The 57005-nt window shown below is 72.6% G+C and carries 48 protein-coding genes (1 of these 48 running past the window's edge); 20 read left to right on the plus strand and 28 right to left on the minus strand.

The window, feature by feature from the left end; genetic code table 11:
• Both ACWCRA_RS28475 and ACWCRA_RS28480 read right to left on the minus strand, forming a co-directional pair.
• Positions 1 to 440, minus strand: a 440-nt coding sequence (locus tag ACWCRA_RS28475) for a putative T7SS-secreted protein (protein ID WP_451068951.1), incomplete at its 3' end; no start/stop codon positions are given.
• A 4-nt stretch (positions 441 to 444) separates the two neighbouring features.
• Positions 445 to 726 (minus strand): hypothetical protein, encoded by a 282-nt coding sequence (locus ACWCRA_RS28480; RefSeq protein WP_451068952.1) that lies wholly within the window; start codon positions 724 to 726, stop codon positions 445 to 447.
• Between the two features lie 1155 nt (positions 727 to 1881).
• On the opposite strand from ACWCRA_RS28480, the gene ACWCRA_RS28485 reads away from it, so the two are divergent.
• Positions 1882 to 2454 (plus strand): ATP-binding protein, encoded by a 573-nt coding sequence (locus tag ACWCRA_RS28485; protein WP_451069010.1) that lies wholly within the window; start codon positions 1882 to 1884, stop codon positions 2452 to 2454.
• 765 nt (positions 2455 to 3219) lie between these two features.
• Here ACWCRA_RS28485 and ACWCRA_RS28490 read toward each other — a convergent pair.
• From ACWCRA_RS28490 to ACWCRA_RS28525, 8 genes are all read right to left on the minus strand, one after another.
• A complete protein-coding gene (locus ACWCRA_RS28490) occupies positions 3220 to 3786 on the minus strand; it encodes a hypothetical protein (protein WP_451068953.1) in 567 nt (188 codons plus the stop codon).
• A gap of 189 nt (positions 3787 to 3975) precedes the next feature.
• The gene (locus tag ACWCRA_RS28495; protein ID WP_451068954.1) at positions 3976 to 5340 is read right to left on the minus strand and encodes a hypothetical protein; all 1365 of its coding nucleotides are present in this window, start codon (positions 5338 to 5340) and stop codon (positions 3976 to 3978) included.
• Positions 5341 to 6090: 750 nt separating this feature from the next.
• Entirely contained in the window at positions 6091 to 6879 is a 789-nt protein-coding gene (locus ACWCRA_RS28500) for a DJ-1/PfpI family protein (RefSeq protein WP_351551146.1), read from the minus strand.
• A 103-nt stretch (positions 6880 to 6982) separates the two neighbouring features.
• On the minus strand, positions 6983 to 7603 hold the full coding sequence (locus ACWCRA_RS28505) for a hypothetical protein (RefSeq protein WP_451068955.1): 621 nt from the start codon (positions 7601 to 7603) through the stop codon (positions 6983 to 6985).
• Complete coding sequence (locus tag ACWCRA_RS28510) at positions 7596 to 8345, minus strand: SDR family oxidoreductase (RefSeq protein WP_351551140.1); 750 nt, start codon at positions 8343 to 8345, stop codon at positions 7596 to 7598. The genes ACWCRA_RS28505 and ACWCRA_RS28510 overlap by 8 nt, the downstream gene beginning before the upstream one ends.
• Entirely contained in the window at positions 8342 to 9298 is a 957-nt protein-coding gene (locus ACWCRA_RS28515; RefSeq protein ID WP_451068956.1) for a helix-turn-helix transcriptional regulator, read from the minus strand. The genes ACWCRA_RS28510 and ACWCRA_RS28515 overlap by 4 nt, the downstream gene beginning before the upstream one ends.
• A 161-nt stretch (positions 9299 to 9459) precedes the next feature.
• Positions 9460 to 10734 (minus strand): right-handed parallel beta-helix repeat-containing protein, encoded by a 1275-nt coding sequence (locus ACWCRA_RS28520; protein ID WP_351551134.1) that lies wholly within the window; start codon positions 10732 to 10734, stop codon positions 9460 to 9462.
• A 297-nt stretch (positions 10735 to 11031) separates the two neighbouring features.
• On the minus strand, positions 11032 to 11802 hold the full coding sequence (locus ACWCRA_RS28525; RefSeq protein WP_351551131.1) for a methyltransferase domain-containing protein: 771 nt from the start codon (positions 11800 to 11802) through the stop codon (positions 11032 to 11034).
• Between the two features lie 406 nt (positions 11803 to 12208).
• On the opposite strand from ACWCRA_RS28525, the gene ACWCRA_RS28530 reads away from it, so the two are divergent.
• From ACWCRA_RS28530 to ACWCRA_RS28560, 7 genes are all read left to right on the plus strand, one after another.
• Positions 12209 to 13537: an MFS transporter gene (locus ACWCRA_RS28530; protein ID WP_451068957.1), complete on the plus strand. Its 1329-nt coding sequence runs from the start codon at positions 12209 to 12211 to the stop codon at positions 13535 to 13537.
• Between the two features lie 298 nt (positions 13538 to 13835).
• Positions 13836 to 15023, plus strand: a complete 1188-nt coding sequence (locus tag ACWCRA_RS28535) for a lipid-transfer protein (protein ID WP_351551125.1) — start codon at positions 13836 to 13838, stop codon at positions 15021 to 15023.
• A 2-nt stretch (positions 15024 to 15025) separates the two neighbouring features.
• Positions 15026 to 15481, plus strand: coding sequence for a MaoC family dehydratase N-terminal domain-containing protein (locus tag ACWCRA_RS28540; RefSeq protein ID WP_351551122.1), 456 nt, complete (start codon positions 15026 to 15028; stop codon positions 15479 to 15481).
• A complete protein-coding gene (locus tag ACWCRA_RS28545; protein WP_351551116.1) occupies positions 15481 to 15870 on the plus strand; it encodes a MaoC/PaaZ C-terminal domain-containing protein in 390 nt (129 codons plus the stop codon). The genes ACWCRA_RS28540 and ACWCRA_RS28545 overlap by 1 nt, the downstream gene beginning before the upstream one ends.
• Before the next feature lie 34 nt (positions 15871 to 15904).
• Positions 15905 to 16708: an SDR family NAD(P)-dependent oxidoreductase gene (locus ACWCRA_RS28550; protein ID WP_351551163.1), complete on the plus strand. Its 804-nt coding sequence runs from the start codon at positions 15905 to 15907 to the stop codon at positions 16706 to 16708.
• A 103-nt stretch (positions 16709 to 16811) separates the two neighbouring features.
• Complete coding sequence (locus tag ACWCRA_RS28555; RefSeq protein ID WP_451068958.1) at positions 16812 to 17969, plus strand: acyl-CoA dehydrogenase family protein; 1158 nt, start codon at positions 16812 to 16814, stop codon at positions 17967 to 17969.
• 107 nt (positions 17970 to 18076) lie between these two features.
• Complete coding sequence (locus ACWCRA_RS28560) at positions 18077 to 19225, plus strand: CaiB/BaiF CoA transferase family protein (RefSeq protein ID WP_451068959.1); 1149 nt, start codon at positions 18077 to 18079, stop codon at positions 19223 to 19225.
• A gap of 21 nt (positions 19226 to 19246) precedes the next feature.
• Here the strand turns inward: ACWCRA_RS28560 and ACWCRA_RS28565 are convergent, their stop codons facing one another.
• The 9 genes from ACWCRA_RS28565 to ACWCRA_RS28605 form a co-directional block, all read right to left on the minus strand.
• Positions 19247 to 21112 carry an alkyl/aryl-sulfatase gene (locus ACWCRA_RS28565; RefSeq protein WP_351551108.1) on the minus strand — a complete coding sequence of 622 codons (1866 nt, stop codon included), beginning with the start codon at positions 21110 to 21112 and terminating at the stop codon, positions 19247 to 19249.
• Positions 21113 to 21137: 25 nt separating this feature from the next.
• Positions 21138 to 22283, minus strand: coding sequence for an acyl-CoA dehydrogenase family protein (locus tag ACWCRA_RS28570; RefSeq protein ID WP_351551105.1), 1146 nt, complete (start codon positions 22281 to 22283; stop codon positions 21138 to 21140).
• A gap of 44 nt (positions 22284 to 22327) precedes the next feature.
• Positions 22328 to 24022 (minus strand): class I adenylate-forming enzyme family protein, encoded by a 1695-nt coding sequence (locus ACWCRA_RS28575; protein ID WP_451068960.1) that lies wholly within the window; start codon positions 24020 to 24022, stop codon positions 22328 to 22330.
• A gap of 83 nt (positions 24023 to 24105) precedes the next feature.
• Positions 24106 to 25398 carry an MmgE/PrpD family protein gene (locus ACWCRA_RS28580; RefSeq protein WP_451068961.1) on the minus strand — a complete coding sequence of 431 codons (1293 nt, stop codon included), beginning with the start codon at positions 25396 to 25398 and terminating at the stop codon, positions 24106 to 24108.
• A gap of 10 nt (positions 25399 to 25408) precedes the next feature.
• Entirely contained in the window at positions 25409 to 26182 is a 774-nt protein-coding gene (locus ACWCRA_RS28585) for a citryl-CoA lyase (RefSeq protein ID WP_451068962.1), read from the minus strand.
• 186 nt (positions 26183 to 26368) lie between these two features.
• Complete coding sequence (locus ACWCRA_RS28590) at positions 26369 to 27268, minus strand: SDR family oxidoreductase (protein WP_451068963.1); 900 nt, start codon at positions 27266 to 27268, stop codon at positions 26369 to 26371.
• A 26-nt stretch (positions 27269 to 27294) separates the two neighbouring features.
• A complete protein-coding gene (locus ACWCRA_RS28595; RefSeq protein ID WP_451068964.1) occupies positions 27295 to 28572 on the minus strand; it encodes a CaiB/BaiF CoA transferase family protein in 1278 nt (425 codons plus the stop codon).
• A gap of 2 nt (positions 28573 to 28574) precedes the next feature.
• Positions 28575 to 29750 carry an acyl-CoA dehydrogenase family protein gene (locus ACWCRA_RS28600; RefSeq protein ID WP_351551087.1) on the minus strand — a complete coding sequence of 392 codons (1176 nt, stop codon included), beginning with the start codon at positions 29748 to 29750 and terminating at the stop codon, positions 28575 to 28577.
• Between the two features lie 209 nt (positions 29751 to 29959).
• Complete coding sequence (locus ACWCRA_RS28605) at positions 29960 to 30703, minus strand: IclR family transcriptional regulator (RefSeq protein WP_351551084.1); 744 nt, start codon at positions 30701 to 30703, stop codon at positions 29960 to 29962.
• 115 nt (positions 30704 to 30818) lie between these two features.
• On the opposite strand from ACWCRA_RS28605, the gene ACWCRA_RS28610 reads away from it, so the two are divergent.
• The gene (locus tag ACWCRA_RS28610) at positions 30819 to 31718 is read left to right on the plus strand and encodes a LysR family transcriptional regulator (protein WP_351551081.1); all 900 of its coding nucleotides are present in this window, start codon (positions 30819 to 30821) and stop codon (positions 31716 to 31718) included.
• A gap of 132 nt (positions 31719 to 31850) precedes the next feature.
• Entirely contained in the window at positions 31851 to 32366 is a 516-nt protein-coding gene (locus tag ACWCRA_RS28615; protein WP_351551078.1) for a DinB family protein, read from the plus strand.
• A gap of 219 nt (positions 32367 to 32585) precedes the next feature.
• Here ACWCRA_RS28615 and ACWCRA_RS28620 read toward each other — a convergent pair whose 3' ends face one another.
• The 4 genes from ACWCRA_RS28620 to ACWCRA_RS28635 form a co-directional block, all read right to left on the minus strand.
• The gene (locus tag ACWCRA_RS28620; protein WP_351551076.1) at positions 32586 to 33227 is read right to left on the minus strand and encodes a DUF1326 domain-containing protein; all 642 of its coding nucleotides are present in this window, start codon (positions 33225 to 33227) and stop codon (positions 32586 to 32588) included.
• 388 nt (positions 33228 to 33615) lie between these two features.
• Positions 33616 to 34545, minus strand: coding sequence for a hypothetical protein (locus ACWCRA_RS28625; RefSeq protein WP_351551073.1), 930 nt, complete (start codon positions 34543 to 34545; stop codon positions 33616 to 33618).
• Positions 34546 to 34547: 2 nt separating this feature from the next.
• Positions 34548 to 36317, minus strand: a complete 1770-nt coding sequence (locus tag ACWCRA_RS28630; RefSeq protein ID WP_451069011.1) for a sulfite reductase subunit alpha — start codon at positions 36315 to 36317, stop codon at positions 34548 to 34550.
• 5 nt (positions 36318 to 36322) lie between these two features.
• Positions 36323 to 41950 (minus strand): glutamate synthase-related protein, encoded by a 5628-nt coding sequence (locus ACWCRA_RS28635; protein WP_451068965.1) that lies wholly within the window; start codon positions 41948 to 41950, stop codon positions 36323 to 36325.
• A gap of 351 nt (positions 41951 to 42301) precedes the next feature.
• On the opposite strand from ACWCRA_RS28635, the gene ACWCRA_RS28640 reads away from it, so the two are divergent.
• Both ACWCRA_RS28640 and ACWCRA_RS28645 read left to right on the plus strand, forming a co-directional pair.
• Positions 42302 to 43867 (plus strand): cytochrome P450, encoded by a 1566-nt coding sequence (locus tag ACWCRA_RS28640; RefSeq protein ID WP_451068966.1) that lies wholly within the window; start codon positions 42302 to 42304, stop codon positions 43865 to 43867.
• A 328-nt stretch (positions 43868 to 44195) separates the two neighbouring features.
• A complete protein-coding gene (locus ACWCRA_RS28645) occupies positions 44196 to 45467 on the plus strand; it encodes a phosphatase PAP2 family protein (protein ID WP_351551157.1) in 1272 nt (423 codons plus the stop codon).
• 160 nt (positions 45468 to 45627) lie between these two features.
• Here ACWCRA_RS28645 and ACWCRA_RS28650 read toward each other — a convergent pair whose 3' ends face one another.
• Positions 45628 to 46230, minus strand: coding sequence for a TetR/AcrR family transcriptional regulator (locus tag ACWCRA_RS28650; RefSeq protein WP_351551064.1), 603 nt, complete (start codon positions 46228 to 46230; stop codon positions 45628 to 45630).
• 164 nt (positions 46231 to 46394) lie between these two features.
• On the opposite strand from ACWCRA_RS28650, the gene ACWCRA_RS28655 reads away from it, so the two are divergent.
• Together ACWCRA_RS28655 and ACWCRA_RS28660 are read left to right on the plus strand one after the other, a co-directional pair.
• Complete coding sequence (locus tag ACWCRA_RS28655) at positions 46395 to 47159, plus strand: hypothetical protein (protein ID WP_451068967.1); 765 nt, start codon at positions 46395 to 46397, stop codon at positions 47157 to 47159.
• Positions 47160 to 47188: 29 nt separating this feature from the next.
• The gene (locus tag ACWCRA_RS28660) at positions 47189 to 47854 is read left to right on the plus strand and encodes a hypothetical protein (protein WP_451068968.1); all 666 of its coding nucleotides are present in this window, start codon (positions 47189 to 47191) and stop codon (positions 47852 to 47854) included.
• An 84-nt stretch (positions 47855 to 47938) separates the two neighbouring features.
• On the opposite strand, the gene ACWCRA_RS28665 is transcribed toward ACWCRA_RS28660, so the two are convergent.
• Positions 47939 to 48820: an LLM class F420-dependent oxidoreductase gene (locus tag ACWCRA_RS28665; protein ID WP_451068969.1), complete on the minus strand. Its 882-nt coding sequence runs from the start codon at positions 48818 to 48820 to the stop codon at positions 47939 to 47941.
• A gap of 221 nt (positions 48821 to 49041) precedes the next feature.
• Here ACWCRA_RS28665 and ACWCRA_RS28670 point away from each other — a divergent pair, with 221 nt between their 5' ends.
• Both ACWCRA_RS28670 and ACWCRA_RS28675 read left to right on the plus strand, forming a co-directional pair.
• Positions 49042 to 49638 carry a DinB family protein gene (locus ACWCRA_RS28670; RefSeq protein ID WP_351551052.1) on the plus strand — a complete coding sequence of 199 codons (597 nt, stop codon included), beginning with the start codon at positions 49042 to 49044 and terminating at the stop codon, positions 49636 to 49638.
• Positions 49639 to 49648: 10 nt separating this feature from the next.
• Complete coding sequence (locus tag ACWCRA_RS28675; RefSeq protein ID WP_451068970.1) at positions 49649 to 50428, plus strand: hypothetical protein; 780 nt, start codon at positions 49649 to 49651, stop codon at positions 50426 to 50428.
• 107 nt (positions 50429 to 50535) lie between these two features.
• On the opposite strand, the gene ACWCRA_RS28680 is transcribed toward ACWCRA_RS28675, so the two are convergent.
• Together ACWCRA_RS28680 and ACWCRA_RS28685 are read right to left on the minus strand one after the other, a co-directional pair.
• Complete coding sequence (locus ACWCRA_RS28680; RefSeq protein ID WP_451068971.1) at positions 50536 to 51114, minus strand: O-methyltransferase; 579 nt, start codon at positions 51112 to 51114, stop codon at positions 50536 to 50538.
• A gap of 91 nt (positions 51115 to 51205) precedes the next feature.
• The gene (locus ACWCRA_RS28685; RefSeq protein ID WP_451068972.1) at positions 51206 to 51763 is read right to left on the minus strand and encodes a DUF1697 domain-containing protein; all 558 of its coding nucleotides are present in this window, start codon (positions 51761 to 51763) and stop codon (positions 51206 to 51208) included.
• Positions 51764 to 51975: 212 nt separating this feature from the next.
• Between ACWCRA_RS28685 and ACWCRA_RS28690 the strand changes: the two genes are divergently transcribed.
• On the plus strand, positions 51976 to 53268 hold the full coding sequence (locus ACWCRA_RS28690; RefSeq protein WP_451068973.1) for a cytochrome P450: 1293 nt from the start codon (positions 51976 to 51978) through the stop codon (positions 53266 to 53268).
• 232 nt (positions 53269 to 53500) lie between these two features.
• Here the strand turns inward: ACWCRA_RS28690 and ACWCRA_RS28695 are convergent, their stop codons facing one another.
• Positions 53501 to 53776: a hypothetical protein gene (locus tag ACWCRA_RS28695; protein ID WP_351551038.1), complete on the minus strand. Its 276-nt coding sequence runs from the start codon at positions 53774 to 53776 to the stop codon at positions 53501 to 53503.
• Between the two features lie 191 nt (positions 53777 to 53967).
• On the opposite strand from ACWCRA_RS28695, the gene ACWCRA_RS28700 reads away from it, so the two are divergent.
• The 3 genes from ACWCRA_RS28700 to ACWCRA_RS28710 form a co-directional block, all read left to right on the plus strand.
• Positions 53968 to 54525: a DinB family protein gene (locus ACWCRA_RS28700; RefSeq protein WP_351551035.1), complete on the plus strand. Its 558-nt coding sequence runs from the start codon at positions 53968 to 53970 to the stop codon at positions 54523 to 54525.
• A gap of 93 nt (positions 54526 to 54618) precedes the next feature.
• Positions 54619 to 55305, plus strand: coding sequence for a hypothetical protein (locus ACWCRA_RS28705; protein WP_351551033.1), 687 nt, complete (start codon positions 54619 to 54621; stop codon positions 55303 to 55305).
• Between the two features lie 139 nt (positions 55306 to 55444).
• On the plus strand, positions 55445 to 57005 hold the 5' portion of the coding sequence (locus ACWCRA_RS28710) for a helix-turn-helix transcriptional regulator (RefSeq protein WP_451068974.1). The gene runs 1370 nt beyond the window's last position; only the first 1561 of its 2931 coding nucleotides appear in the window; the start codon lies at positions 55445 to 55447; its stop codon lies off the right edge, out of view.

The following is a 57005-nucleotide window of genomic DNA, read 5'->3' on the forward strand; positions in this document are numbered from 1 at the left end:
TTGCCGCAGGCGTCGGCGGCTCTGAACCACTTGGGGGGTTCGATCCTGACCGTGGTCCGGAAGGCGTCGGCGGCCTGGCCCCTGAGCGCGGAGGAGTCCAGCCCCGCGAGCCCGGTGCCGACACTGTCGAAGGCCTTCTGGAGATCCTTCAGGTGTGAGGCCGTCGAGCGGAGTTTCGACGGGGACCCGTGGACCAGTTCGGTCCTGTCCTCGCTCTGGCCGAGGTCGAGTTCGTCGACCTGGGCGCCCATGCGGTTGGCGAGGGACCGGGACTTGTCCCGTACCCAGTCGGAGCCGGATTCCCAGCCGATGTCGTCGAGCCGGTCGGCGGTCCAGTTCCCGGCGTCCTCGACCCGTTCACCGGCCCACTCGGTCCCCTTCTCGACCGCGTCCTCGACCACATCCGGCGTCAGATCACTGACGATGTCCCCGATACCCATGACCTCAGCTCTCCCCACCGTCCCGCTGCTGCCGGGCGCGTTCCTCGGGGGACGGCCCGAAGGTCTGGTCCACGGCCCGGTCGAACCGTTCCCGGTCCACCCCGGCGAGATCGTTGAGCGCACTCGCGCGCTGCCCGCCGATGCCCTCGGTCACCAGGGCCCGCCCGGTGTCCTTCCACACCCGCCCCGCCGCGAACCGCGCCAGCGCCTCCACGTCCGTGAACCCGCACACCCCCGCCCGCCGCCCGGCGATCCGCTCCGCCAACTCCGCACCCGCACCCGTCACGGAACCCCCCTCCGGCTCTCGAACCCACCAGCACCGTAGGACACGGTGGGAGAACTGGCCACAGAAGGGGGTGTTCGGTGAAGGGCGGGTCCGGCGACGTCTCCGGGGACGTGTCCAATGATCGGCCACGCGAGCCTGCCAGGGCATTCAGCCGGGAAGAACGCGGGGTTCTGGGCAACCCATTCTTCGGGAAATTGTCGATCCCCCAAACTACGGTGTGTCCTTTACAGCGGTTACTGGATACGTACAGGCAGGCTAGCCGACCGGGCCCTTACTGGGCGCCCCGCTGGCAGTAGCAGGCGGGCCTGTCAGGCGATGGTGGGCTGGGGACCGGGTAGCTCATAAGGTGCTCGATCCGGGGCTCGCCCTCTTGCGCAATGCTCTGTCCGGAAGGCATCGAGAGCCAAGTGTGACGCGTGCGCTTCAGGTGCTGGCAGACGTCGTGCCCTCAGGTCGGGTAGCCCGATCTCCGCGGTGCCCCACGGGGTCCAGAGCGGAGAGCGCCGATCCCTGTGGTGAGTGATGCGCGAGAGTGACGAGGCTCGTTCAACTTCCCATGACGGATGTCCATTACAGCGAGGGCGACGCCGTTTCCATGAGGACGCCCACAGGGCTGGCAGGGCGATGCCGCATAGTGAACTCGGCTGGTCCGGCCTGGAGTCTCCCTGTTGACGGTCCCGCTGCTGTCGCTTCTTCGGTGGGAAGTGGCCCACGACCTGAACGAAGAGGGAAGCGAATGTTTGGGAACCGATCTCTTTGGGTGCCGTTGTCGACCGCATCCAAAGAGATCGCGAGAAATGTAGTAATTCTCGCGATCTCTTTGGGTACGGATGCCTCGAACCCTCCTGCCCCGGAACGCCTGCGAGGGGTCAGCCATCGGCATGATTTCTGTAGGAGTGAACGAATGCAGTTCATGACTCTGTATGGGAAGAATCCCCGCTTGGACGGGGAATGTGACGGTTCGAAGCAGCCGACGCAAAGAGATCGGGGACCATCCCCGCCTGCGCGGGGACCTGAGGTTGACAGAGAGGTTAGCAGCTGAACCTCGTGACCAACAGGAGCGGTCGGGGTCTGTGCAGGGGACCCTGCGTGCCTGGTCATTCGGCATCCTTGCAAGAGGGGGTTGATGTGGTGGGATTGAAGCTATTGACCTGCGTGTGTGTTACGCGGGGAGCCATCTCGAGCAAGTTCCTATCAGGATGCTGGCTGGACTCGCACGAGGAGGCCGAGCCTCATCTTCTGAAGAAGAAGTTCCCAGGTCGTGTCGAACAGGTCGGCCGAGCCCGCGATTGGACACGCGGCGAGTTGCAGGGCGAACCATTTTTAGATGACGCATTATTGATTGTGAGCGAGTTGAGTGCGAACGCCATCAAACATACTGCCAGTGGATTGGCTTCCGGTGAATTCTGTCTGGAGTTCGCGGTGTCGGAGCGGGTCGTTACCTTGTCGGTTGTGGATGAGGGTGGAACGGATGGCACTCCTCGCTGGAAGGGCTATGACGGTGAGGCTGAGAATGGGCGAGGTCTTGACATCGTCTTCGGTCTTGCCGATCGGGTCGTGATTCACCGAGCCTCCGCTGGGTTGAGGGTCGCTGTAGATTTTCAGCGCGCCTCAGACTCTCCGCAGCCGGGGGCGGAGCGAGGACCGGAGACACCAAATCCGCTCCGATCAGCCATTCGTCGGTCGGGTTCCGCGTGTGCGTCACTGTTCCGTCCGCACCCCCGGTGACGGCCCGGGGCGCTCTGTCGGCCACCGTGCACACGTGACCGCCGTGGCCAACGAGGCAGCGCCCGAGGGGCTCCTCACACGAGGAGCCGGTGGCCCGCTCCACAGACATGTCCGCGTCCAACCACCCTGTGCCGCAATTCCCATTCCTCATCAGACGGTTGCCGATGCGATGTCATGGCGGGTGCTGGAGACGTATCGGGGGCGAGCGCACACCGGCGGACGCTGCGGGACGCACCGTCAGGGCGGCCGGTCCGGGCACGTCGTCATGAACGGTTTCCTCGGGACCGCCGGGGTCTGGGAGTGCTGGGACGCGTCCCCGGGGAGGGCGATCGGGCCGTTCCGGCCGAGCCCTTCAGGCTCTCCGCTGCACGGGTGCCGGGGGTCTTGGCGAGAGGGAGGCCTGCTGCGCGCTCGCGTCAGTATGTTCGCCGTTCCGATGGAGATACCGGGTGCGTGGCCTGCGACGACTGGACGGTACGTCCGTAATAAGTTCAGGTGAGACCGGTCGAACCGGATATCGGGAATCAGGCACTTCCGCAACCGGCCCGGGGCGGGCTCGCGTCGTGACAGCTCCCATGCCGACGACCCCGACCGCCAGGACTGCCAGGGGAGATGACGAACGGCCACCATCGGATGACGGCGGCCGTTCCCGGCCGGGTCGCGGTCCGGGCGGCCGCAGGGCCGGCTCCCCGGAGTCCGGGCTCTGAGGGTGACCCGACTCAGGGCCCCCCGGGCCGCCGGCATGCCACCCCCGGCGTTCCCGCCTCAGCGCAGAAGGGCCAGCAGACCGACCCCCGGTGCCAGGGCCCCGGGCTGTCCCAGGGAGTGGAAGTCCGCCTCGACCGTCGCCAGGTCCAGGACGCCCGCCCGCACGGCGTGGTGGCGGACCACCGACCACAGGAAGACATCGAGGTTGTCGAACTGCGTGCCCGCCTCGATTACCTCCTCCTCGTGGAACCACACCGCGACCCGGCCGCTGGTCAGCACGGTGTAGTAGTTGCCTCCGCCGTCGGCGCCGATGGACCACACATCGTCGTCGGACAGCTCGGTCTCACCGTCGGAGTCGAGGATGCGGCAGTCGTTGGCCTCGAAGTCGAAGGCGTACGACCAGTCGTATATGTCGAGGCACTGCGGCAGGGAGCCCGAGCGGACGGCACGGTCGAAGCCGGCCAGCGCGGTCGCGGCGCTGGGCGGGAGCTTGGCGAGGAAGGGTTCGACCGGGCGGGTCGACGCCGGGATGTCGACCCGGGGCGCGTCGGGGAACCAGCGTGCCAGATCGCGGCGCAGTTCCCCGTTCACGTACCCGGTCAATTGATCAACGGTGAGAGACATGAGGTGAGGGTAGGGGATCTCCGCGGTGCACCGTGTCCCGCAACCGCGTTGGCCGGTCGCCACGGTGCGTTCCGCACGGCCGCTGCCGGCGAAGGCGCGGACGCGGCGCTCCCCGCCGCTCCCGCGCCCGTGGGAAACGGGTGGTGCCCCGGTGGGTTCGGTTGCCCGCCGGGGCCGGGGCCTGGGCGGTCAGGAGCAGGTGGCCAGGAGGACGGAGACGACGGTGCAGTGGGAGGAGGCGCTGTCGTTGGCCGGGTTGGGGTCGGCGGGTGAGGAGGCGGTCCGGGTGCCGGTGACCTTCACCGGGCCGAGGGACAGCAGGCCCAGGGGGACGCGGAACGTCTTGCTCACGTCGGCTCCCGCCGCGATGGTGCCGAAGGCGCAGGTGACGGTTCCGGCCGTGGCGGCGCAACCGGGGGAGAGCCGGGTCGCGGTGGCGCCGGACGGCAGCTTCGCGGTGACGGTGGCCGTGGTCACCGCGTCCGGGCCCAGGTCACGGGCGGTCAGGGTGTAGGTGAGATAGGGGACCAGGATGCCCAGGCTCGGCCGGGCGGTGATGTCGACGTCGATGTCCGCGGAGGCCGTGGCGGCCGGGGTGAACGCGACGGCGTACGGTCCACTGCCGACGGGGACGGTCGCGGTGACCGTGTTCGTGGCGGTGTCGATCACCGATGCGGTGCCGCTGCCACTGTTGGCGACGTACAGTCCGCCGCCGTCGGGGGTCACCGCGACGCCGATCGGGGTGGCGCCGACATCGATGGTGGCCACGGTCGTGCCGGTGGCGGTGTCGATCACGGAGGCGCTGTTGCCGCCGATGTTGCCGACGTAGACACGGGAGCCGTCAGGGGACACCGCGGCGCCGAAGGGAGTGCTCCCGACGGGGACGGTGGCGGTCACGGCGTTGGTCGCGGTGTCGATCACGGTGGCCACCCCCGCGTGCTGGGTGCTGACATAGAGCCGGCTGCCGTCCGGGGTCACCGCGAGACCGTTGGCCCGGGCGACGGGGACGGTGGCGGTGACCGTGTTCGTGGCGGTGTCGATCACCGAGACCGCGGCGCCGCCGCTGACGTAGACACGGCTGCCGTCCGGGGCGGCCGTGGCGCTGTTCGGCAGTGTGCCGACCGGGACGGTCGCGGTGACGGTGTTGGTGGCGGTGTCGATCACCGAGACCGAGTCCGACAGGAAGTTGGTGACATAGACACTGCCGCCGCCGGGCGTCACCGCCACCCCGAACGGGCCATCGCCGACGGGGACCGTGGCGGTGACGGCGTCGGTCCCGGTGTCGATCACCGAGACCGAACCGGAGCCACGGTTGGTGACATAGGCCCGGCCGCCGTCGGGGGCCACGGCCACCCCGGAGGGCCTGTCACCGACGGGAACGGTCGCGGTCACCGCGGCGGTGGCGGTGTCCACGACCGATACATCGTCCGACTCGCTGTTGGCGATGTACGCCACCGGGGCCGCCGCGCGCTCCGGGGCGGCGGTCGCGGCCGGGACGGCCACCGCGACGAACCCGGAACAGAGCAGCGTGCCCGTGGCCAGGAGCGCGGTCAACCGCCGGCGCGACCCGACACGTGGCACCGGGCGGCGTAAGGCGGAGCGTGAAGACATGATGATGGTGTTCCCCTTCCCTGATCCGCGCCGCGACGGCGGGGACCGGCCAGCCCCTCGGGAAACCGTGGCGGGGCGGCCAACAGCCGCGGACCGCGCCGCGAGCGCTGACGACCAGGAGGTGGGCCACCCGGCCCCGACCTGCTCAGCGCCCCGGGAGGGGTCCGCGACGGTCTGCACATGCCCGACAGCCGACGCGGCGCACATCCCCGCGTCAGCGCGTTCAGCATGGCACCGCGATACCGCGCGTCGGGGCGGAATCGTCAACATCAGTACCCGCCCTCGCGCTGTGCGCCCCGCCCCGTGGAGGCGGGGGACGGCTGGGGCTCCGGGGGTTCCCCCCCCCGCCCCGCGAGGGTGCCGCGCTCCGGCGCGGTGGCTCTCTCCGCGCCGGAGCCGGCGCGCGGGCCCGCCGGTGCCGTCGAAAGCGCCGGGGCCGGGCCGGCGGGCCGTGACGGCACCGGTGATCCGCCGGCCCCGGCCGCACCGCCGTCCGGGCCGTACCGCCGTCCCGGCCGTACCGCCGTCCGGGCCGTACCGCCGTCCGGGCCGTACCGCCGTCCGGGCCGTACCGCCGTCCGGGCCGTACCGCCGTCCGGGCCGTACCGCCCGGGGCGTTCACCCCCGACGGGCACGGATCGACCTGCCCCGGCCGGTCCGTGTCCCGCACGGCGGCGGCCGGGGCCGAGGGGATCAGACCGCCGAGTCCGCGAGCAGCCTCAACGCCAGCGCCCGGGTCTCCCCGTCCGCCGTATCCGAGTTACCGGTGCCGAACGGGGGCACCGGGTCGTACTCCAGCGCCAGCTCCATCGCGCGGCCGACCTTCTCGTCCGAGAGGCGGGCGGCGAGGTGCAGACCCATGTCGATCCCGGCGGACACCCCCGCTGCCGTGATGATCTTTCCGGCCTCGACGAAACGCCCCGGCGTGTAGATCGCCCCCACGTCCTTCAGATAGGGGCGCGAGGCCCAGTACGTGGTGGCGGGGAGCCCGCGCAGCAGTCCGGCCGCACCGAGGATCAGGGAACCGGTGCAGACCGAAGCGGTCCAGTCGGTACGCCGGTGCACCCGGCGTATCCAGTCGAGAATCCGGGTGTCGGCCATCGTGGCGGTCGTCCCGCGCTCGCCGCCGCCGGGGACCACCAGCACGTCGGGACGCGTCACCTGGTGCAAGGACTTCTCCGCGGCTATCCCCAGCTCGCCGGTGTCCGTTCGGACCAGACCGGCCCGGACGGCCACCGTCGTCACCCGGACACCGGGAACCCGGCAGAGCGCTTCGTACGGTCCCACCGCGTCCAGCGCCGTGAACCCGTCGAACAGCAGCACCGCCACCTCCACCCGCTTCCGCCCGCTCTCCCCGGGGCGCTCCCGCTCCGCCGCTGCCGCCGGGCCCGCCGCCACGGTGGCAGCGATCCCCGCTCCCAGCGTCACCCCCGCCACGGTCCGCAGCACCTCACGGCGGTCCTGCCCGCACTGATCACTCATCCTTCGCCCCTCTCGCTCGCGCCCACTGTCTGTGTGCCAGAAGTCGGACGGGACGGTGGACGGGTTCCCGGGTGCCGAGCCCCGCCGGGCGGCGCCCGCCCGCTCAGGCCTTCTCCGCGGGTCCCCCGGGAGCGGCAACGCGCCGCGCGTGGACCTCCGCGAGGAGGCGTTCGGCGCGCCGGGACCGGCGCAGCAGGCGAGGTGCTCCGGCGCCCGTCGCGGCGAGGAGGATCACCGGCAGGGGGCGGCCCGCCAGGACGGCCAGGGCGATGGACCAGGGAGGGACGCCCGCCAGGGCGCAGGCCAGGACGGCGACCCGGGGGGTCCACGGCAGGAGCGAGAGAAGGGCGAGGGCCCAGACGCCGTGGCGTGCCACGAACGCGCCGGCCTCGCGCAGCTCACCCCGGCCCGGCATCAGCTCCCTCGCCGCGTCCAGCAGCCAGGGGCCGGCCAGTTGCGCGGCCGTCGCCGTCAGGAAGGCGCCGAAGGCGGAAGCGGTGACGAAGGTCAGGGCGATCATCCGCCGGCGCCGGGGGTGGAGCGCCGAGACCCCCATGAGCAGTGTCTGGTTGGGCAGGGCCGGCAGCGCGTAGTCGCTGAGCGGGAAGAGGGCCAGTGCCGGAAGGAACCACCGCCGGTGGGCGGCGCGGTCGAGCCGGATCAGGATGCGGGCGGTGCGCGTGGCGGGACGGCCGCGCGCGGCCGCCGTGCGGGCGTCAGCCATGCCGCAGCGAGCGGTAGCCGAGCGACGGTGCCACGCGCATCAGGGCGGGCAGAAGACGGGTCTTGCCCACATAGATGTCCGTCCGCTCGCGGTGGATGCCCTCGACCACCGCCCGCGCCGCCTCCGCCGGGCTGATCTTGCCCCGGCCCCGGCCCGCGGTCATGTCGGTGTCGACGAGCGGGAGGATCGCGTCCATCACCTTGATGTGGGGCGCCGCGTCCTCGCACTGGTAGCGCAGGGCGCGGGTGAACGTCCGCACCGCCGACTTGGCGGCGCAGTACACGGGTGCCGAGGCCTTGGGGATGACGGCCAGCCCGCTGCTGATGTTCACGATCGCCGCCGATGGCTGGTCCCGGAGGTGGGGGAGCAGGCCCGTGGAGAGCGTGACCACGGCGTCCAGGTTGACTGCCAGCTCCCGGCGCAGGACCGGCCGGAGGTCGCCCGGCCGGGCGGTGAGGAAATCGCTGAGGTTCTGCACCCCCGCGTTGTTGATGACGACGGAGACGCCGGGGTGACGGCCGGGCAGCCCGTCGCAGAAGGCGTCGACGGCTTCCGGGTCCGTGAGGTCCAGGGGCTCGGCCGACACCCGGTCGCCGTGCTCGGCCACGAGGTCCGCGAGCCCGTCGGGATCGCGGCCCACGGCCACCACCCGCGCGCCGAGCGCGATCAGCCGCCGGGTCAGCGCCCGGCCGACGCCGCGGGTGGCGCCCGTGACGAGAACCGTTCTGCCGGTGAGGTTCATGAGGTCCTTCTCTTTCTCTGTTCACGGGTGCGGCTCCCCGGTTCGTCGGGGGCGGGCCGCCGGAACGCCGAGCGGTAGACCGCCGGGGTCATGGCGGTCCGGAGTTTGAAGTGGCGGGTGAAGTGGGCCTGGTCCGCGTAGCCGCAGGCGAATCCGATGACCCCGACGGTGTGTCCGCCGCTCATGAGCAGCTCGGCCGCGGCCTCCGCGCGCACCGTCGCGAGCAGTCCGCTGAACCCTCCCGCGCCGGCCAGCCGCCGCTGGAGGCTCCGTGGGGGGATGCCCAGCTCGGCGGCGAGACATCCGAGCCTCCAGCGGCGCGCGGGGTCGGCGGCGAGGAGTCCGCGCGCACGCGAGGCCACGTCCCGTGCGGGGGCCTGCGCACGGGCCTCCGCGACGGGCGCGGTGTGCGACCAGGTGAACCGCCACACACCGCCGTCCCGATGGGGAGGGGACGCGGTGAAGGCGCCGTCCGAGAACACGGTGACCGGCACGGCGCCGCCCGCGGCGACCTCGACGTCCCGTGCTCCGCACAACGGCAGCAGCGCCGTCAGCACGCCGAGGACGAGGGCGTCCTCGGCGGGCTCCGGCCCCTCCCCTTCCGGTCCGGCGTGTTCCGCGACGAGGCGCCCCGGACCGCGCTCCCGGACCACCACACGGTGACGGGAGTGGGTGAACCGCTCCAGCCGCTGCCATCGCTCGAACAGGTCGTGCGGGGTGACGGCGCCGAGCAGCGCGGCGACGGCGGGGTCGGACGAGACCGCCGGCAGCGCCGAACCGACGCGGAGCAGCGGCAGGAGGCCGTGCTCGCGGGCGAGGCCGGTCAGGAATCCCCGCTTCACCGCGAACGGGAGCAGGGCCCCGTCGCTCACGGGTGCGACGGCGTCGATGCCCTCGGCCGCCAGCGCGCGCTGGACCAGTTCGAGCAGTCTGGCGCTCGCGTACTCCTCCATGACCGTTCCTTCCTCCCGCTTGCCGGCAACGGTAGATCCGGCCCCGCGGGGTGTCTTGAACGATCACGCCACACGGTCCGCCGCTGGAGGGGCGGGGAAGGAGGGGCGGGGAAGGAGAGGCGGGGAAGGAGAGGAGGGAGAGGAGAGGAGGGGACCTCGGGTCAGGGAGCGCAGACGACGCCCGAGCACTGGGCGGACTCGGCGTTGCCGCTCGCCCGGTTCCCCCCGCCGTCGGCGTTGCCGGGCTCGGCGAAGATGCCCCAGCCGTCGTTGTCCCTGGCGGTGTTGGACTGAAGGGTGTGGACGGCCTTCGAGACGAGGATGCCGCCGCTCTGGTTGGCGTTGGTGGTGTTGCGGACCAGCCGGTTGCCGGTCCCGGGTGCCGCCTCCCCCTCGATGTGGATGCCGAGTGATCCGTTGTGGCCGGCCTGGTTGAGCCGCAGGGAGTTGCCGAGTGAGAGCTTCAGACTGATGCCGTCCCCGCTGGTGTGGTCCGCGGTGTTGGACTCGATCAGATTGCGGTCGGACTCGCTCAGTTCGATGCCGCCGGTGTTTCTGCTGACGTCGTTTCCGGTGACCGTGTTGTCGTCGGCGGACTGAAGGACGATCCCGCTGTCGCCGTTCTCCTGGAGCGTGTTGGACAGCAGCCGGTTGCCGGTGGAGTCGGAGACGGTCAGCCCGGCGTCCTGGTTCAGGGAGGACACATTGCCCTGGACGAGGTTGCCGTTCGAGCCGAGCCGCAGGGCGATCGCGCCGTCACTGCTGTTGGCGACGGTGTTGCCCAGCAGGCTGTTGCCGCCGGCGCCCTCCAGGATCAGTCCGCCGTCCCCGCTGTCGTCGATGTGATTGTCCTCCAGGCGGTTGTCGGCGGAGTTCAGTACGAGGACGCCTTCCCCCTGGTTGGCGGTGATCGTGTTGCCGGCGATCACATTGCCGCTCGACCCTCCGGTCAGCACGACGCCCCGCTGGGCCTGCCGTTCGATGATGTTGTCGCGGACGCGGTTGCCGGTGTCGGCGTTGTCGAGCTGGACACCGGAGAGTTCGTTGTCCTGGATGGTGAGTTTCTCGATGACATTGCCCGAGGCGCCGGGGTCGAGCCGGGCTCCGTGGTCGAACTGCCGCACATGGGCGGGGGCACCGCCGCCATTGGTGACGAGGGTGTCGTCGAAGCCGTTGACGCGGATGCCGGTACCCAGGCCGACGCCGTCGATGGTGTGGCCATTGAGGTCGATGGTGAGGCCGTTGCCGCCGACGATCAGGCCGTCGCCGGGGCAGTCGAGCAGATCGGCGGTGAGCACCACACCGGTGGTCACCGTCTGGCCGCAGGAGAGCGGTGCGGCGTGGGCCGTCGACGGATGCACCGAGAGACTGAACAGCGCGGCGGCTCCCGCCGCCGCGAACCACCCTGAAGGAAGCGTTCTGGAGAGGCGGATCATGCCGGGACTCCTTCTGCCATGTGTTGCCAGGCCGAGCCTGCGCAGCCGGGTGCGGACCCTGGGGCAGGCGACGAGACGGATGGCTCGTCCTCCCGCACAGGGTCAAGCGACGGCCTTCCGAAGGCTATGAACCGGCAAAGAATGACCTGACCCGAGCGGAGATTGTCCGAATCATGGATTTGGGTGCTGTATTCACCCATCCATGCGTTTTGCTGTCTCTGCCCTGACAGGGGATGCCGTGGGGGAATCCGGCCGCCGCGCGCCCGGGCCGGCCGGCGGGCGCGGCCCCTCTTCCGGTCAGGCCCCCTTCACGAAGACGAGCACCTCCGTGGAGGCGACGCCCATGGGCGCCAGAAAGCTCGCCTCCAGCCGGCAGCCGAGGGTCGCGAAGAGGTCCACGCAGGTCCGGCGCGGTATGGCGGCCGGGTACGAGCCGTGCCCCGCGCCACCCCGCGTCGCCCAGGTGCCCACGGTGGCCGGGTCCAGACAGGTCTCCGTCATGACGTCGAAGACGATCCGGCCACCGGGCCGGGTGACGCGGGCCATCTCGAAGAAGTAGCGGACGGCGCAGAGGAAGGTCACGGTGTTGAAGACCTTGTGGGCCTGGACGAGGTCGACACTGCCGTCGGGCGTCGGGGCGAGACTGCTTCCCGAGGCCGGCTGGGCGATCACACCGAAGGTGTCCACCAGATACGCGGCCCAGGGCGCCGCCGTCTCGTATATCTCGTAGCGGCCCGGTGAGCACTCCTTGAGTGTCTTCTCCAGGTACCGTCCGGACCCGGGGCCGATCTCCAGCGCCGTGTCCGGGCCGGCCGCGAAGACGCCGAGAGCCCGCAGTTCGTCGATGGTGGACTGGGTGGCGCCGGGCGTCCCGTTCATCACCGCGTCGATGTGGTCGCCGACCGACAGTCCGGCCGCCCGCGCGGCCCGCATCGTCGCCTCGAACGGGATGAAGTCGTCGACGCCCCCCAGATTGTTGGCGCTGCGCACGATGTCGAATCCGGTGCGCCCCAGGAGCCGCTTGACCCCGGACTTCACCGCTGACGTTCCCCTGCCTGCCGCCTTCATGAGGCATGCCCCCCAGGTCGTCTCCACCCTCGGTGTGCCAGCATAGGATCGCGGGCGCGGTGGCGCAGCGGGACGGTGAATTCGCTCCGCGACCGCCGGAGCGCGCGCCCCGGCCGCAAGCCCCCTCCGGGCATCGGCGGTCTCCGCGCGTCCACGCTCCCCGAACCCCCGCGCTCCCCGGCCTCCCGTCACTCTCCTCCCGTCCTCCCGCGCGGACGGCTCCGGCCTCCGTTCCCGGCCCCGGAGGGTGTCCCCGTCCATGGCCGGCGACCGAGGGCAGCAAGTTAATCGTCAGTAACTGAAGTGGCTGATGTCCCGCACTTCCGGATACCTGCCCAAAGCCTTGTTCCAACAGGTTACGAGTGGTTCACTTCACGCCACCAGGTCGTGTTCCGAGGAGGCTCCCATGGCTGTTGATCAGCACGCGCAATCCGGTTCGGCCTCAGGAGGCGCGGACCGGACCCAGGACCCTTCCGTCAGGCGCCGGGCCTGGGGGGTCCTCGCCCTGCTGGTCTGTCTGATGCTCGTCAACTACGCGGACAAGGTCGTCGTGGGCCTGGCCGGCGTCGACATGAAGAAGGATCTGGGCCTGGACGACGCCCAGTTCGGCGTGATCCAGAGCAGCTTCTTCTGGCTCTTCGCCGTGGGGTCCATCCTCGGCGGCTGGCTGGGCGGCAAGATCCGTGCCCGCTGGCTGCTGGCGGGGATCGCGGTCATCTGGGCGCTGAGCCTGGCGCCGATGGCCGCGCAGGCGGGCTTCACCACGATCATCGCCTGCCGTGTCCTCCTCGGTTTCGCGGAGGGGCCGACCACGGCTCTGGCCATGCAGGTCGCCCACTCCTGGTTCCCCGCCCACAAGAGGGCGGTCCCCAGTTCGATCGTCGTCGCGGGCGCGGGCATCGGGCCGCTCATCGCGGCGCCGGTGCTGACCTGGGTGATCGCGGAGTACTCCTGGCGCATGGCCTTCGGCACCCTGGCCGTGTTCGGCGCGGCCGTCGCCCTGCTGTGGCTGCTCGCCGGCGACTCCGGCCCGGAGGCGGCCGGCGACTCCCACGGCCACGGCGCCGGAGCCCCGGCGGCGCTGCCGGAGCGGGTGCCGCTGGCCCGGCTCTTCGGGACCGGCACGCTCATCGGCATGACGCTGCTGTTCTTCGTGGCGTACGCCAACACCTCGGTGAAGGTGAGCTGGCTGCCGCTCTATCTTCAGGAGGGCCTGGGGTACGACGCCAGGACGGCGGGCAACCTGGTCGCCCTGCCGTATCTGGGGAGTGCCATCGCGGTGATCCTCGCCGGAGTGGTCTCCCGTGTGCTCACCCGGCGCGGGATCGGCAACCGCGTCACTCGCGCCATCCTGCCGGCGGGGCTGGTCCTCGCCTCCGGGGTGTGCACCATCGGCTTCTCCTCGCTGGACCGGGGCGCCCCGCAGATGGCGCTGCTCATCCTCGGCTCCTGTCTGAACTCCGCCGGGTACGGCGTCGCCTTCGCCGGGCTCGCCGATGTCGTCCCGGCCGCCCAGCGCGGCACCGTCTTCGGCATCGTCACCGGCGTCTACAGCCTGGGCGGGATCATCGCCCCCATGGTGATCGGCCGGCTGGTCGCCTCGGGCGATTCCGTCGCGGCGGGGTACGGGGAGGGATTCCTGGTCCTCGGCGTCACGATGATCATCGGTGCGGTGATCGCGCTGATCCTCGTCCACCCGGACCGGGACGCCGGGAAACTCACCGCCGGAACCTGACCCGGTCCGCTTCCCCGACTGAACCGCCCGCAGCTCGGAACGATCCGAGCGGTGGGCGGTTCTGTGGTTATCAAGGATTCACCTCCGCATCGGGTCGCCGTCTGTCATGGGACAGGAAGTGAACAGCTTCTTATGGCTGCTCCCGGTACACCGTAGCGGCGGGAGGCATGGGGGCGGGCCTCGGGAAGGAGAGTGGCTTGATTCTCGACGAAAACCGATTGGTGTGCTCATCAATGCCTTGACAGCAGGCAACTTACCGAGAAAAGTGAAGGAGCGCTAACTAGGAACTGGAGATGTTATGAGTCGCAGAGCCCTGGTGGCCGGAGTGGGTATGGTCCCGTTCGCCAAACCCAGCGCCGCCAAGACGTACGACGAGCTGGGCGCGGGCGCGGTGCGCGCCGTCCTGGCGGACGCGGGACTGTCGTACGACCGCATCCAGCAGGTGTACGCCGGGTACGTCTACGGCGACTCCACCTGCGGCCAGCGCGTCGTCTACCGGTTCGGTCTCACCCGGGTGCCCGTGCTCAACGTCAACAACAACTGCGCCTCGGGCTCCTCCGCGCTGTGGCTGGCCCGGCAGGCCGTCGAGAGCGGCGCGGCCGAGTGCGCGCTCGCCGTCGGCTTCGAGCAGATGCCGCCCGGCGCCCTCAGCGCCAAGTGGCAGGACCGCCCGCTGCCGCTCACCGACTTCGCCGAGGCGCTGCGGGAGGTCCACGACGTCGACCCGGACCTGCCGATGACCCCCCAGTACTTCGCCGCCGCCGGCGTCGAGTACATGGAGAAGTACGGGATGAGCGCCGAGACCTTCGCCAGGGTCTCGGTCAAGGCCCGCGCCCACGCCGCCCACAACCCCTACGCCGTCTTCCGCGATCCGATCACCCTGGACGAGGTCCTCGGCGGACCGCGGATCGCCGGGCCGCTCACCCGTCTCCAGTGCTGCCCGCCCACCTGTGGCGCCGCCGCCGCGATCGTCTGCTCCGAGGAGTTCGCCGCCCGCAACGGCCTCACGCCCAGGGTCGCCATCGCCGCCCAGGCGCTCCACTCCGACGCCGCCGGCCTCTTCGACAGGAAGAGCGCGATGTCCCTGGTCGGCACCGATGTGACGCGGGCCGCCGCCCAGGAGGTCTACGAGAGGGCCGGTGTCGACCCCCGGGACATCGGGGTCGTCGAGCTGCACGACTGCTTCACCGTCAACGAGGTCCTCACCTACGAGGGCCTGGGCCTGTGCGAGGAGGGCGGCGCCGAGAGGTTCATCCTCGACGGCGACAACACCCACGGCGGCAGGGTCGTGACCAACCCCTCCGGCGGCCTGCTCTCCAAGGGGCACCCGCTGGGCGCCACGGGACTCGCCCAGACCGCCGAGATCACCTGGCAGCTGCGCGGCGAGGCCGGGGCCCGGCAGGTCGACGGCGTGACCCTCGGCCTCCAGCACAACCTCGGCCTCGGCACCGCCGGAGTCGTCACCCTGTTCGAGAAGGTGGACTGACCATGGCCATCGACCCCGCCGTCATCGGCACCCGCACCGACGCGTTCGAGACCCGGGCCGAGCGCGGCCGGCTGCGCTTCTTCGCCCGGGCCACCGGCCAGACCGACGCCGTCTACACGGACCCGGCCGCCGCCGCGGCGGCGGGCCACCGGGACCTGCCGGTACCGCCGACCTTTCTCTTCTGCCTGGAGATGGACAACCCCGACCGGGGCGCGTTCCTCACGGACCTCGGGATCGACGTCCGCACGGTCCTGCACGGCGGCCAGGAGTTCGCCTACCACGCCCAGGCGTACGCCGGTGACCCGCTGACCTTCCGGACCGAGGTCACGGACGTGTACGCGAAGAAGGGCGGCGCGCTCCAGTTCGTCGTGCGCGCCACCCATGTCACCCGCGACGGCGAGCCGATCGCCACCCTCACCGGCACCGTTGTCGTGCGCGACCCGAAGGCGGCCCTGTGATGCCCACCCTGAACCCGGGCGACAGCCTCAGCCTGGAGGCCCCGAAGATCACCCGTACCGTGCTCGCGCTGTACGCGGGGGCGTCGGGCGACCACAACCCGGTGCACATCGACACCGACGCCTGTCACGCCGTGGGCATCCCCGATGTCTTCGCGCACGGCATGCTCTCCATGGCGTATCTGGGCCGGCTGCTCACCGACTGGGTCCCGCAGGAGCGGATCGTCTCCTACGGGGTGCGCTTCTCCGCGATCACCCCGGTCAACGCCACCCCGGTCTGCACGGGCACCGTCACGCGGGTCGCGGACGGGGTCGCCCACCTCGACCTCACGGTCTTCCTCCCCGACGGCACCGTGAGCCTCCGGGGCTCCGCCGCCGTCACCGTCGACTGACACATCCAGCAACGAGACAAGGGCTGTGCACATCATGGGAACCCTGGACGGCAAGACCGCCATCGTCTCCGGCTCGGGCCGGGGCATCGGCCGCGAGGTCGCGCTCAAACTCGCCGCCGAGGGGGCGAGCGTCGTCATCAACGACCTCGACAAGGCGCCGGCCGAGGAGACCGTCGCCGACATCACGGCCGCCGGCGGCCGGGCCGTCGCCTGCGTCGGCTCGGTCACCGAGGAGGGCTTCGCGGACCGCTTCGTCACCACCGCGACCGAATCCTTCGGCGGCCTGGACATCATCGTCAACAACGCCGGATACACCTGGGACACCGTCATCCAGAAGATGACCGACGAGCAGTGGGACGCCATCCTCGACGTCCACCTCAAGGCGCCGTTCCGCATCCTGCGGGCCGCCCAGCCCTACATCAGGGCGAACCCGACCGAGTACCACCGCAAGGTCGTCAACGTCTCCTCCACCTCCGGCCAGTACGGCAACCCGGGCCAGGCCAACTACTCCTCCGCCAAGGCCGGTGTCATCGGCCTCACCAAGACCATGGCGAAGGAGTGGGGCCGGTACCGGGTCAATGTCAACGCCGTGGCCTACGGTTTCATCCTGACCCGGATGACCGAGGCCACCGCCGCCGACGACGCCACCGTGGAGATCGGGGGCCGCCGGATCAAGGTTGGTGTCAGCCCGCAGATCGCCGAGGCCGTCAGGCGCACCAACCCCTTCGGCCGCCCGGGGACCCCGGCCGAGGCCGCCGGCGCGATCTACCTGCTCTGCACGCAGGAGGCCAACTACATCAGCGCCCAGGTCGTGACCGTCGACGGCGGTTCCCGCTGACCCGGGCCACCGCGCCGACCCCGGCGCCGCCCCGCCGGCCGGCCGCGACGACGGCCGAGGGCGGCGCCCCGCACCGACTCCGCAACGAACCCAGGGACCCGTCATGAAGCGCAACATCTACACCCGGGAGCACGAGGCGTTCAGGGCGATGATCCGGGACTTCATCGCCAACGAGGTGGTGCCCCACTTCGACCGGTGGGAGAGGGACAACCTCGTCGACCGCGACCTCTTCCGCAAGCTCGGCGCGCTGGGCGTCATGGGCTTCGACATCCCGGAGGAGTACGGCGGCTCCGGTGACACCAGCTACAAGTTCCAGGTCGTCATCACCGAGGAGTGCGCGCGCGCCGGGGTCTCCCTCGGCCACTACGGCGTCTCCACCGGCATCGTCCTCCCCTATCTGCTGAACCTCGCCGACGAGGAGCAGAAGAAGCGCTGGCTGCCCGGCATCGCCTCCGGCGAGACCCTGCTGTGCATCGCCATGACCGAGCCCGGCACCGGCTCCGACCTGGCCGGTATCCGCACCACGGCCACGCTGTCCGACGACGGCACGCACTACGTCCTCAACGGCGCGAAGACCTTCATCACCGGCGCCCGCAACTCCGAACTCTGCGTGGTCGCGGCCCGCACGGCCCCCGCCACCGCCGAGGACCGCCGCCACGGCCTGAGCCTGCTGGTCGTCCCGACCGACAGCGAGGGCTTCGCCTACGGCCGCAAGCTCGACAAGATCGGTCTGCGCTCCTCCGACACCTCCGAGCTGTCCTTCACCGATGTCCGCGTCCCGGCCGGGAACATCCTCGGCGAGCCGGACAAGGGCTTCTCCTACCTCGGACGGAACCTGCCCCGCGAACGTCTCCAGATCGGCGTCGGCGCCGTCTCCTCCGCCGTCGCCGCCATCGCCTTCGCCCGTGAGTACGTGCTGGAGCGCCAGGTCTTCGGCAAGCCGGTGGCCGCCTTCCAGAACACCAAGTTCGTCCTCGCCGAGTGCGCCACCGAGGTCGAGGCCCTCCAGGCCATGGTCGACAAGGGGATCGAACTCGACGACTCCGGCGAGCTGACCGGAGCCGACGCCGCGAGGATCAAGCTCTTCGGCACCGAGGTCGCCGCACGCGTCATCGACAAGTGCCTCCAGCTCCACGGCGGTTACGGCTACATGCTGGAGTACCCCATCGCCCGGCTGTACGCCGACACCCGCGTCTCCCGCATCTACGGCGGCACCAGCGAGGTCATGAAGACCATCATCGCCAAGGACCTCGGTCTGTAGACCGCTCCCCGTGCGCCCCGGCCGCCCCGCTCCTCCCGCGCGGGCCGGCCGGGCGACGGCCCGCTCCACCCCCGCCGCCCTCCCGGAACCGAAGGAAGCCGAGTCACTTGAGCACCACCGCATCCACCACCACCGGCGCCCTGGCCGGTATCCGCGTCGTCGAACTGGGCGGCATCGGGCCCGGCCCCTTCGCCGGAATGCTCCTGGCCGACCAGGGTGCCGAGGTCGTCCGCGTCGACCGCCCGGCCCTGGCGGGCACCGCCTCCGGGCACCCGGTCCTGCACCGGGGCCGCCGCTCGGTCGCCCTCGATCTGAAGGACCCGCGGGGCGTCGAGGCGGCACTCGCGATCATCGACACCGCCGACGCCCTCGTCGAGGGCTTCCGCCCCGGCGTCGCCGAGCGCCTGGGCCTCGGCCCCGGGATCTGCCTCGCCCGCAACCCCGGGCTCGTCTACGGCCGGATGACCGGCTGGGGCCAGGACGGCCCGCTCGCCCAGGCGCCCGGACACGACATCAACTACATCGCGGTGGCGGGTGCGCTCGGAGCCCTCGGCGCCGCCGGCGAGAACCCGCCCGTACCGCTCAACCTCTTCGGCGACATGGGCGGCGGCGGGATGCTGCTCGCCCTGGGCATCACCACCGCGCTGCTGAGCGCGGAGCGCACGGGCAGGGGCCAGGTCGTCGACGCCGCCATGACCGACGGCACCGCCGTCCAGCTCGCCCTGATCCACGGACTGCTCGCGGTGGGGCGCTGGGAGGACGCCCGCGGCGTGAACCTCTTCGACGGCGGTGCCCCCTTCTACCGTACGTACCGCACATCCGACGGCGGCCATATGGCGGTCGGCAGCGTCGAGCCACCGTTCTACGCGGCCCTGCTGGACGTCCTCGGCCTGGCCGGCGACCCGCTCTTCGCGCGGCAGCACGACCGCGCCGCCTGGCCCGCGATGAGCGCCCGCCTCGATGAGGTCTTCGCCGGCCGGACCCGCGCCGAGTGGACCGCCGTCTTCGACGGCACCCCGTCCTGTGTCACCCCGGTGTACGGCCTCACCGAGGCCGCGAGCCACCCGCACAACGTGGCACGCGGCACGTACTACACGGAGAACGGCCTCCTCCAGCCCGCCCCCGCGCCCCGCTTCAGCGGCACACCGGCCGCCACTCCGCGACCCGCCCCGGTGGTCGGCGCCCACACCCGCGAGGTGCTCACCGAGGCGGGTCTGGACGCGGACACCGTCGACGCCCTCGCGCCGCGCGTCTGACGGACCGGGCTCACCCGCCCGTCACGGCAGGGCGACGGGGAAGTGCCGCGGGGGCTCCTCCAGCAGCCCGTGGAGGGTGGTGAGAACACCGGTGTCGCCCTCCGTGACCACGGAGCCCGAGCCGATGCCGTCGCCGAAGGCCGTCTCCCCGGCGAGAATCCGGTTGAGCGTGGCGCGCTCCAGCCGCAGGGTGAGCTGCGGGGCCTCCCCGTCGGGGGCGTCGCCGCGCATCGGTGTGAGCACACCGTTGCCGACCAGGACCGTCCACACCTCGTCGGTGTCCGTGAACTCCCACCGCAGCAGCAGCCGGTGGGCGGCGGCGCGCGGCCCGTCGAGGCGGACGGCCAGGGACTGGAAGATCTGCCCGGTCGTCAGCCCGGCGAGCATGTCCGGGCTCCGGTGGTGCGGTTCGCTGCCGGCGGGCCCGTCGGAGCCGGTCCGCAGCTCCTGGGCTCCGGTGAGGTAGAAGTTGCGCCAGACGCCGTTCTCCTGGGCGTGCCCCAGCCTCTCGAAGGTCAGCGCCTGGAGCTCACGGGCCCCGGTGTGCTCCGGTTCGGCGAAGAGCACATGGTTCAGGACCTCGGCGACCCAGCGCGGATCGCCCTCGTCGAACGACCGGCGGGCCCTGGCCACGACGGCGTCGGCGCCGCCCATGAACTCCACGTAACGACGGGCCTGTTCGACCGGCGGGTGCTGCCACAGATGGGCCGGATTGCCGTCGAACCACCCCATGTAGCGCTGGTAGACGGCCTTGATGTTGTGGCTGAGGGAGCCGTAGTAGCCCCGGACGCTCCAGGCCGCGTTCAGCTCCCCGGGGAACGCGGTGATCTCCTCGGCGATCTCCGGGCCCGTCAGTCCCCGGTTCATCAGCCGCACCGTCTGGTCGTGGAGGTACGCGTACGCGTCCCGCTGTTCCGTGAGGATACGGCGCACCTCGGCATGGCCCCAGGTCGGCCAGGTGTGCGAGCCCATGAGGACTTCGGCGTCGGCGAAGAGCCCGACGCACTCGGTGATGTACGCCGCCCAGGCGCGGGCGTCCCGGACGAGCGCCCCGCGCAGCGTCAGCACATTGTGCAGCGTGTGGTTGACCATCTCGGCGATGAGCAGGACCTTGTGGTCCGGGAAGTAGAAGTTCATCTCCGAGGGGGCCTCGGCGTCGGGCGCCATCTGGAAGACGAATCGCACCCCGTCGAGCACCAGTTCCTCGCCGGTGCGGTGGATGGTGCGGGTGGGAGGGAGCAGCCCGATGGTCCCGGTCGAGAGCGCCTGGGCGATACCGAAACCGACCGTGCCCTCGGGGCCCGGGGGCAGGGACTTGCCGTACATGTAGACGGCACGGCGGCGCATCGCGGGGCCGGCGAAGACGTTCTCGCTGACCGCGTGCTCCATGAAGCCCTCGGGCGCGACGATCTCCACCCGGCCGGCGGCGGCGTCCCCGGGCGTGGTCACCCCGAGCACGCCGCCGAAGTGGTCGCCGTGGCTGTGGGTGTAGACGACGGCCCGGACGGGGCGGTCGCCCCGGTTGCGGCGGTACAGCTCCATACCGGCGGCAGCGCACTCCTGGGAGACCAGCGGGTCGATGACCACCACACCGGTGTCGCCCTCGACGATGGTCATATTGGAGACATCGAGGCCGCGGACCTGGTAGAAGCCGGGGGCGACCTCGAACAGCCCCTGCGCGGTGTTGTGTCCCGCCTGCCGCCAGAGACCGGGGTGCACGGTCGGCGGACACTCCTGCCCGGTGAGGAAGGACCAGCGGTCGTTGTCCCAGACGACCCGGCCCGCGGCGTCGCGGATGACGCAGGGGTCCAGCCGGTCGACCAGGCCGCGGTGCGCGTTCTCCCGGTCGCCGCTGTCGTTCCAGTCGGGTTCCTGTGTGGTGGTCATGGTGTCCCGTCTCGCGGAGGGGGAGTCAGCCGCGCAGGAGCGCGCGGCCGATGATGAGCTTCTGGACCTCGCTGGTGCCTTCGTAGATGCGCATCACACGGACGTCGCGGGAGATGCGCTCGACCGTGGTCTCGCGCATGTAGCCCATGCCGCCGTGGATCTGCACCGCGCGGTCCGCGACCCGGCCGGCCATCTCGGTGGCGAACAGCTTCGCCGTCGACGGACCGATCCGGGTGTCCTCCCCGGAGTCGAACCGGCGGGCGACATCGAGGACCAGGGCGCGGGCCGCGTCCAGTTCGGCACGGCTCTCGGCGAGCATCGCCTGCACGAGCTGGAACCGCCCGATGGGCTCCCCGCCCTGCTTGCTGTGACGGGCGTACTCCACCGACTCCTCCAGCGCCCGGGCGGCCTGGCCGACGCAGAGTGCGGCGACATGGACCCGGCCCTTGGCGAGGGAGCGCATGGCGGCGCCGAAGCCCCGGCCGGTGGTGCCGCCGACGAGGGCCGCGTACGGGACCCTGACCTTGTCCAGGAAGACCTCGGAGGTCCATGCGCCGGCCTGGCCGGTCTTGGCGTCCTTGGGCCCGATCACGAGCCCCGGTGTGCCCTGCTCGACCAGGAAGCAGGAGATGCCGTCGGTCGTCCCGCCGCCCTCACCGGTGCGGGCGAAGACCATGAGGACGTCGGCGACCGCCGCGTTGGTGATGAACCGCTTGGCCCCGCTGATCTCGTAGCACCCGTCACCGGTGTCCACGGCGCGGGTCGTCATCCCGGACGGATCGGACCCCGCCTCGGCCTCGGTCAGCGCGAAGGAGGCCACCGCGCCCCGGGCCAGTCTCGGCAGCCAGGTCTCCCGCTGCTCCCGGGTGCCCTGGTTCACCAGCACCTGGCCGGCGATGCCGATATTGGTGCCGAACATCGAACGGAACGCGAGGCTGGTCCAGCCGAACTCGAAGCACAGCCGGGCGTCCTCCTCGACCCGGGCGCCCATGCCGCCGTACTCCTCGGGCAGGGTGTAGCCGAACAGGCCCATGTCCACGGCCTTGCGCCGGATGTCGGCGGGGACCTCGTCGGCGAGCTCGATCTCGCGCTCGCGCGGCACGACATCCGTGCGGATGAAGCGGCGGACCGCTCCCAGTATGTGTTCGAACGCGGCACTGGCGCTGTCCATGGGTTCTCCTTGTCGTTGAAGGGTCGGGCGGAAGGGACACAGGGTCAGCTGCGGTCGTCGTGGAGACACTCTCTGAGCCGCGACTTGAGGATCTTTCCGGTCGGTGTCAGCGGCAGTGTGTCCACCACCCGCAGCTCACGGACCCTCTGATAGGGGGCGACCCGTGCGGCGACATGCGCCATCACCTCGTCGAGGACCTCCCGGCCGCTCCCCGCCGCGAACCGGGGGCGCAGGACGACGAAACCGACCGGGATCTCCCCGAACTCGGGGTGCGGGCGGCCGACCACCGAGGCCTGGGCGATCGCGGGGTGGGAGCAGAGAAGCTCCTCCAGCGGCTGCGGATAGACGTTGTACCCCTTGTAGATGAGCATGTCCTTCGCCCGGCCCACCAGGAACAGAAAGCCGTTCTCGTCGAAGTGGCCCATGTCGCCGGTGCGCAGCCAGCCGCCCGCGAACTGCTCGGCGGTCAGCTCGGGCTCGTCCTGGTAGCCGTCGGCGATCTGCGGGCCGCGCGCCCAGATCTCACCCGTACCGCCCTGCTCCCGCACCGTGACACCGTCCTCGGCCCGGATCTCGATCTCGGTGTTGGTGATGGTGACGCCCACGCTCCCGAGCGGGGTCCCGATCTCCGCTCCGGGGGGCGACACCGTCAGGCCCATGGTGGCCTCGCTCAGCCCGTACCCCTCGGTGACGCCGGCGGTGGGGAAGGCCGCGCGCAGCTCGCCCAGCGCGGTGGTGTCGATCGGCGCGGCACCGGAGGTGATCATGCGTACGGACGAGACGTCCCGTCTGCCCAGCTCGGGGCTGCGCAGCATGGCGTGGTACATGGCGGGGGAGCCGGACATATGGGTGACGCCGTAGCGCTCGATGTCGCGGATGAACTGGTCCGCGTCGAACCTGCCGCCGGTGATGACCGCGGTGGCGCCGAGGAGGGTGTTGCTGTTGTGGCCGACCAGGCCGAGGCCGTGGAAGAACGGCGCGATGGCGATGGTGCAGCCCTGGCCCGGCACGATCGTCCCCGGCGCGGGATCGTCGGTGCGGGTGACCCGCACGCCGCCTTCGGTGTCCAGGCTCGGCAGGGACGACGAGCGCCAGCAGCCGGTCTGGAGCACATTGGCGACGACATTGCGGTGCAGCACCCGTACCGCCTTGGTCCGTCCGGTGGTGCCGCCGGTCAGCTGGAGGTGCGCGACCAGCTCCGGGTCGACGGGACTGTCCGTCAGCGGCTCACCGGACAGCAGCTCCGCGAGGGGGACGGAGCCCGTGGAGAGGACCGCGTCCGAGGGGGCCGGCCCGGCGGCCGTGCCGGGGACGTGGACCAGGAGCCGGTCCCCCTCCGGAGCGGCCTCGCGGAGCGCGGCGGCGTTGGCGGGGTGGGTGAAGACGGCCTTCGCGCCGCAGTCGGCGAGCTGGGCGCGCAGCGCGGCGGCCGGCTGGGCGGGGTTGAGCGGGGCGACCGCGAGGCCGGCGCACAGGGCGCCGTAGTAGGCCACGACATACCAGTAGGTGTTGGGCATGTGCAGCGCCACGGCGTCGCCGGGCTCCAGGCCCCGGGCGCGCAGCCCGCCGGCCACCCTGAGCGCCGCCGCGCGCAGCTCGGCGAAGGTCAGGGACTCCTCGCCGTCCAGCAGGGCGACGCGGTCCGGATACGCGCGGGCCGCGCCCGCGAGCAGGGCGTCGACGCCCACATCCGGGATGTCGAGGGACGGCGGCATGTTCTTCGGCCAAGCGTGGGGCACGGGTTCTCCTGGCGGCTTCACAGTGGACGGGGGCGCTGGATGTTCGGTGCGTGGTGGAGCCGGGCTCCGGTGGCGCGAGCGGGTCAGGCGGGGATCGTCGGCGCGGCCCGTGGCGGGTTCCCGAGCGCCGAGGCGAGGAGCCCCGGTGCCGAGGACCAGGTGACGCCGGCGAGGAGCCCCGGGACATCGGCGCCGCAGGCGGCGAACTTCCCCGCCAGCTCCCCCGGGGCCGGCGGGCGCAGTGGCGAGCCCGGCGGCTGGGCGAGGCTCGTACGGAGCGCGCTGCCGTCGGCCAGCTCCAGCCGGATGTCCACGGCACCGGAGAGCAGCCCGTTCCCCCCGGGCGTGCGCACGACCTCGGTGACCTCCATCAGCCGTCGCGCCTCGGGTCTGCCGACCGCCGCGTCCGTGAAGGACGTGAAGTCCGGGAAGCGGTCGAGGAGCGCGGTCGCGATGGCGTACGGCATGCTGAACCTGGCCTCCAGGCCGGTGCGGGGCCGGTCGTGGATCAGGGGCCGCATGCTCGCGTCGGGTGTCGTGACCACGATCCCGGTGACATCCGCCGGGGCGAGGCGGCCGTGCCGCTCCCGCAGCTCGCGGACGGCGGCGATCGGGCGCTGCATCGCGTAGCAGCAGGGGTGGAGCTTGACGGCGAGCCCGCCCGCCACGGCGGGGCGGTCCTCCGTGTCGACACCCGCTCCGGCTCCGGTTCCGGTTCCGGCACCCGTATCGGCTCCGGCTCCCGCACCGGCTCCGGAGCCGCCGACCAGCTCCAGCCACGCGTCCAGGGCGCGCGGGTCCGCCGTCGCCCCGGCGAGGGCGAGACGCGCCGCCCGCACCCCCGCCTCGGCCGCGAAGCCGACCTGGAGCGCCTTGCCGTGTGTGCCGAACGCGGCCTGCACACCCCCGGCGGCGGGGACGGCGAGGGCCATCGCGGTCGCCAGCCGGCCGGGCGGCAGCCCCAGCGCGACACCGGCGGCGGCGGCCGCCGCGGGCGCTCCCTGGGTGCAGGTGGCGTGCCAGCCGGCCGCGTAGTGCGGCCAGCCGAGCAGCGTACCGAGCCTGGTCATGACGCCGGCCCCGGCGAGATAGGCGCGCGCGCCGCCGCCCGCGGCCAGCGCCGCGGCGACGGTGACCACGCTGACATGGCTCGTCGACCCCACATGGACGTCGTCGAAGTCCAGGACATGGCCGACCGCGGACCAGCGGGCGGCATCGGGCAGATCGGCGGCGAGCGCCGCCACCTCGTGCCCTCGCGCCGCGAGGGTCACGGCGAGCGTGTCCCGCAGCGAGCGTTCGGCCAGGGCCAGATCGTCCGGGTCCGGTTCGTACGACCAGGCCCAGCGGGCGAGCGTCCCGGCGGTTCCCGTGCGCATACGACGGCCCTCAGCGCCGCGGCCGGTAGTCGGTGTGGTGCTCGACGTGCCGGAAGAGCGCCTGGGCGGTGCTGTCGGCCGTGCCGCGTGCCGCTTCCTCGGCGATGTGGCCGACCAGCCCCACGGCCCGGGCGGCCACCACCACGGTGCGCACCTGCCGCCAGTCGAACCCCAGGTCCGACATGACCGCGCCGAAGGTGCCGGCGCCGTTGAGCGTGATGAGCTTCCCGCGCCGGCGCTCCATCTCGGCGTGGACCGCCTGGAGCAGCAGGCTGTGCGGCCCGAGGAAGCCCCACTCCTCGGCGAGCCGGAAGTAGCGGGCGGTGCGCGGGTCACGGGGCCGGTGGGTCGGGTGTCCGAAGCCGGGCACCTTCTCGCCGGAGGCCGTGAAGCGGTCCAGGATCTCCGCCGCCGTCCGCTCGGTGCTCTGCCCGCCGGGCGCGGACTCCAGCGCCTCCTGGAGCGTACGGGCCGTCAGCTCCATGGCGCCGAGGTAGACGCTGCCCGCGCCGAGCAGGCCCGCCGCGACGGCGGCCTGGGTCGCCTCGGGAGCGCCGAGCCAGGTGAGCCGGGCGGCCAGGGAGCTGGGGGTGAAGCCGTGCTCGGCGATGCCCACCATCAGCGCGTTGAGCATCTTCGACTCGTCGCCGGTGGGCAGCCGGCCCCGGGCCCCGAGGAAGACCAGGTCGGCCAGGCTCGCGTGCCCGATGACCTCGGAGCACAGGTCGTAGCCGTAGATGTTGATGGAGTCGGCGGTCGAGGTGCCGATATGGGTGGTGTACATGGCAGCCCTTCGGATGACGGGGTCGGGTGTCGGAGGGGACACAGGGGTTGGAGGGGGCGGAGTGATCGGATGGCCGGCGGGGCGGTGGGCCGGCCGGCCGGTCGGCCGGCCGGCTGGTGGTGCGGTGGTGCGGTGGGGCCGTGGGGCCGTGGGGCCGTGGGGCGGTGGGGCCGTGGGGCCGTCGGGTCAGAGGGAGGGGACCAGCGGGGGAGGGGACGAGGGCAGCCCGGCGAGGGCGGCGTCCAGGCCGCTCTGTGTCCAGCGGCCCTCGTGCTCATGGGTCTCGCGGACGGTCCAGCCGTCGTAGACATCGATCCGCCCGCCGCGGATCATCAGCATCTGGCCGGTGGCCCGGCACTTCTCGGCGGCCAGCCAGGCGACCAGCGGTGAGACGTTCGCCGGGTCCCAGGTGTCGAACTCACCCGCGCGGGCGGCGAGTTTCCCGGCGAGGCCCGGGGTGTCGAGCGTCATCCGGGTCCGGGCCACGGGGGCGATCGAGTTGACCCGTACGCCGTACCGCTCCAGCTCACGCGCGGCCACGACCGTCATCACCGCGATGCCCGCCTTGGCCGCGGCGTAGTTGAGCTGCCCGGGGTTGCCGCGCAGACCCGACCCGGACGAGGTGTTGACGACGGACGCCGCGACCGGCTGCCCGGCCTTGGCCCGCCTCCGCCAGTGGGCGGCGGCATGGTGCAGGGTGGCGTAGTGGCCCTTGAGATGGACCGAGATCACCGAGTCCCACTGCTGCTCCGTCATTCCCGCCACCGTCGCGTCGCGGGTGATGCCCGCGTTGTTGACCAGGACGTGCAGCTCGCCGTAGGCCGTGAGGGCGCGTTCGACCAGCGCCCCCGCGGCGGCGAAGTCGTCGACCCGGCCGGTGTCGGCCACGGCCAGGCCGCCGGCCGCCCGGATCTCCGCGACCACCCGGTGTGCCGGACTCCCGTCCCCGCCGCGGCCGTCCCCGGCGACCCCCGGATCGTTGACGACGACCCGCGCGCCCTCGGCGGCGAGGAGCAGCGCGTGCTCGCGGCCGAGGCCGCGCCCGGCGCCGGTGACGATCGCCACGCGGCCGGTGAGGCTTCCCATGGTGCGCATCCCTTCGGAGAACGGCTTCAGTCGGTGGTGGAAGAGGAGCCGGAGCCGGTAGTGGCCGCCCCGCCCACCGCACCCGCCGCGCGCAGCCGAGCGATGTCCTCCCCGGTGTAGCCGCACCCGCGCAGGACGGCATCGGTGTGCTCCCCGAGCAGCGGCGCGCGCCGGATGCCGGGCTCGGCCCCGCCCGCGAAGCGGATCGGGCCGGCGGCGACCGTGACCGGCCGGTCCAGACCGGGGTGCTCGACCTCGCGGAGCATGGAGCGTGCCCGCAGATGCGGATCGTCGAAGAGCGATTCCGCCGTGTTGACCGGCCCGAAGGGGACCTTTCCCCCCAGCAGTCCGGCGAGTTCGGCGCGGGTGCGGCGCCCGGTCCACTCACCGACCAGCCCGAGGACCTCGGCCTGCCGGGCCACCCGGTCGGTGTTGTGCGCGTACCGGGCGTCCGTGCCCAGCTCCGGTCGCCCCATCACCTCGCAGAGCAGCACCCAGTGGTGGTCGGCGGGCGCGGCGGCCAGCGCGACGAATCCGTCCGACGCGGGGAAGAGCCCGAAGGGGCAGAACAGGGGATGCGCGTTGCCCTCGGGCCCGGGGGCGACGCCCTGGTAGGAGTACTGGTAGACGATCCGCTCGCAGGCGGCGACGACCGCGTCGTACATCCCCACGTCCACGAACCGGCCGAGCCCGGTGATCTCGCGCTCCCGCACCGCCGCGAGTGCTCCGACCGCCGCGAACAGGGCGGGCAGTGTGTCGCCGAGACCCGGACCGGCCTTGACGGGCGGGCCGCCGGCCGGGCCGGTGATCCCGAGCAGGCCGCCCATCGCCTGGGCCACGATGTCGTAGCTCGGCCAGTCCTGGATCGGGCTGACACCGGTGCGCGGGTCGCCGAAGCCCCGGATCGCCGTGTAGACCAGGCGCGGATTGATCGCGGCGAGCCGCTCGTAGCCGAGGCCGTGCCGCTCCATCACGCCCGGCCGGTAGTTCTCCACCAGGATGTCGGCGGTGGCGGCGAGCCGGCGGATCACCCCGGCGCCGCCGGGCTTCGTGAGGTCGACGACCAGGCCCTGTTTGTTGCGGTTGACGGACTGGAAGTACCCGCCGTACGCCTGGAGTCCGTCGCCCTCGGCGTACGGCCCCTGGGCGCGGGTCATGTCACCGAACGGCGGCTCCACCTTCAGGACGGTGGCTCCGAGGTCGGCGAGGACCATGGTGCAGAAGGGACCGGCGAGCATCCGGCTCAGATCGAGGACCGTGAGCCCGTGCAGGGGGCCGGGTGAGGACGGCGGGGCGACGGCCATCGTCAGCGTCCCAGCAGCGTGTCGGAGATGATCTTCATCTGGATCTCCGACGTGCCCTCGAAGATCTTGGTGAGACGGGCGTCGCGCCAGTGCCGTTCGACGGCGAAGTCGGTGGTGTATCCGGCGCCTCCGTGGATCTGGAGACCCTCGCTGGTGACCCGCTCGGCCATCTCGCTCGCGTGCAGCTTCACCATCGACGCCTCCAGATTGGACGGCCGGCCGGCGTCGTACTCCGCGCAGACCCTGTGCAGCAGCGCCCGCGACGCCTCGATCCGGGTGGCCATGCCTGCGATCTTGAACCGGATGGCCTGCTTCTCCGCGATCGGCCTGCCGAACTGCACGCGCTCCTTCGCGTAGCCGATCGAGTCCTCCAGCGCGGCCCGTGCCAGACCGATGGCGCGGGCCGCCGTGTGGATGCGGGCGATGACCAGATCGCCCATGGCGATCCCGAACCCGCGCCCCACCTCCCCGACGACCATGCCGGGCTCGACCCGGGCGTGGTCGAACGACAGCTCCCAGGTCCGCCAGCCGTGGTAGCCGATCTTGCGCACGGGGGTGCCGGTCACCCCCTCGGGGAGGGTGCCGCGCTCCTTCGGCATGAGGAAGCAGGTGATGCCGTGCGACCGCCGCGCCGGGTCGACCGGCTCGGTCCTCGCGAACACCTGGAGGTAGTCCGAGCCGTCGGCGAAGGTGCACCACATCTTCTGACCGGTGATCCGCCAGCCGCCGTCCGCGTCCGGCTCGGCGCGGCAGCGCAGATTCGCCACGTCCGAGCCGGCGTCCGCCTCCGACAGGGCGAACGCGCTGAGGAACTCGCCCCGCGCCATCCGGGGCAGATACGCGGCCCGCTGCTCGGCGCTGAACCCGTGCGCGAACTGCTGACCACGGGCGATCAGGCTCGCCACGCTCATCCAGCCGCGCGCCAGCTCCTCCACGACCAGCGCGTACTCGATGACGCCGAGGCCCAGGCCGCCGTACTCCTCCGGGATGAGGATGCCGAAGAATCCCAGCTCGGCCATCTTGCGGCGCAGCTCCATCGGGATCTCCCCGGCGACCGGGTCGAGTTCGCCGGCCACCGGGAGCACCTCCCTGGCGACGAATTCGCGTGCCAGGGCCTGGATCGCCAGCCGGTCCTCGGTGAGGAAGACCTCTGCCGGGCCTTCGGTGCGCGTGCTCATGCGTACGGCTCCCTCGTGGTGTCGCGCCGGGGATCGGCGGAGATGTTCCGGGCGGTCGTGCTCCGGCCGGTGCGGCGCGGACGCGGGCCCGGTGGTGGGGTGGAGGTCCGGGTGGTGGGGTACGTGCGGTGGTCCTCGGGGTGTGGGCGCGGGCTCCGGCGGCGCCGTGCCGCGCTGTGGGGCACGGGGTGTGGGCGCGGGCCCCGGGCTCAGTCGGTGAGCGCCGCGGAGACCGCCGCGGCGGTGAGCCGCACCTGCTGGGCCCACCACGGCACACGGCGGGTGTCGAAGCGGCTGTCCGGCAGGGACAGCCCGATGCCGCCCGCCGGGACGCCGCCCGGACCGGTCACGGCGGCGCCCACGGCGCAGACGCCGTCCCGGTTCTGGCCCCGGTTGACGGCGAAGCCCCTGGCGCGGGCCTCCCGGAGCCGTGCCCTGATGAGGTGCGGCTCGACCAAGGTGTTCGCCGTCAGCCGGGGCACCGGCCGCGCGAGGACCCGCTCCACCTCCTCGTCCGGCATCAGCGCGAGAACGGCGAGGCCGGTGGAGGTGGCGGTGATCGGCGAGGTGGCGCCCAGCCGGTTGTGGGTCCGGACCGGATGACGGCAGTCGACGCGCTCGATCAGCACCATGCGGCAGGGGCCGTCCGGGACCTGGAGCGTGACCGTCTCCCCGGTCAGCGCGCCGAGTTCGCGCATGGGGCCGAGCGCCGCCTCGCGGATGCCCCGCTCCCCGGCCGCCGTCCCGGCGAGGGTGAGCATCCGGGAGGTCAGCGTCCAGCGCGTCTGCTCCTCGTCCGCCGCGCGAATCCAGCCCGAGTCGGCCAGGGCCCGCAGAACGCGCTGGACCGAGGATTTCGGCAGTTCGCAGACCCGGGACAGCTCGCCGACCCCGACGGGCTGGTGCGCGGCGACCGCTTCGAGAATGCGCAGACCGCGCTGGATGCCCTGCATGAGGTCCCCTTTCTCCGGCGGTCCGAGGGTTCGACGGGCCGTTGACCGGCACGCTATGCCGCCCATCGGTACCGGTAAAGCCTTGGGATTCCTTTGGATGTGATAGGCATGGCCTATGGAACGGCGCCATCTGGGCTACTTCGTCGCGGCCGTCGAGGCCGGCAGCATCTCCGGCGCGGCACGGCGGCTGCACCTCAGCCAGCCCTCGGTCTCCCAGGCGATCCAGGAACTCGAACGCGAGCTGCGGACGCCGCTGTTCGTACGGGGACGGAAGCTGACGCTCACCCCCGCGGGACGGGCCCTGCTGGGCCCCGCCCGCCGCACGCTCCGCGGCTTCGACAGCGTCCGGGCGGCGGTCGAGGGGGTGGGCACGCTCGCGACCGGGCAGCTCGATCTCGCCGTCGTCCCCGCTCTCGCGGTCGATCCGGCGGTCCGTGTCGTCACGGAGTTCCGCGCGCGCTACCCCGGTGTCAGGACACGGGTGCGCGAGGCGGCCAACGGAGTGGAGGGGTTCGCGGCGCTCCGGCGCGCGGAGGCGGAGCTGCTGGTCCACGACCATCCGGCGCCCTACCCCAAACACCGCGCGGTTCCGATAGCGCTCAGCGAGCTGATGGTGGTCCTCCCGCCCGGCACCTCGCTGCCGGAGGGCCCGGTCGGACTGGCCGAGCTGGTCCGTCACGACGTGGTCATGGGCGCCGCGGCGGAATCGGCGGTCGGCACCTGGATCACCGTCGAGGTGGCCGCCCTCCAGCTCCCGCCGCTCACGATCGCCGTGGACACCGCCCACCGCGACGCCGTCATCCCCCTGGTCCTCGCGGGCGCCGGTGCGACGGTGCTGCCCGAGCCCGCGGCGCGCGCGGCGGAGGCGCTCGGCGCGGTGATCCGCCCGGTCGGCTTCAACGTGCCGCGTCTGGCGTATCTGTACCACCGGATCGGCGAACTCTCGCCGACCGCGCGGGCGTTCGTCGACCTCGTGGAGGAGCTGGACGGAGCGGAGCGGGTACGCGGGTCATGAGCCCCGCCGGGCCGCCGGGACCTGACCGACGCCCGGTGACCGCCCCGGCGGCCCGTCCGCGCCCGCACCCCGCTCCCGTACCGGTGAAAACCGGACGACAGCGGGGGACGGGGCGGTCTAACGTCCGCGGCCATGGAACCTTCTCTGCGGCGTCCTCCCCTGCGGGCCGACGAGCGCACCGCTCTCACCGGCTGGCTGGAACTCCAGCGTCAGATCCTGCGGTGGAAGTGCGACGGCCTGAGCGAGGCGGACGCGCACCGCCGGGCCGTCCCGACCTCGCCGGCGATGACGATGGCGGGGCTCATCAGCCATATGCGCTGGGTCGAGCACTCCTGGATCGAGGTGCTCTTCCTGGGCGGCGACATGACACGGAACCCGTCCTTCGACACGGTGGACGAGGCGGCCAACTGGCGCGCCGACGGCGTCCCGCTCGCGCGGTTGCTCGCGGAGTACGAGGCCCAGTGCGCCCGGAGCGACGAGATCGTGGCCGCCGCCTCGCTGGACGACATCGGCCGCCACCCCGGGCACCCCTCCGGCAGCGCCAATCTCCGCTGGATGCTCATCCACCTCGTCGAGGAGACCGCACGGCACGCGGGGCACGCGGACATCGTGCGGGAGCTGCTCGACGGGACGAAGGGGTACTCCTAGGTCGTCTCTCTCGGATCGTGCCGGGCTCGCGAGCCCGGCACCGCGCCCCGCCGCGTTGTCGCCAGTCGCCGGTGTTCCGCGTGGGCTCCCTCCCCCGCCTCGCGATCCACGGCACCGGACCCCGCTCACCGATCCGGCCCGATCCGAGAGAAACTCCCCAGCGCCGGGGAGCGGAAGGGCTGACCGGTGGGAAGGACGATCCCCTCGCGGCCGGGGGAGTCACGCGTCCGGCCGCCAGTCGAACGGGAAGTGCTTGCTCGATCCGCCCCGGTACTCACGGGAGAAGTCGAAGCCCTCGGCGCGGTCCTCGCTCACCACACCCCAGGTCGCCACCTGGCCTGGCCCCACTTCCGACCCGGGGGCGTTGATCAGCTGCACCCGGCGCGCGGGGTCCGCGGTGGGGCCGGTCAGGGCCGTGGCGCCCACGCTCACCTGGTCGGAGACGGTCGCGCGCCAGTGGGCGAGATCCGGCGCGGCGTCGAAGTGGATCGGCGCGTACCGCACTCCGCGCACCTCGCTGATCAGTGAGCCGAAAGTGCCCGGCCACCCTCCGGCGTCGCCGCGGAATATCGTCTCCAGGGCGTCCCGCTGCGCCGGTGTCCCCTTCGCGTCGATGTAGAACATCGCCGCCATCGTGGCGTCGGGGTCGTTCACCCACATGTTCCCGGCGAACTCGCCGAGTGCCACCACACCCAGTCCGTCCAGGCGCACCTCTCCGAAGTGCCCCTCGTGGATCTGCCAGACGAGGGTGAACAGGCAGGCGCCGTCCGTCGGCGCCTGCGCGAACGTACAGGGGCAGGGCATCGAGCAACTGCACACATCGAACCACTCGCCCTTGAGGTGCCAGGTCGTCTCGCTCATCGCTGTTCCTCCCTGATTGGTACCCCGGTGGGGTATCCCTCCGGGGAAGGTTAGCCCGCTGCCCGCGAGGGAGTCAAATACCCATGGGGGGTATCCAGTTGCCCTGGGGCCCCCGCCAGGACATCCGGTGCGGCGGCCCGCCGCCGAGGGGCGCGCCGCGCTCGATCGCGTGCCCACGCGCGGTAGGTGCAGATCGGACCCGCCACCGCGCCCGCCGGTCAGGGCGCCGGTGACCGCACGGCCCCGGAGACGCCGCACGTCCTGAGGCCGGCGGCGCCCGCCCCGGGGCCGGCCGGTCCGATCGAGCGCGCCCGCGATCCCCGCGATCCCCGGCACCGGACCCCGCTCACCGGTCCGGCCCGGCCCGGCCCGGTCCGGAAGGGACTCCCTAGGCGTCGGGCAGCGATGCCGCGAGATGCTCCCACGCCGTGTGGACCTGCTCCCCGACGATGCCGAACTGGGTGATGACCGCGACGCACCGCCCGTCCTCGTCGTCGAGTTCGATCGCCGAGGTCGGGCCGTGCGCGGCCGTGGAGCGGACGAGATGGCACGCCCGCACACCCGGGAGGTGGATCTGCACCGAACTCTCCGCGATCGCCGCGAACACCTGCCCGCCGATGGTCTGGTCGGTGACATGCACCCGGCCGCCGCACGCCTGCATGGCGCCCGGGGCGAACACCGCGACCCCGATCGGCAGCCCCACCGAGCAGACGTGCTCCAGCACCTCGGGCACGACACCGGCGTCGATCGCCCGGTGCTCGCCGCGGTACCGGCCGAACGCCCGGCGCCGCGCGGCGCCGCCGTCCACCAGGATCTCGTCGAGCTGGGCGAGCTGGTCGCCGCTCTCCCAGGCCGGTGAGCCGGGGAGGGCGGACGGCGCGGCGGCCGGCGCCGGCGCCAGGGCGTCGACCGTGCCGGCGAGGCCCATCAGGAGACGGTCCCCCTCGGAGAGCAGCCGCCCCTGGTGCACCGTCCGGCCGTCCGCGTCGAACAGGTGCAGGACGACCGCGCCGGCGTCCTCGTCCCGTACGACCACGGCCGAGGCGACAGCCCCGCCGTCCACGCGCAGCGCGATCGAGCCCGGCTGGAGGGCGAACGCCTCGCCGCGCAGGCTCGGAACCGCGTAGCTCCCGGCCTGGTCGATCAGCGCCACCCGGCCGCCGGTCACCGCCTGGACGTACTGGAAGAGCGTCAGACAGCGCGTCAGCTCCGGCATCCGGGCGTCGATCAGCCGCATGGAGCTGCCCCGCCCGCCACAGCGCCGCCCGGACGCGCGCGGGCCGTCGGGGTCCCGCCGCTCGGGATGGTGGTCCGTCATGCTCAGTACACATCCCGTACGTAGCGCTTCGCCCGGCGCAGCTCCGCCAGGTACCGCGTGGCATCCTCGTCACCGCGTCCGCGCTGCTCGGCGATGACGCCCAGCAGAGCCGCCTCCACGTCCTTCGCCATCCGGGAGGCGTCGCCGCAGACATACAGATACGCGCCGTCCTCCAGCCAGCCGTACAGCTCGCGCGAGCGTTCGCGCATCCGTGTCTGGACATAGACCTTCTCGGCCTGGTCGCGCGAGAACGCGAGATCGAGCCGGGTGAGCACGCCCTGTTCGCGCAGCCGGGTCAGTTCGTCCTCGTACACGAAGTCGGTGTGGCGGCGCTGGTCGCCGAAGAACAGCCAGTTCCGCCCGGAGGCGCCCCGCGCGGCGCGCTCGTGCAGGAAGCCGCGGAAGGGCGCGATCCCGGTGCCGGGGCCGATCATGACGATCGGGGCGCTGTCGTCCGCCGGTACGCCGAAGGCGGCGTTCGGCTGGAGGTAGATGCCGACGGCCGCCTCCGCCGTGTCCCCGCCGACCCGGTCCGCGAGATAGGTCGACGCGACACCCCCGTACCGGCGGTCCGCGGTGTCGTAGCGGACGGACGCGACGGTGAGGTGGACGCGGTCCGGGTGGGCCAGCGGACTCGACGAGATCGAGTACTGCCGCGCCTTGAGCGGTCGCAGGAGCGGCAGCAGCTCGTCCGGGCCCGGTGCGGCGGGCCCGGCGGCACGGAGCAGGTCGAGCACGTCCCGGCCCCAGAGCCAGGAGTCGAGGCCGGACCGGTCGCCGCGGGCGACGACCGACGCGAGTTCGCTCGACGGCGCCCGCCCGGCCAGATCGGCGACCAGCTCCTTCGACGGGATGCGGATCTCGCGCCCGGTGCGCAGCACCTCGGCGAGCGGGCCCCCGTCGGTGTCCTCGTCACCGCTCGCACCGAGGTGTTCCAGCAGCGCGCCGACGACCGCGTCGTCGTTCATCGGTACGACGGCGAGCGCGTCGCCGGCCGTGTAGGTGATGCCGCTGTCGCCGAGGTCCAGCTCGTAGTGGCGGATCTCCTTGGCGCTGTCCGGCGAGGAGAGCAGCCTGTTCACCACGAGCCGGGAGCGGTAGGGGGTGCGCCGGTTCCAGGGGGAACGGGTCCCGGGGGCCGGCGCCGGTGCCGGCGCGGGGGCGGGCGCGCCCCCCGCCGCTGTCGCGCCGGTCTCGGCGGCGAGACGGTCCAGGACCGCGGCGGTCCACGCCGCCGCGGGCTCCTCGAAGTCGGCATCGCAGTCGGCGCGGTCGTGCAGCCGGACCGCGCCGAGCTGCTCCAGACGGGTGTCGATGAGCTTCGCGGCCCGGCAGAACTCGTCGTACCCCCGGTCGCCGAGCCCGAGGACCGCGTAGCGCAGCCCTTCGAGCCTCGGCGCGCCCTCGTCCCGGAGCGCCTCCCAGAACAGCCCGGCGTTGTCGGGCATCTCGCCCTCGCCGTAGGTCGAGGTGACGATGAGCAGATGGGACATGGCGGCCAGCCGCTCGGGCGTGATGTCGTCGAGCGCGGTGGCGGTCCCGCCGAGACCTCGGGCGCGGGCCCCGGCGACCAGCTCACCGGCGAGGAACTCGGCGGTTCCGGTCTGCGTACCGAACAGCACGTCGACGGTGCCCGTCACGGCGGGCGCGCCGCCCGCGGCGGTCTCCCGGCGTCCGGCGGCGGCGATGCCCGCGATGAACCCGGCGAGCCAGGACTCCTGCTCGGCCGAGAACGGGGCATCGGCCAGGATGAGGGAGCCGGTCGGAGGCATGAGCGTCACGCGGTCACCGCCCCGGCCGGGGCCCGGTGGGCGGGACGGGCGGCGATGTCGTCGAGGGCGGCGGTCGCGAGGAGTTCGTCGAACCGCGCGGCCCGCACCCGGCCGGCGTTCTTCGCGTTCTGGTGCATGATCCAGCCGTAGGTGCCGGGAGCGTCCACGCTCAGGTTGTTCCGCTGCCGCAGCGCGTGTTTGTAGTCGTCGAGGCGTTTGCCCGCGATGAGCGCGGCGAGTTCGTCGTCGTCGAACCGCTCCAGCGCGCCGCGCAGATACCTCACCACCCGCTGCCTGATGAGGAAGTCCTCCGTGAGCACGAGGCTCCGGACCTCCTCGGCCACCCGGGGGTCGTCCAGACCACTCGCTCCGGGGACCCGCTTCAGCGCGAGGTCCTGGGCGACACCGAGGACCGTGTACGACGACAGCAGCGAGAACATGCCATCGCCGCCCTGGTCGCCGAGGGCCGGGGCCCGGCCGCCGAGCACGGTGCGGCGGTCGCGGTAGTCGGCCTTGAACGCACGGAGCTTCTCCGTCGCGATCGAGGCCGCCAGCTCGTCCAGCAGCTCGGACCGGGTCGCCGCGGCGAGGATCTCGGAGGAGTCCTGGTACAGCAGCAGCGCGCGCGGCATTCCGCAGTACACGTGCCGCCGCTCGGTGTCCCACTCCTCCAGCAGCCGGGCCGCCAGCGGGGAGCCGGTGGCCTCGGCGTGCCACTCCAGGAGCAGCCGCACGGCCTCCTCGTGGAAGGCGCCGTGCGCGGTGTCGGTCACCGGGAACACCCGGAGCGAGTCGGCGCTCACCCGGCCGCCCAGCTCGCCCGACGGGTCGTACTGGTAGAGGAAGCCGCCGCTCATGCCGTTGCCGAGCCCCTTGCCGAAGCCGCCGAGGTTGAGCACGGAGCCGCCGGTCATGTACTCGCAGCCGAAGTCGCCGAGGCCCTCCACGACCGCGGTCGCGCCGGAGTTCCGCACGGCGAACCGGTCACCGGCCTCCCCCTGCACAAACGCCCGGCCGCCGGTCGCGCCGAACAGCGCGAAGTTCCCGATGAGCACATTCCCGCCGCGCTCGGTGCTGCCGCCGCCCGGCGCGCGGACGACGATCCGCCCGCCGCTCTGGCTCTTGCCGACGCCGTCGTTCGCGGTCCCGGTGTGTTCGAGCGTGATGCCGTCGTTGCAGAACACACCGTACGACTGACCGGCGGACCCGGTGGTGCGGATGAGGACGGCGCCGTCGACGAGACGGCGGCGGCCCCGGTCGTCGGTGGCGACCGCGGGCGCGCCGGCGAGACCATCGGCGCCGGGCCCGTGGTTGAGGAGCCGCTCGACATCGATGCCGAGCTGCCCGCCCACCGACTTCGCGCTGTTGCCGAGGCGGACCCCCTCGATGAGCACCGCCGGCTCGCGCCGGTCGACGAGCGCGGCGCGGACCCGCTCGATGAGAGCGTCGTCGGTGCTGAAGTCCTTCTCCGGATACTCCGGGTCCGCCACGGTCCGCTCCGGCACCCGCGCGAGCAGACGGCGGACATCGAGGTGTCCGGCGCTCGCGGGGTGGTCGAGCAGTTGCAGCAGATCGGTGCGTCCCCGGGCGTCGCGCAGGGATCGCAGCCCCAGCCCGGCGAGGATCTGCCGGACGTCGTGCGCGATATTGAGCAGATACTGCGCCAGCGCGCGCGGATCGCCCTCGAACACCTCGGCGTTCGTGGTGAGCCCGGCGGGGCACTTCACATTGCAGTTCTTCGCCATGACACACCCGAGCATCATCAGCGCGGTCGTGCCGAACTCGAAGCTGTCGGCCCCCAGCAGCGCCGAGGTGACGACATCGCCGCCGGTCTGGTGCGCGCCGGAGCAGCGCAGGACGACCTTCTGCCGGAGCCCGTTCGCCACGAGGGCCTGGTGCACCTCGGAGACACCGATCTCCGCCGACCGTCCGGCGTACTTCAGGCTGGTGACGGCCGCCGCGCCGGTGCCGCCGGTGTTCCCCGCGACGTTGATCACGTCCGCGCCCGCCTTGGCGACACCGACCGCGATGGTGCCGATGCCCTCCGACGACACGAGCTTCACCACGACCCGCACCCGCGCCGCCTTGCAGTCGTGGATGAGCTGCGCGAGATCCTCGATCGAGTAGGTGTCGTGGTGCGGCGGCGGGGAGACCAGCTCGATGCCGGGGGTGCCGCCGCGCGCCGCCGCGATGTCGACGGTGACCTTCGGCGCGGGCAACTGCCCGCCCTCACCCGGCTTCGCACCCTGGCCGATCTTGATTTCCAGCTCCTCGAGCATCGGGTCGGCGAGATAGCCCGCCCAGATCCCGAACCGGCCGGACGCGAACTGCTTGATCCGGGAGCCGCGGATCGTGCCGTACCGGGAGTGGTGCTCGCCGCCCTCACCGCTGTTGGACAGGGCACCGACCATGTTCGTGCCGTGCGCGACGGCCTCGTGCGCGGTCGCCACGAGCGCGCCATGGCTCATCGCGCCCGAGGCGAGCGAGCGGGTGATCTCGTGCGCGGGCCGCACCTCGTCCAGCGGCACGCTCCCGGGCGCGCTCGTGAGAAGGGTGAGCAGCCGCGCGGCGGCGCCCACGGCGGTGACGACGGCACCGTCCGGGCCCGCCTCCACCGTGACGACCTCGCCGGGGTGGGCGAGGGCGAGCCCGGCGGCCAGCGCGGTGTGCCGCTCACCGTCGGTGGGCGCGGTGCCGGGCCCGGTCTCCCCCTCCGCGCCGTCCGGTCCCGGAGCGGTGAGACGCAGCCGTGCCGTCACCTCGCCGTCCCGGCGCCCCGGGCCCGCGGGCGGCCGGGAGACGGAGACGAGCATCCCGCGCACGGCGACGCTCGCGTTGCCGGTGGTGGAGAACCGGCCGAGTTCACGCGCGTACTCCTGGGGGGTGCGGGACCCGGTGACATCCGCGGGCAGCGCGAGCACATCGCGGAGCGCGGCCGGGCGGCGCGACCGCTCCTCCTGTGTCGTCCGGAGGAAGGCGCGGTACCCCGGCGTGATCCTGAACGCGTCGATCTCGGCGTCGCTGAGCGCGTCGTACCCGGTGTTCCGGTACGCGGCGTCGGTGATGCCGAACGCGTCGCCGAGCCGGCCGAGCGTGAGCAGCCGCAGCGCGTCCGAGTCGCCCGGCCGGCCGAACTCCGGGCGTTCCCCGGTCATTCCGCCGAAGCCGCGCACCGCCGTGACACCGAACGAGTGCCCGGCGCCGTCCGACCGCTCCTTGAAGAGGCCGAGCAGCGGGATCTGCTGCTCGGTCTGCACCGTGCGGGCCCGCTCGTGCCACTCCGTCGCGGCCCGCGCGACGCGGGCGAACCCGACGCCGCCGACCGGCGCGTCCATGTGCGGGAAGATCCGGGCGAACACATCGTCTCGGGTGTCGAGATAGTTCGGTTCGAAGAACTCGCCGCCGATATAGCTCTCGACGGTGCAGAGACCCACGCGGCCCATGGTCTTGGCGAGCGACTTCTCCACCGCCGCGCGGAACCTGGCCAGAGCCCGGTCGGTCGCGGTGACCTGGCCGGCGGGCGCCGGCGCGCTGGGGTGCTTCTCCTCGGCGCGCAGCCGTGCGCTGAGGCTGTGGACCGCGGAGGCGCCGAAGCCGAGCGCGGTCGCGACATGGTGGGAGGAGGCGAGCTGGCCGCTCTCCGCCACCATCGAGACGCGCAGCCGCAGCCCGGTCCCGATGAGACGCTGGTTCACCGCCGCGACGGCGTGGATCACCGGGATCGGCGCGCGCGCCGAGGAGATGTCCCGGTCGGTGAGGAGCGCGATACCGCCTCCCCGCGCGGCGAACCGCTGGACGTCGTCGCAGAGCCGGTCGAGCGCGGACCGGAGCGCGTCGGCGTTGGCGGTCTCGTCGCCGGGCACCGGGACGTAGAGCATGGCGAACCGCTCCAGCGGGACGATCCGCTGGTCGCGCAGCCGGACCATGTCGAGGTGTCCGAGCACGGGCGAGGAGAGCACGATCTGCCGGCTGGGGGTCCCGGGCGCCCCGGTGCTCCCGGTGCTCCCGGTACTCCCGGTGCCGTCGGGCTTCGGGCCGAGGGCGACCCGCATGCTCATGCCGTCGGCCTCGCGGATGCTGTCCAGCGGCGGGTTGGTCACCTGGGCGAAGCGCTGAGAGAAGTACTTCGCCATGCCGCCCTCGGTGTCGCTCAGGGCGTTGATGGCATGGCCGTACCCCATCGCCGAGATCCGCTCCGAGCCGTTGGCCAGCATCGGGTCGAGCATGAAGCGGAAGCTCTCCTGGTTCAGCGAGTACGCCACATAGCGGCCGGCGAGGGTGAGGTCACCGTCGTATCCGGGCGTCGCCGCGCCGCTCTCGCCCCCGGGTGCCGGCAGGTCGTCGAGGTTCACCCGTGCCGCGCTGAGCAGTTCGGAGTACGGACGGCGCGCGGCGAGGGCGTCGAGCACCTCGCGCGTGCGCATCCGGCGGCCGGTGCGGTGGTCGACGACGAGCATCCCGCCGGCCTCGATGCGGCCCCGGCGCACCACCTCGTCGTCGGGGAAGGCGACCTGGCCGGCCTCCGACGCCACCATGAGGTACTCGGCGGTCTCCACGGTGCGCAGCGGGCGAAGACCGAGGCGGTCGAGCCGGGCGCCGATGGTGTCGCCGTCGCTGAAGATGACGGCGGCCGGGCCGTCGTTCTTCTCCTCGTACAGCGAGAAGTACTCCAGCATGTCCCGCACGGAGGCGGGCAGTGTGCGGTCGTTCTCCCAGGCCGGGGGCATCAGGGACACGACCGCCTCGACGATGTCCAGACCGTCGTCGAACACCCGGCTCTGCAGGGTCTGGTCGAGCCGGCTGGAGTCCGACTGCCCCGGCGGACGCACGATGCTCCGGGTGCGGGCGCGGGCGAGCGCCTCGTCGGACAGACGGTTCTTGCGGTCGGTGTTGAGCTCGCCGTTGTGCGCCATCAGCCGGAACGGCTGGGCCATGGTCGGGTGCGGCTCGGTGTTCGTGGAGAACCGGGTGTGGAAGTAGAGCGAGCGGACGGAGTGGCGCGGATCGCCGAGGTCGCGGAAGTAGCCGATGACCTCGGCGGAGTTGAGCCGCCCCTTGAGCACCTGGGTCCGGGCGCTGAGGGAGAGCGGGTACAGCCCCGCGCGGCTGTCGTCGGCGTAGGCGACGGCCTCGACGGCGAGCAGCGCGCGGTGGGCGGCGGCGTCGACCTCGCCGCGCTCCCAGTCCTCGGGCGCGCGGAACACCCACTGCACGATGGGGAGCTGGTACTTCTCGGCCGCCGGGCGGGCGACGGTGTGATCCACCGGGACATCGCGGACCAGCAGGACCTCGAACCCCTGCTCGGCGATGCTCCGGCCGACCAGGTCCACCGCGCCGTCGCGGCCCTCGGCACCGGCCGGCACGAAGCAGTTCGCCACGCCGAAGTGTCCGGCGCGCAGCTTCTCGCCGGTGATCGCGCCGAAGAACTCCACCGACAGGTCGACACTCACCCCGGCGCCGTCGCCGACGCCCTCGGCGGACTTGCCACCCCGGTGCGGGATGGCGCGGAGCGCTTCGTCGCCCTTGCGGATGACGTCGTGGCTGGGTGCTCCGTCCAGGCGGGTGAGGAACCCGACGCCGCAGTCGCTGTGGTCGCGGGCAGGGCTGTACAGCCCGAAGGGGGAGTGGTTCACATGCGTCCTGTCAGCGAGAATTCCGGCAGCGGACGGCCAGGCTGCGTCGGTGAAGCGCTCGCCGCGGGCGGACCGGTGTGACGGCCGAGCCCTGAGGGGTGTGAGTGAGTACGGTAAGGCTTACCTAACCTTCACCGCAAGTGTGGGGTGGGCGCCGGGGGCGCGGGCCGGCGGCCGGGCCGCCCGGTGGGCGCGGGTGCGGCCGAAGTGGCGCCCGTGGCGGCGGTGGTGCGGCGAATCCATTCATTCGGGGGGATTGGCGTTCTCGCGGGACCGCCGGGTGGCGCCCCCGCGTGATGATGCCCTCACGGAACAGCCGTCCGACGGAACACCGCGTGTGGGGAGCCCGCCATGACCGGCCAGGACCAGGAGATCACCGGAGAGGACGCGGCTGCACCGGACGCCGCCGCACAGGAAGCGGCCGAACCGGGCGCCGCCGGGGAGGGCTTCGCGGGGCCGGATGCCACCGGACCGGGCGCCGTTGAACAGGGCGCGGCCGGGCCTGATGCCCCCGGACAGGACGCCGTCGGAGAGGGCTCCGCCGGGGAGGGCTTCGCGGGGCCGGATGCCGTCGAACAGGGCTTCGCCAGACCGGGCGCGGCCGGGCCCGAGGCCCCTGGTCAGGGCGCCCCCGAACCGGACACCCCCGGACCCCGCACCACCCGTCAGGATCACACCGGAACCGACGGAGAGCCGCTGGACCTGGCCGACCATGAGCTGGTCCGCGATCCGTTCACCGCCTACGCGCACATCCGCGAACGCGAGCGGATGGTCCGGGGACGGGTACGGGGCGTCGACCTCATGTGGGTCGCCACCCGCCACGACGACATCCGCACGATCATGAGCGACCCCCGCTTCACCATCGACGCCGAGACCGTCCCCGGTGCCCCCGTGGCGCACCGCACCGAACAGACCTGGCAGGCCCGCGGCCTGTACCCGGGGCACGAGAAGTATCTGCGCGCCGGAATCTTCGACGCGGACGGCGCCGACCACCGCCGGCTGCGCGGACTGGTCACCGCCGCGTTCTCCCCGCGCCGCGTGGCCGCCCTCCGCCCCCGGATCGAGGCCATCGCCGCCCGGCTCCTCGACCGTCTGCCGGACCACGCCGAGGACGGCGTCGTCGACCTGGTCGAGCACTTCGCCCGGCCGCTCCCCATCACCGTCATCTGCGAACTCATCGCCGTCCCCGAAGCCGACCGCGACCGCTGGCGGGCCCGGAGCGCCATCCTGAGCGCCGGGGTCTGCGGCGACGAGCTGGGTGAGGCGCTCGCCGGCATGCTCGACGACGCCCACGCGCTCATCGACCACCACACCACCCACCCCGGCGGCGACCTGATCTCCGAACTCCTCGCACCCCACCACCGCGACCGGCTGACCACGGACGAGCTGGTCGCACTCATCACCAACCTGGTGGTCGCCGGGCACATCACCACCGTCAACCTCATCGCCAACAGCACCGAGGCGCTCCTCGCCCACCCCGACCAGCTCGCCCTGCTGCGCGAGGACCCCACCCTCATGCCGTACGCCGTCGACGAACTCATGCGCTACTGCGGCCCCGTCGTGCGCGCGCTGCCGCGCTACGCCACCTGCGACACCACCGTCGGCGCCACCCCGGTCCGCACCGGTGAGGCGGTCCTTCCCATCGTCTCCGCGGCCAACCGCGACCCGGCCGCCTTCACCGACCCCGACCGCCTCGACCTCGGCCGCACCCGCCGGGGCAGGGAACCCCACCTCGGGTTCGGCCACGGCGCGCACCGCTGTCTGGGCGCGCACCTGGCCCAGGAGGAGACCGCCGTGGCCCTGGCCGCGCTGCTCGACCGCGCGCCGGATCTGCGGCTGGCCACCGACCCGGGGCGGCTGACGCGCGGCACCAATCCGGTCAACTGGCACCTGCGGGCCCTCCCCGTACGCCTGTAGCCGGCGCGGCCCCGGCCCGTGCGCGCCCGCGGGCCGGGTACGCCCCCCTCCTTCGACGACGGGCGAGGGAGGGGCGGACGCACGACGGGAGGATCGGCCGGATCGGGTGGGGAGCGGGACGCATCGGACTTACTTCGATAACATGATCGAATTATTGTGATAGTCCTGACCGTCCATGTCTCATCTGGATCGTGCCGCCCGGCACGAAGAATGACCTTCCCGTCAAGATCAAAAACAAATCGGCTGAACATTGATACGTGTAATATCGCGCTTCTTCTCACGAATAGGCGGCGGGGCCGCACGGGCCTCATGGTGTCGGCCCCGGGTGATGCTGTGGGCCGCGGCGGGCGTGGTGACCCTGCTGTTCCTTGTCGCCCTCGAACTGGCCGCGCGCCGCTACGACCTGCCGGGACCCATCGCCCATCAGGCGCGTGAGGTGATATTCGTCCCCGCGTCCGGCCACCTGCTCTACGCCAGCATGGCGTTGATGATGGTGGTGCTCACCTGGCGCCAGAGATTCATCGCGGTCGGCGCCGCGGTCGGCATCGATGCCGTCTTCGCGCTGGTGCGCTGGGCGCTGGACGCCGAGCAGGGGTACGGCAACGGCACCCTGTGGGTGATGCTGGGCTGTGCCGTCATCGCCGTGACCCGGCGCACCGGCCAGGAACGGGCGCTGCTGCTGAAGGGCGTCGGACTGGGCCTGTTGCTGGTCGCGGGCCGCAAGACCGGCGACACCTGGCTGCTGATCACATCGAAGACCCGCCCCGAGGTGCTCGACCAGTACGTGGCGACCGCCGATCACGCGCTGGGCAACCCGTCGTGGCTGGTGGGCCGGATGGTCGAGGCCACCGGCTCGGTCGGTGCCGGAGTTCTCGACTGGGTCTACGTCAAGCTCGCGGTCGCCGCGGTCGTCTTCGCGGTGTACCAGCTGCGCCATGTGGCGGCCGAGGGCCGGTTCCCGGGCCACCATCTGGTGCGCACCTTCCTCGTCATCGGTCTGCTCGGCCCGGGCATCTACATGGTCTTCCCCGTGGTCGGCCCGATCTTCGCCTACGGAGTCGACGGCGGACCGTGGGCGGTGGCCGATCTCTGGCCGAACACCAAGCCGCAGATCACCACCCCGCAGCTCATGCCCTTCGACGAGATCACCCCGCGCAACTGCATGCCCAGTCTGCACACGGCGTGGGCTGTAGCGATCTTCATCCACTCCCGGACGGGACCCCGCCTGCTGCGGTACGCGGGTACGTTCTGGCTGATCGCCACGCTCGCCGCGACGCTGGGATTCGGCTACCACTACGGTGTGGACCTCGTCGCCGGTGTCGTCTTCACCCTCACGATCGAGGCGGGACTGCGCTCGCTCGACCGTGGCTGGGACGCGGCGGGGGTGCGGATGGTCGTCTTCGGCCTGGCGGTCTTCGTCGCGATGCTGGCCTCCTATCGCTATCTGCCGATGGAGATGGCCGCATATCCCTGGGTGTCCGGACCCCTTCTCCTTCTGGCGATGGCCTCGGTGATCCATCTCTACATACGGACCACCCGCCGGTGGGAGTCGAAGCCCGCACCGGCTCGCCAGCCGAAAAAGCAATTCGAACTGGTTTGAGCGATTCTCCTGGATGGGCCCGTGGCCGGCGTGACGGTCACGGGCCCATCTGTCGTTTCCGGAGGCGGTGAGGCGGTGGCGGTGAGGTCCTGGGCCGTCTCTCCGGACCCCGCTCACCGATCCGGCCCGGCCCGGCCCGCCCCGACCCGAAAGGAACTCCCTAGCCCATGAACTGGTCCCGGGTGGGGGCGGGGGCGGGGAGGGTGCCGGAGTTCCCGGGGCGCAGGCCGTCGAAGACCAGGGCCAGATAGCGCTGCCAGAGGCCGGGGGCCTCCTCGCTGACGCTGAGGACGGCCTGCGAGGCGGCGCTCAGCAGCAGCACGATGTCGAGACCCGTGATGTCCTCACGGATCGCCCCGGCCCGCTGCGCCCTGGCGGTGAGGGTCCCGGCCACGTCCGCGAGGCGTTCGCGGGAGGCCCGGACGGCGGATTCGCTGCGGGAGAGCGCGGCGGCGGCCTGGCAGAAGGAGCGGTCCCGGGCCTGGATCTCCGTACCGATGGTCATGAACTCGAACAGCGCCCCCGCCGGGTCCTCCGACTCGGCGAGCCGGAGCCCGGCGGCCACCAGTTCCTCCAGGCGGTCGCTGAAGATCTCGGCGAGCAGCTGTTCCTTGGTGTCGAAGTGGCGGAAGACCGTCCCCTTGCCGATTCCGGCCCGGGTGGCGATGCGGGTGATCGATACATCCATGCCGTTCTCGGCGAACTCCGCCGCGGCGGCGTCCATCAGCAGGCGGCGGTTGCGCACGGCGTCGGCTCTCGTCATGTCCCCCATCGTACATAACCGGACCGATCGGTCACATTGAGGGAGGGTAACCGGACCGCGCGGTCATGTTGTGCTACGGTTCAGAACATGACCGAGCGGTCCGGTTGTGAGGCCGGGGCGCCGCGTTCATCACCGTGCACCATCAGGAACGAAAGGAATCAGTCATGGACATCCGCGGTTACGAGACCGGACCGATCAAGGCGGAGGCGGCCTTCACCTCCGACTTCCCCCTGGATGACCGCTACTCCACCCAGGACCTCGTCGACATGCTGGAGCGCGAGCGCCCCAACATGGACATCCGCCCGGGGATGCGCCACAAGTACACCCCGCTGCGCTTCGACCCGGCCACCGGCGTCACGTACATCGGCGGCCGCTACCTCTTCGACACCTGGGAGAACGTCCTCGACTACCACCACTTCACCAACGAGGAGCTGTTCCCGGAGCCCGGTGTGAAGTTCTGGTCCCGCTTCCCGGGCGTGGACAAGCACTACTGGAAGGTCACCGGCGCGCACGACTTCAAGCCGATGGCCACCGCGCACCACGTCAACCGGTTCGAGCGCTACTCCTTCACGGCCGAGAACGCCGAGCCGCTGCTGGCGGAGGTCTGGCCGGCCGTCCGCGACGAGGCGGAGAAGCAGGATCTGTCCAGCGTCTGGCTGATGTTCCAGCCGGAGGAGAAGCAGATCGGCATCCTCACCGTCGCCGCGAAGACCGACGACGCCGACCAGTCCACCGCCGTCTCCCGGGGCCTGGAGCGCCTGGAGCGGGTCGAGCCCTTCGGCCGCTTCCTGCCCGAGCGGGTCGGCGCCGCGCCGCTGATGGACCGGACCAGCCTGATCATCTCTTCCTGGCTGCCCGAGTCCCGGGCGCTGGGCGGGGCGCACTCGTCCTTCGACGTCTCCCCGCCGCACCCGGAGCCGCGGATCTGATCACGGCCCCCGGACCCGGCCGGCGGGCCGTGGTCAACGGAGCCCCGGGCACGGCCGGCCGGCCCGCCGCCCCTCTCTCCGTCCGGCCCGCCGTGCGGTTCTCCGTCCGGGGCGGCGCGTCCGGGGTGCTCGGCGCCGTGCGCGGGAGCCGGCTCGCCGGAAAGGCCGTCCCGGACCTGTCCCGACGAACCAGCCACGGCCCGCCGGGCCGCCCACGGGCCCGGTTCCGGTTCCGGTTCCGATCCGTCACCGGAACCGGGCCCTCCGACCCACCCCCCCGCGCGGGGCCGCCCCGGCTCCCCGCCCACCCCTCCGGCGACCTGGCCGAGACCGACCCGTACGGCACCTGCACCGCCCTGGTACGGGCGCTCGCGCCGTTCCGGATCGCCTACCTCCACCACGGCGAGACGGGCACGGAACTGGACACGGCGGTACGGGAGCTGTGGCCCACCGCGCTGATGGTGACCCCTCTCCCGGCCGGCCGCGACAAGCCCGGGGCCGCCGCCCGCTCGCTCGAACGCGGCGCGGATCTGGTCTCCTTCGGGCGGGACTTCCTCGCCAACCCCGACCTGGTCACCCGCTGCCGCGCCGGCGCGCCCCTCAACGAGGCCCGCCCGACCGGCTTCCACGGCGGCGGCGCGGAGGGCTACACCGACTACCCCGCCCTCGGCGACCGTCCGGTGCCGGGTCCCTGAGGCGCCCGGCCCCGGCGGTGACGGCCCCCGCCGGGGCGGGGCGGATGCCGGCGGGGCCGCCGCCTCCCGGGAGCGGCCCCCGCCTCAGCCGAGCCGGAGAGCGCCGGCCAGTTCGCGCCAGGCCGGGGTGAGCGCCGCGATGCCCTGGCCCCCGGGCGAGAGCGCCTGCAGGCTGACATGGTCCGCGCCGGCCGCCAGGAACTCCTCGATCCTGGCCGTGGCGCGCTCCACGGAACCCAGGGCGAACAGGGAGTCCAGCAGACGATCGCTGCCACCGTGGTCGAAGTCGCTCTCCTGGAAGCCCAGACGGATCAGATTCCCGGTGTAGTTGGGCAGATCCAGATAGAAGGAGAGCCCCTCGCGGGCGGTGGCGCGGGCCCGTTCCAGATCGGTGTCCAGGACCACCTTCAGCTCCGGGGCGAGCAGCGCCTCCGGACCGAGCAGGGAGCGGGCCCGGGCGGTGTGCTCGGCGGTGACCAGATACGGGTGGGCGCCCAGCGCGCGCTCGGCGGAGAGGCGGAGCATCCTGGGCCCGAGGGCCGCCAGGATGCGGTTCCGCGCCGGTACGGGCTCCGGCGCCGTGTCCAGCTCGTCGAGATAGCCGGTCATCTTCGTGTAGGGCTTGGCGTACTGGGGGGTGAACCGGTCATGGCTGACCCCGAGGCCCAGCACGAACCGCCCGGGCGCTCTCTTCTCGGTCTCGGCGGTCCAGGCCGCCAGATCCCGTGCCTCATGGGACCAGACGCTGATGATCCCGGTCGTGACCGTGACGCGCTCGGTGGCTTCGAGGACCGTGGTGACCGCGTCGAGCGAGGGGCTGGCGCCGATCCATATGGTGCCGTACCCCAGCGCCTCCAGTTCGGCGGCGGCCTCGGTGATCTGCGTCCGGTCCCCGGGAGCCGTCGAGCTCAGCGCGGAGGTCCAGATGCCGATACGGCCCAGTCGGGCGGATGCGGGAGATGTCATGCACCGTCAACTCCCGCCGTGCCGCCGCTCATTCCCCGATCGAGAGGATTCCTCGGCCGGTTCACCCGCCCGGCGGTGCGGGCGCCGCGCGGAGGGAGGCGTACCGCGTCCGCACCCGGTCGGTTCGCCGGTGCGGCGCGGGCCGCCCGGCCGACCGCCGGGGCCGTCTCCCGTGCCCGGTCCGCGACCCGGTTGTCAGTGCCGGGTGGAAGACTGCGGGTGTGATCGAACCGAACCCGAAAGCGGACCTCCTCCGCTATCTGCAGGACGGGCGCGACGCCCTGCTGTGGAAGCTCGAAGGACTCTCCGCATACGATGTCCGCCGGCCCCTGACCCCCACGGGCACCAACCTGCTGGGGCTGGTCAAGCACGTCGCCGGCGTGGAACTGGCCTACCTGGGGGACACGTTCGGGCGGCCGTTCTTCGACGGCCCGCCGCCATCGTGGTGGTACACGGAGGACGCCGACCACAACGCGGACATGTGGGCCGCCGAGGACGAGTCGCGCGAGGAGATCGTGGGGCTCTACCGCCGGGCGTGGGAGCACTCCGACGACACGGTGAGGATGCTCGGGCTCGACGCGGTCGGTCATGTTCCCTGGTGGCCCGAGGAGCGCCGGGAGGTGACCCTGCACCACATCCTGACGCGGGTGATCTCCGACACCCAGCGCCACGCCGGCCACGCCGACATCCTCCGTGAACTCATCGACGGAGCCGTCGGGTACACGCGGGACAAGGACGACATGCCACCGGGCGATCAGGCGTGGTGGCAGGCCCACCGGGACCGGCTGGAGCGGGTGGCGCGGCAGGCCGATGGCTGACCCGGCGCCGATGACCGCTCCCGCGCCGGTGGAGGTGATCGACGGCTGGGAGGAGGCGCCCGTCGTCGCGGGGGAGGAGCTGCTGGCGCTGCCGGGGTTCTGGGCCGCCCATCTGCTCTGGCTGAGCGGGACGGAGGAGCACGACCCCACCCTGAGCTGGTTCGGCGTCGACGGGGCCGACGCCGACGCCGCCTGTTCCGCGCTGAGCGACGAGGACCGGTGGCCTGTGTTCCGGATTCCGTTCGCGGGCGGCCACACCGCGATGGTCCTCTGCTGGAATCTCCCCGACGACCCGGGAACGGAGTATGTGATCACCCACCCGGGGTGGGGCCGCCGCCACGCCGGCCTGGCCACGGTCGGCGGTCACTCGTCCGGCCCGGGCCTCTCCTGGCGGGAGCTGCACCACATCGCCCGCACACCGGACCTCACCGCTCCGGGCGTCCACGCCGAGTTCGCCCGTCTGCTGCTTCTGCTCCCGGCTCTCGGCGACCAGGACCTCCCCGGGGAAGCCGTGGGCGTGGTCGGCGGGGCACTGCTGCACGCGGGCCTTCCGAAAGAGCTGGTTCCGTCCCTCGCGCGCGTGCTCCTCACGGACCACCCTCTGTGGGAGCCGGCCGCATGGGCCTTCCCGTCCGCCTCCCCGCTCTCGGGCGGCCGGGAGCCCTTTCCCGGAATCCTGCACTGCGACGGGCTGACGAGCCCCCGGTGCGGTACCCATCCCGCCCGGGGCATCGGCCGCGAGCAGAGCGACCGGCTGGCCCGGGCACTCGGCACCTGGCCCACCGCCTGAACGGCGCTGTCCGGCCGACGACCGGGAGCGGCTCCGGGAGCGGCCCCGGGAGAGGCGGGCCGCCGCTGCCGTCGCGGCCGGACTCGCCGGGCCGGCCGCGACCGCCGTCAGGACGTGCGTACCGCCATCAGCAGCCCGCTCGCCCATGCCAGACGGACGCAGCGGAAGTCCTCGCGCTCGTCCAGCTCGGCCAGCAGACGCCCGACGGAGGCGCCGTGGCCCTCGGGCCAGCCGGGCTGGGGGAAGAGGTCGTCGATCAGATAGGTCCCGCCGGGAGCCACGAGTGCCAGGGCCCGGTCGAGGTCGGTGAACTTCCCCGGCCAGGTGTCCGCGAAGACGAGATCGAAGGGAGGCCCGTCGAAGTCCCGCAGCCATGTGCCGCCGTCCCCGGACACGAAGGTCACCCGGGGGTCGGCGCCCAGCTGCTCCCGGGCGAAGGTCTGGACGGCGGGGTCGAGTTCGACGCTGGTCAGGCGGGAGCCGTGGTCCATGCCGCTGAGGAGCCAGGTGGTGCCCTCTCCCACCCCGGTGCCGAGTTCGAGGATGCGGCCCGAGGGCCGGGCGGCGGCGAGGGCCGCCAGCAGGGCTCCCGTGCGGTCCTCGCTGGACATGATGAAACCCGCCGCCTCCGCCTGGGCGCGCAGCGCGGGCAGGGCGGCAGGGATACGGCTCGGTGTGTCGTCCATCCGGTGATGATGCGAGGACCGTGCTCTCCCGGGCAAGGTCATTTCCGTGCGCCCCGGGGTCCGCGCGGGCCACACGGGCGTACGGGGCAGGTCACACGGGGGTACGGGTCAGCTCCACCAGCCGGGTGACGGTGTTCCAGTTGCGGGTGGTGGCGATGATGCCCCGGAGCAGGTCCGGCCGGGCGAGCGCCTCGGCGAGACGGGAGCGGCCCAGCCCGTCGGGGGTGTGCAGATACAGGGCCCGGTCGCCGGGGCGGAACGCCTCCGGGGCGAAGGAGGCGGCGTCCAGGGAGGCCAGACGGTCCGGCGCGGGGTCTTCGGAGAGGAAGGTGACGTGGAGCTGCCGGCCCTCCAGCCCGGCGGCCGGGAAGGGGCAGCCGGCGGCCACGGCCGCGAGGTAGTCACCGTCCCGGACCAGACAGTCCACGCCGAAGCCGAAGTGCTCCTCGATCGCCCGCCCGAGAGCCGCCGCCAGCTCATCCTCGTCGGCGGCCGGGGTGCTGAAGAACGCGTTGCCGCTCTGGAGATGGGTGGCGACGTCCGCGTACCCCATGTCGGAGAGCAGGGAACGGAGTCCGGCCATGGGGACCTTCCGGTGGCCGCCCACGTTGATGCCGCGCAGCAGGGCGGCGTACCGCTTCGTCGTCATGGGGGACCAGCGTAGACGCTGGCCCCCGGGTGAGGAGGCGACACCGGCGCGGGGGCGACCCGCCGGGCGGCCGTCGGGCCGGTTCGCCAAACGCCCCCTGATGCCCGCTTCCCGCGCCCTCGGAGCGGGAAGGAACCACCCGGCACGGCCCCGTGCGGGAGGCCGGGCGCACCGGTGCTCGGCATGGCTTCGGGAAGAGGGAGGTGCCGCTCATGGGCGGTGAGTCCGGTGGGTCCGGCAGGTCCGGCGGGACCGGCGGGTTCCGTGACGTCGGTGACGTCGGTGACCCGGCCGAACCCGGTTCGGCGGAGCAGGGATTCGGATTCCGCAGGATCGAGCGCGGCGGGACGGCGGAGCGGTGTCCCGTCGCCCGCGGCGCCGACGGGGTGTGGGAGGTGCGCGGGTACGAGGAGGCGCGCGCCGTGCTGCGCAGCGCGTCCACCGTGCAGGCGGGGCTCGGGATCGAGATGGTGTCGAAGCTGCCCCCGCGCATCCGGCGGCCGGTGCTCTACCGGGACGGTCCCGAGCACCGTGAACACCGCCGCCAGACCGCCCGGTTCTTCACCCCGCGCCGCGTCGACGAGCGCTACCGCGAGGTCATGGTCCGTGTCGCGCAGGCCCAGATCGACCGGCTCCGGGCCGACGGCCGGGCGCGCCTGTCCGATCTCAGCTTCGATCTCGCGATCGAGGTGGCCTGCGCGGTCATCGGTCTGACGGAGAGCAGACCCGGCATCAAGGACCGGCTGGAGCGGTTCTTCCCGGAGCGGTTCGGCACACCGGGGCTGACGAGTCCGCACGGCATCTACTGGACCGTGCGGCAGAACACCAACTGGCTGCGGGTGTACGTCGGCGATGTGCGCCCCGCCGTGCGGTCACGCCGCCGCTCCCGGCGGGACGATCTCATCTCCCACCTCATCGACGACGGCTGCTCCAACCCGGAGATCCTCGGGGAGTGCCTCACCTTCGCGGCGGCGGGCATGGTCACGACCCGTGAGTTCATCAGCGCGGCGGCCTGGCATCTCTTCTCCGACGCCGGTCTGCTGGCGCACTACCGGGCGGCGGACGAGCCGGGGAGACTCGCGGTGCTCGGGGAGATCCTGAGGCTCGAACCGGTCGTGGGCCGCCTCAGCCGCCGTGCCACCGCACCACTCGACCTGCCCGGCGCCGACGGCGGGCGGGTCACCGTCCCGGCCGGTGACCGGATCGACCTCCTGGTCGATCACGTCAACGTCGACGAACGGACCGTCGGCCCACGACCGCGCTGTCTGCGCCCGGGCCGCACCATGAAGGACGCCGGGCCCCCGGGGCTGGCCTTCGGCGACGGCCCGCACAGATGCCCCGGGCTGCACATCGCGCTCCTGGAGACGGATGTCTTCCTCAGCCGGTTGTTCGCGCTGCCCGGGGTGCGGATGGTGAGCCCGCCGAAGGTCGGCTTCATCAAGGCCATCGACAGCTACGAACTGCGTGACTGCGTGCTGGAGGTGGACGCCGGGGGCGGGGGCTGAGCGTGCTTCTCCCGAGGTTCCCGGGCCGGGTGCGGCGCTCGGGCGGGCCGGGCCCCCGGGGCCGGCCGCACGGTTCCGCCTTCCCGGCCCGCGCGGGTGTGGTCCTGGGGAGCCTGTCCATGGCCACGGGGTCACTCGTCCTCCCGCCCGCGCGGAGCGTCGGCGACCGACGACAACGCGGCGGGGTCCGGTGCCGTGGATCGCGAGCCCGGCACGATCCGAAAGAGACGACCTAATCCCCGTCGCCTCCACCACGGCTTCCGCCCCGGCTCTTCCCGAACGCCCGGGTGACTGACCCGGTGGCCAGGGTCACGGCCGCCACCTTCCTGGTCCAGGGCGGCCCGCCGAGCCGGGACCACACGACGCACGCGCATCCCAGCACCACGAGTACCAGAACGCCGATCAGCACCATCAGGACCACGTGTTCCCCCATCCGTTCCCGCGGTTCCGTACCGCTCATGACGACCGTCCTGAGCAGAAGGATGGTCCACGAGCCCCCGTGGTTCATCGGCGGGACGGAATTCCCGGCGGCGGCCCGGCCCGTCGTCCCGGGGGGAACGTCCCCTCAACCGTGCCGTGCCGTGCCGTGCCGCACACCGCTTCCCGGATCGACCGTCGTCATAGAGGACGGAACCTGACCGCAATAACTCCTATGGTGATCCCAGAACCACGGACCGCACCGAACGGGAGTCACCCAACATGACCGCGAACGAGCAGATCAGCCGCGACCTCCCCAACGCCCCCTCCCTCACCGGTGAGCGCGCCGAACTGCTGCAGTCGCTGGCCCATCACCGGAGCTTCCTGCGCCTGACCACGCGCGATCTCACCGATGAGCAGGCCGGACGCCGGACCACCGCCAGCTCGCTGTGTCTGGGCGGCCTCATCAAGCATGTGGCCAGGGTCGAGCGGGCATGGGCCGCGTTCATCGCCGACGGGCCCTCGTCGATGGGAAACGCCGCGGAGATGTCCGAGAAGGACTGGGCCGACCGGGCGGACGAGTTCCGGCTGCTGCCCGGTGAGACGCTGGCGGAGGTACTGGCCGACTACAGCGAGGCGGCCCGTGAGACCGACGAACTGATCGCCGCCCTGCCCGATCTGGACGCCTCCCACCCGCTGCCGGAGGCCCCTTGGTTCGAGCCCGGGGTGCGGTGGTCGGCCCGCCGGGTGGTGCTGCACCTCGTGGGCGAGACCGCTCAGCACGCCGGCCACGCCGACATCATCCGGGAGTCCCTGGACGGTGCCACGAGCATGGCCTGACCCGCGCGGCGACGGCGGCCGGCCTGTCGCGCCCCGCTCCGGGCGCGAGGCCACCGGCCCGGCTGTCAGTGGCGGCTGTTAGCGTCCCGGCCCATGGTGATCGAGGGGACGGGAAGTCCCGCGCACGCGGCGGCCCTGACGGAGCGGGTCATCGAGGAGGTGCGGCGCGATCCCGGGGCGAGCGCGCTGCCGTACCGGCACATGCCCTGGGTGGACGGCGCCGTCGCCCGGCCGATGGCCGGGAGCCGGCTCGCGCGGGCGGCGTTCCCGTCCGGACGGCCGCTGTCGCCGAGCCTGCGCGCCTGGCTGGCGTTCGACACCAGCCTCCTGGAGCGCCACCACTGGTTCACCCCGGACGGCGGCTTCGCGCCCCGGCCGCTGGACCGACTGGTCGCCGAGGAGATGGGCGCCCCGTGGGCCGAGGAGTTCTCCTGGCTGGCCGGGCGCTTCTCCGAGTGCTTCCTCCTGCCCGGAGGGTCGGACTCCAGACGCATCCTGGCCGTCACCGACCCGGACGAGGAGGGCGAGTACCCGGTGTTCGCCCTCGACCTCGACGACCTGCCGTATCTGGGACTCATGTACCCGGGCCTCGATGTCCATCTGGCCGATACCGCGGGCCTTCTGGGCCGGGGCGAACCACGCGGCTACACCGAGCTGATCGACCACGCGCTCTACGGGCCCCGGATGCGCCGGCACGCCGCCCAGTGCTTCGCCGGAGACGCCTGGGTCCAGTACCCCTTCGAGCACGCGCCGGTGTACGCCGAGCTGTCCTCCCGGTAGGGGGACGGCACCCCTCGGTGCCGGCCCGGGCCCGCGCGTGAGGGCGTGTCGGCCCCGCGCGCGGCGCCGGCCGGGATGGTGGCCCGCGAACAGGGACGGCCTCCGGGCACGGAGGTCCCGAGGCCGCGGTGCGGCCGGGATGCCCGTGACCGGTCCACCACAGAATGGGGGCGTGGCCCTCTCTCACCCCGGTCCTGAGCGACCCCTTCTCATCGGACGGCGGCGCGAGCGCGCCCGTCTGGACACGCTGCTCGGCGAGGTGACCGCCGGGCGCGGCGGCACCCTGGTGATCTGCGGGGAGGCCGGCATCGGCAAGTCCGCTCTGCTGGCGTACGCGCGGTCCGCTCCCGGGGTGCGCGTGCTGCGTGCCGAGGGGGCCGAGTTCGAGACCGATTTCGCCTTCGCCGGGCTGCACCAGCTCTGCGGACCCGTTCTCGGCGGGATCGCCGCTCTGCCGGCGCCCCGGCGCGCGGAGTTGGAGACCGCCTTCGGCCTGCGGGACGGCGACCCTCCGGACCGCTTCCGTGTCGGCCTCGCCTTCCTCCATCTGCTGTCGGGCGCGGCGGGCGGCACTCCGCTGCTCTGCGCCGTCGACGACGCCCAGTGGCTCGACCCGATGTCGGCGCAGGCGCTGGCCTTCGCCGCCCGCCGGGTGCGCGACGAGCCGATCGCCGTGGTCTTCGCGGTACGGGACCCGGCCACCCGCCCCGAGTTACGGGGGCTGCCGTGTCTCGCGCTGGGCGGGCTGGCCGAGACGGACGCCCGGAGGCTGCTCATGGACCGGGTCAGGGCTCCCCTGGACCCGGGCGTGCGGGAGCGCATCCTCGCCGAGGCCCGCGGCAATCCGCTCGCCCTGCTCGAACTGCCTCGCGCGGGCTCGCTGGCCGGGGGGTTCGCCCGCCCCGACGCGTCCGCCGTTCCGGCCGTGGTCGAGTCGAGCTTCCGGGACAGGCTGGCCGGTCTCCCGGCCCGTACGCGCACCCTGCTGCTGATGGCCGCCGCGGAACCCACCGGCGACCCCTCGCTGCTGATACGGGCCGCGGCGGAGATGGACATCGGAGCCGGCGACGCCGGGCCCGCCGAGGAGGCCGGGCTGGTCTCCTTCGGAGGTTTCGAGGGCTCCGAGGGCCTCGGGGGCCCCGGGAACTGGGTACGGTTCCGCCACCCCCTCGTGCGCTCGGCGGTCTACCGCTCCGCCTGGCCGGAGCAGCGCCGTGCCGTCCACCGCGCGCTGGCCCGTGCCCTGGACCACGGGAGCGACGGCGACCGCAGGTCCTGGCATCTGGCCCAGGCCGCCGTCGGCCCGGATGGCGACACCGCCGACGCGCTCCACCGGTCGGCCGCCCGCGCCCGGGCCCGGGGAGGGTCCGCCGCCGCGGCGGTGTTCCTCGCCGAAGCGGCCCGGCTGACCCCGCTGCCGGGTCCGCGCGCCGAGCGGGCGCTGTCGGCCGCCGTGGCGAAACGCGAGGCCGGAGCGCTCGACGAGGCACTCGCGCTGCTCTCCGTGGCGCGTACCGGACCGCTCGGACCGCGTGAGCGGGCGCGGGCCCGGGCCCTGCGCGCCACGATCGCCTTCGACCAGAACCGGGACGACGCGGCGCTGGCCCGACTCCTGGAGGCCGCCCGCGCCATGGCCCCGGTCGATCTCCCGGCCGCCCGGGAGACCTTCCTCGACGCCCTCGCCGCCGCCGTCTTCGTCG

The sequence above is a fragment of the Streptomyces sp. NPDC001889 genome (assembly GCF_053594535.1).

Excerpts from the sequence above, each read along its gene's own strand:
- ACWCRA_RS28490 (WP_451068953.1), bottom strand. The coding sequence starts at position 3,786 with ATGTCTCTCACCGTTGATCAATTGACCGGGTACGTGAACGGGGAACTG.
- ACWCRA_RS28500 (WP_351551146.1), bottom strand. The coding sequence starts at position 6,879 with ATGAGTGATCAGTGCGGGCAGGACCGCCGTGAGGTGCTGCGGACCGTG.
- ACWCRA_RS28505 (WP_451068955.1), bottom strand. The coding sequence starts at position 7,603 with ATGGCTGACGCCCGCACGGCGGCCGCGCGCGGCCGTCCCGCCACGCGC.
- ACWCRA_RS28510 (WP_351551140.1), bottom strand. The coding sequence starts at position 8,345 with ATGAACCTCACCGGCAGAACGGTTCTCGTCACGGGCGCCACCCGCGGC.
- ACWCRA_RS28515 (WP_451068956.1), bottom strand. The coding sequence starts at position 9,298 with ATGGAGGAGTACGCGAGCGCCAGACTGCTCGAACTGGTCCAGCGCGCG.
- ACWCRA_RS28520 (WP_351551134.1), bottom strand. The coding sequence starts at position 10,734 with ATGATCCGCCTCTCCAGAACGCTTCCTTCAGGGTGGTTCGCGGCGGCG.
- ACWCRA_RS28525 (WP_351551131.1), bottom strand. The coding sequence starts at position 11,802 with ATGAAGGCGGCAGGCAGGGGAACGTCAGCGGTGAAGTCCGGGGTCAAG.
- ACWCRA_RS28530 (WP_451068957.1), top strand. The coding sequence starts at position 12,209 with ATGGCTGTTGATCAGCACGCGCAATCCGGTTCGGCCTCAGGAGGCGCG.
- ACWCRA_RS28535 (WP_351551125.1), top strand. The coding sequence starts at position 13,836 with ATGAGTCGCAGAGCCCTGGTGGCCGGAGTGGGTATGGTCCCGTTCGCC.
- ACWCRA_RS28540 (WP_351551122.1), top strand. The coding sequence starts at position 15,026 with ATGGCCATCGACCCCGCCGTCATCGGCACCCGCACCGACGCGTTCGAG.
- ACWCRA_RS28545 (WP_351551116.1), top strand. The coding sequence starts at position 15,481 with ATGCCCACCCTGAACCCGGGCGACAGCCTCAGCCTGGAGGCCCCGAAG.
- ACWCRA_RS28550 (WP_351551163.1), top strand. The coding sequence starts at position 15,905 with ATGGGAACCCTGGACGGCAAGACCGCCATCGTCTCCGGCTCGGGCCGG.
- ACWCRA_RS28555 (WP_451068958.1), top strand. The coding sequence starts at position 16,812 with ATGAAGCGCAACATCTACACCCGGGAGCACGAGGCGTTCAGGGCGATG.
- ACWCRA_RS28565 (WP_351551108.1), bottom strand. The coding sequence starts at position 21,112 with ATGACCACCACACAGGAACCCGACTGGAACGACAGCGGCGACCGGGAG.
- ACWCRA_RS28570 (WP_351551105.1), bottom strand. The coding sequence starts at position 22,283 with ATGGACAGCGCCAGTGCCGCGTTCGAACACATACTGGGAGCGGTCCGC.
- ACWCRA_RS28580 (WP_451068961.1), bottom strand. The coding sequence starts at position 25,398 with ATGCGCACGGGAACCGCCGGGACGCTCGCCCGCTGGGCCTGGTCGTAC.
- ACWCRA_RS28585 (WP_451068962.1), bottom strand. The coding sequence starts at position 26,182 with ATGTACACCACCCATATCGGCACCTCGACCGCCGACTCCATCAACATC.
- ACWCRA_RS28590 (WP_451068963.1), bottom strand. The coding sequence starts at position 27,268 with ATGGGAAGCCTCACCGGCCGCGTGGCGATCGTCACCGGCGCCGGGCGC.
- ACWCRA_RS28595 (WP_451068964.1), bottom strand. The coding sequence starts at position 28,572 with ATGGCCGTCGCCCCGCCGTCCTCACCCGGCCCCCTGCACGGGCTCACG.
- ACWCRA_RS28600 (WP_351551087.1), bottom strand. The coding sequence starts at position 29,750 with ATGAGCACGCGCACCGAAGGCCCGGCAGAGGTCTTCCTCACCGAGGAC.
- ACWCRA_RS28605 (WP_351551084.1), bottom strand. The coding sequence starts at position 30,703 with ATGCAGGGCATCCAGCGCGGTCTGCGCATTCTCGAAGCGGTCGCCGCG.
- ACWCRA_RS28610 (WP_351551081.1), top strand. The coding sequence starts at position 30,819 with ATGGAACGGCGCCATCTGGGCTACTTCGTCGCGGCCGTCGAGGCCGGC.
- ACWCRA_RS28615 (WP_351551078.1), top strand. The coding sequence starts at position 31,851 with ATGGAACCTTCTCTGCGGCGTCCTCCCCTGCGGGCCGACGAGCGCACC.
- ACWCRA_RS28620 (WP_351551076.1), bottom strand. The coding sequence starts at position 33,227 with ATGAGCGAGACGACCTGGCACCTCAAGGGCGAGTGGTTCGATGTGTGC.
- ACWCRA_RS28625 (WP_351551073.1), bottom strand. The coding sequence starts at position 34,545 with ATGACGGACCACCATCCCGAGCGGCGGGACCCCGACGGCCCGCGCGCG.
- ACWCRA_RS28630 (WP_451069011.1), bottom strand. The coding sequence starts at position 36,317 with ATGCCTCCGACCGGCTCCCTCATCCTGGCCGATGCCCCGTTCTCGGCC.
- ACWCRA_RS28640 (WP_451068966.1), top strand. The coding sequence starts at position 42,302 with ATGACCGGCCAGGACCAGGAGATCACCGGAGAGGACGCGGCTGCACCG.
- ACWCRA_RS28645 (WP_351551157.1), top strand. The coding sequence starts at position 44,196 with ATGCTGTGGGCCGCGGCGGGCGTGGTGACCCTGCTGTTCCTTGTCGCC.
- ACWCRA_RS28650 (WP_351551064.1), bottom strand. The coding sequence starts at position 46,230 with ATGACGAGAGCCGACGCCGTGCGCAACCGCCGCCTGCTGATGGACGCC.
- ACWCRA_RS28655 (WP_451068967.1), top strand. The coding sequence starts at position 46,395 with ATGGACATCCGCGGTTACGAGACCGGACCGATCAAGGCGGAGGCGGCC.
- ACWCRA_RS28665 (WP_451068969.1), bottom strand. The coding sequence starts at position 48,820 with ATGACATCTCCCGCATCCGCCCGACTGGGCCGTATCGGCATCTGGACC.
- ACWCRA_RS28675 (WP_451068970.1), top strand. The coding sequence starts at position 49,649 with ATGACCGCTCCCGCGCCGGTGGAGGTGATCGACGGCTGGGAGGAGGCG.
- ACWCRA_RS28680 (WP_451068971.1), bottom strand. The coding sequence starts at position 51,114 with ATGGACGACACACCGAGCCGTATCCCTGCCGCCCTGCCCGCGCTGCGC.
- ACWCRA_RS28685 (WP_451068972.1), bottom strand. The coding sequence starts at position 51,763 with ATGACGACGAAGCGGTACGCCGCCCTGCTGCGCGGCATCAACGTGGGC.
- ACWCRA_RS28690 (WP_451068973.1), top strand. The coding sequence starts at position 51,976 with ATGGGCGGTGAGTCCGGTGGGTCCGGCAGGTCCGGCGGGACCGGCGGG.
- ACWCRA_RS28695 (WP_351551038.1), bottom strand. The coding sequence starts at position 53,776 with ATGAACCACGGGGGCTCGTGGACCATCCTTCTGCTCAGGACGGTCGTC.
- ACWCRA_RS28700 (WP_351551035.1), top strand. The coding sequence starts at position 53,968 with ATGACCGCGAACGAGCAGATCAGCCGCGACCTCCCCAACGCCCCCTCC.
- ACWCRA_RS28705 (WP_351551033.1), top strand. The coding sequence starts at position 54,619 with ATGGTGATCGAGGGGACGGGAAGTCCCGCGCACGCGGCGGCCCTGACG.